The following is a 55959-nucleotide window of genomic DNA, read 5'->3' as shown; positions in this document are numbered from 1 at the left end:
CCCCGGGGGAATGCTGGGCGAGTCGGCCGCGCAGCCGGCCGGCCAGTCGGCGGCGACGCCAATGACCACCGACATGACCGTGCCCATGACGGTGCCCATGTCGCCGGCCCAGGCGATGTCGCAGCCTTATTCGCCGGTGAGCTCCAATGCCGACCAGCGCGAGGGCTTCCACTTCCGCGGCATGGCGGGCGTCGAGCGCGACAGCAACGTGCTGCGCACCGCCACGGGCCAGATCTCCGACACCATCACGGGCCTGGGCCTGGGCCTGCGCTACCAGAAGCGCATCAGCCAGCAGCAGATCGTGGTGGACGCCGAAGTGGACCGCTACCACTACGACAAGATCTCCGCGGGCTTCACGGCCTTCAACTACTCGGCCGCCTGGAACTTCAAGCTGGGTGAGCGCATCGACGGCATCGCCAGCGCCGACCGCCGCCAGTTCCGCGACGTCACGTCCAACGGCGTGGCCAACGGCATCAACCGCCGCACCGAGCGCAACGAGCTGTTCGAAGGCGGCTACAAGCTGGGCGCCGGCTGGCGCGTGCTGGCCGGCCTGCAGCACCAGGCCTCGCGCAGCACCGATCCCACCGCCTGGGACGCCAACCTGTCGGAAACCAGCGGCCGCGTCGGCACCAGCTACGAGTTCGCCTCGGGTTCCACCCTCGCCCTGCGCTACCGCCACGGCAACGGCGACTACAGCAACTCGCCCATCATCACCGGCTTCAACGACGACGAGATCGAGGGCACGATGCACTGGGTCGTGTCGCCGAAGACCACGGTGGACGCGCGCCTGGCGCACCTGCGCCGCGACCACGACGGTGCCAACGCCGGCGCGTTCAACTTCAGCGGCCTGACCGGCTCGGCGGGCATCAACTGGGCGATCACCGGCAAGACCAGCCTGGCCGCCGGCTACACGCGCGACCTGGCCAGCTACGTGTTCGGCACGGGCGGCCACCTGGAGAGCGACCGCTGGTACATCGGCCCGACCTGGCGCGCCACCGAGCTGATCACGGTGAACCTGCGCTACGAGCACGAGAACCGCAAGTTCGTGAACATCACCGGCAGCGGCGACGTGGGCCGCCGCGACAAGTTCGACGTCGCCAACCTGGGCGTCGACTGGGCCATCCGCCGCACCATCAACCTGGGCGCGCAGTACCGCTACGAGAAACGCTCGTCGTCGCTGCCCGCCTTCAATTACCGCGCCAACGTGATCGGATTGACAGCCCGGCTGACGATCTGACGCGCTGGCTGCGGGCAACCGCAGTTCCATCGCGAAGGGAGAGAAAAGATGAGAAGTACCGTGTTTCGAAAGATGGGGATGCTGCTGATGGCAGCGACCCTCGGCCTGGCGGCCTGGGCCGCCGGCCCCTCCAACGGCTCGCAACCCCAGGGCAACGCGGATTACCGCCTGGGGCCCGGCGACCAGATCCGGGTGCAGGTCTACCAGAACCCCGACCTGTCGATCGAAACACGGGTCTCCGAACAGGGCTCGATCAACTACCCGCTGGTGGGCAACCTCCAGGTGGGCGGCAGCACCATCGGCGAGGCCGAGCGCAAGATCGCCAGCGCCCTGAAGAACGGCAACTACCTTAAGAACCCCCAGGTCAACATCATCCTGGGCCAGGTGCGCGGCAGCCAGGTCGCGGTGCTCGGCCAGGTGCAGAAGCCCGGGCGGTTCCCGCTGGAGACCACCAACACCCGCGTGAGCGACCTGCTGGCGGCGGCCGGCGGCGTCACGCCGATGGGCGACGACACGCTCATCGTCACCGGCACCCGCAGCGGGCAGCCGTTCCGCAAGGTCATCGACATCCCGGGCCTGTTCCTGAACCAGAAGGGGCAGGACGACATCCTGGTGATGGGCGGCGACACCATCTTCGTCAACAAGGCGCCCGTCTACTACATCTACGGCGAGGCCCAGCGCCCCGGCCCGTACCGCATCGAGCGCGGCATGACCGTCCAGCAGGCCGTGGCCCAGGGCGGCGGCCCGACCGCCCGCGGCAGCCTGAACCGCCTGCGCCTCACGCGCACCGGCAACGACGGCAAGCAGGTGGAAAGCGACGCGCGGCTCACCGACCCGGTGCTGCCCAACGACGTGATCTACGTGCGCGAAAGCCTGTTCTAAGACGCGGAGGGCCGAACCGATGAACCTGTTCCAGTTCCTGTCCGTCCTGCGCGCACGCCGCACGATGGCACTCGTCATCTTCGCCGCCACCATCGCCCTGGCCATGGCCTGGGTGATGTTTCGGCCGAAGAACTACACCGCGCACGCGCCCATCCTGGTGGACCTGCGCGCCAACGACCCGCTGGCCAGCCAGCCCAACTACCAGAGCATCGTGCCGCAGGCCTACATGGCCACGCAGATGGACATCGTGCGCTCCAGCCGGGTGGCCGAGAAGGTGGTGGAGATGCTCGGCCTGGACAAGGCGAACCCGAAGACGCCCAAGGCCAACCTGGCCAACGACCTGCAGCAGAACCTGGAGGTCAAGCCGGCGCGCGAGAGCAACATCATCAACATCAGCTACACCTCGCGCAATCCGCAGGAAGCGGCCAAGGTCGCCAACGCGTTCTCGCAGGCCTACCTGGACGTGGCGCTGGACATCAAGACCGATCCGGCCAAGCGCTACTCCAGCTGGTTCGAGGAGCAGCTGAAGTTCGCCCGCGACCGCCTGGAGCAGGCGCAGGGCGCGCTCACCGCCTACCAGCAGCGCACCGGCGTCATCAGCGCCGACGGCGTGGACATGGAGACGCAGCGCCTGAACGAGCTGTCGTCCCAGCTGACGCTGGTGCAGGGCCAGCTGACCGACGTCGCCAACAAGCGCGCCGCGTCCGCCGGCAGCATCCAGGAAGCGATGAACAGCCCGCTGATCAACACGCTGAAGGCCAACATCGCGGCGCAGGAAGCCAAGATCCAGGAAGCCAGCGCCAACCTCGGCGCGCGCCACCCGCAGATGATCCGCATGCAGGAGGAGCTGGGCGCGATGAAGTCCCGCCTGAACTCCGAGACCGGCAGCATCGGCCACGCGGTGGAGACCGCCTACCAGGTGGGCCGCGCCCGCGAGCGCGAGCTGCAGGGCGCCGTCAACGCCCAGCGTGCCCGCGTCATGCAGTTCAACAAGTACCGCGACGAACTGAGCGTGCTGCGCCGCGACGTCGACGCCGCCCAGAAGGCATACGAGCAGGTGGCCGAGCGCGCCTCGCAGTCCAAGCTGCAGGCCCTGACCAACCAGACCAACATCCAGCGCCTGGCCACCGCGGTGGAGCCGCTGGAGCCCAAGGGTCCCAGCGCCAAGGCGGCGCTGGCCATCGCGGCCGCCGCCGGCGCGCTGCTGGCCCTGGCCGTCGCCCTGCTGCTGGAGCTTCTGAACCGCCGCGTGCGCTCGGTCGACGACCTGTCGCTCGCCACCAACCTGCCGATCCTGGCCACCGTGCCCGCCCACAACGGCCGCGAGTCGCTGGCCCTGCTGGCCAACGGCCCGACGCGCCCGGCGCTGGCCTACCGCGGGAGCATCGCATGAACAGCCAGATCCTTCCCCTGCACCGCGACCTCGACCTGGTGGGCCCCGGTCCGCGCGAACCGCAGAAGCCGATCGGCGCGCTGCTGGTGGACGCCGGCCGCCTGACCGAGGACGAAGCCGAACGCATCCACGACTACCAGCAGAAGGTGGGCCTGCCGTTCGGCGAGGCCGGCATCTCGATGGGCCTGCTCACCGACGAGGACGTGCGCCACGCGCTCGCCCTGCAGTTCGGCCACGCCAGCATCTCGCCCGATGCGGGCTTGGGCAAGGACCTGGTGGCCGCCTACGAGCCGGACAGCCCGGCGGTGGAACACCTGCGCAGCCTGCGCGCGCAGCTGATGCTGCGCTGGTTCGAGAACGAGACCGCGCACCAGCAGGCGCTGGCCGTCGTCAGCGCCGGTCCCGGCGAAGGCCGCAGCTACATCACCGCCAACCTGGCCGTGCTGTTCGCCCAGATGGGCAAGCGCACGCTGGTGATCGACGCCGACCTGCGCAAGCCCCGCCAGCACCGCATCTTCGGCGTGCCCGGCAAGACCGGCCTGTCGTCGCTGCTGGCCGGCCGCGCCGGCGCCGAGGTGCTGTGCGAGATCAAGCAGCTGCCCGGCCTGACGCTGCTGCCCGCCGGCGTGCTGCCGCCCAACCCGCAGGAGCTGCTGTCGCGGCCGCAGTTCCAGCGGCTGGTGCAGTCTCTGCACGGCCTGTACGAGGTCATCCTCATCGACACGCCCGCCGCCAGCTCGTGGGCCGACGCCGAAACCATCGCCGCGCGCGCGGGCGCCGCGTTGATGGTGACCTGCCGCGACCGCAGCTCCATGCCGCGCGTGATCAAGCTGTCCGAGGACCTCAAGGAGTTTGGCGTCACGGTGGTGGGCGCCGTCCTCAACGGGGCGGGAGCCGTCTGATGTCCGCGCCGCTGCCGTCCCCTTCCCGGGACTGGCAGGTGCGCTGGTTCCAGCTGCTGCGATCGATGGCCCGGGTGAACAGCCCGGACGGCGAGGAGCAGCTGATGGACTGGCTGCTGGTTCCGGGCGAAGCGCGCGCGCTGGCTTTCGTCAACGCGCACGCGATGAACATGGTGGTGCAGTCGGAGAGCTTCTACCGCTCGCTGGCCGCGGCCGACATCGTCGTGCGCGACGGCATCGGCGTCGCCATGCTGATGCAGATGCTCAACCAGCCGCCGGGCCAGAACCTGAACGGCACCGACCTGATCCCCAAGCTGCTGGCGCGCGCCGACGGCCTGCCCATCGCGCTGTTCGGCACCAGCGAGCCGTGGCTGACGAAAGCGCAACAGGCCGTGAAGGAGAGGCTGGCGCCCAACAGCCCTTGCATCACCGCCAACGGCTTCCTGGAACTGCGCGACTACCTGCGGCTGGCCGGCCGCTTCCGCCCGCGCGTCATCGTGCTGGGCATGGGCATGCCCAAGCAGGAAGAGGTGGCCATCGCCCTGCGCGACGCGCTGGGGTCGCCGTGCCTGATCGTGTGCGGCGGCGCCATCCTCGACTTCCTGGGCGGCAAAGTGCCTCGCGCCCCCACGTGGATGCGCAAGTGCGGCCTGGAGTGGGCCTTCCGCCTGGGCCGCGAACCGCGCCGCCTGTGGGCCCGCTACGTGCACGGCAACCCGCTGTTCCTCAAGCGCGCCATCCAGCTGGCCGCCCGGTCGCTGCTGCACAAGTGGCCGCAGGTGGCTTGAGGAAATACGGACTCCCTTACGCAGAGGGCGCAGAGGTTTCGCAGAGGACGCAGAGAAGACAAAGGAAGCCTTTAGAGGTTTTCCTCTGCGATCTCTGCGAAACCTCTGCGCCCTCTGCGTAAGGGAGTCCGCTTTCAACCCGTCAAAATGCGGCGCCATGCCCCGCCGCCCGCACTACCACGTCTACGTCGTGCAACTCGACGACCCGGTGTGGAACGTGGCGAAGTTCCGCAAGGCCAACCCGGACTACGAACTGGGCAAGCCCTTTGTCTATGTCGGCATGACGGGCCTGGACCCCGACGTGCGCTTCGACAAGCACAAGGCCGGCATCCAGGCCAACCGGTTCGTGCAGCAGTGGGGCCTGCACCTGCTGCCCAAGCTGTACGAGCGCTTCAACCCCATGCCCTACGAAGCGGCGCGCGAGATGGAAGTGGAACTGGGCATCGCGCTGCGCAAGGCCGGCTATGGCGTGTGGCAGGGGTAGCGGCCTGCCTCATCAATAAATCCTGACTCATTCCGTCGCCCGCGCGGCGATACAGCTGGGCTAGCGCCCGCTACCCTGGCCGGATGCGCGAGATGGCCTGCCGCACGCGCGGCCGCAGCGGGAGAGACAAGACGTGATCGCCGACGTGGTGGTGGTCGGCTCCGGCGTGGCCGGGCTGCGCTGCGCGCTGGCCCTGGCCGACGCGGGCCTGCGCGTCACCGTCCTGGAAGCGGGCGAGCACGCGGGCGGCCGCGCGGCCAGCTGGCAGGACGAGACCACCGGCATGCAGGTGGACGCCGGACCGCACGTCATCACGTCGGAGCATCGCAACTTCCTGGCCATGCTGCGCCGGCTGGACACGGCCAGGCAGGTGCAGTGGCAGCGGCGGCCGATCATCACGCTGCAGGACGGCAAGGGCATGCTGCGCATGCACACGCTGCCGCTGCCTTCGCCTTTGCACGGCCTGCCGATGCTGCCCAACGCGCTGCGGCGCCTGTCGGTCGGCGACCTGTGGTCGCATCGGCGCATCGCCTGGCAGGCCGCGCGGCTGAACGAGCGCTCGCTGCGCGAGCTGGACGTGGAGGACGCCAACGCGCACCTGCGCGAGATGGGCGTGCGGCCCGCGGCGATCGAATGGTTCTGGCGCTCGGCCGTGCTGGCGCTGCTGAACGTGCCGCTGGAGCAGTGCTCGGCCGCTTCGATGATGCGCGTGTTCCGCCTGATGCTGGGCCGCAGCGGCTGGCACTTCGGCTTTCCGAAGCTGGCGCTGGCGCAGCTGTACGTGCCCGGCGCCTGCCGTGCCGTTCTCCGCTCCGGCGGCCAGGTGCTGTTCGGCGCGCGCGTGCGGCAGCTGCGCATCGGCGAGGGCGGCATCGAAGGCCTGGAGATGGAGGACGGCCTGTCCATCGGCACGCGCCGCTGCGTGCTGGCCCTGCCGCCGCAGGAAGTCGCGAAGCTCGCCGGCGGCCACGCGGCGCTGCAGCAGCTCGGCACGACGGCGGGCTACTTCCGGCCCGCGCCGTACATCAGCACCTACCTCTGGTACGACCGGCCCGTCACGCACGAGCGCTTCTGGGCGCGCGCCTGGAGCCCGCAGGGCCTGAACACCGACTTCCACGACCTGTCGAAGATCCGTCCCGCGCTGGCCGGGCGCAACTCGGTCATCGCCTGCAACGCGATCGGGCCGATGGCGCGCGCCGACTGGCCGGACGGCCGCATCGTCGAGCACACCATGGGCGAGGTGGCCGAGTTCGCGCCGATGGCGCGTCAGGCGCGCGTGGTGCATGCGCGCGTGCACCGCATCCCGATGGCGATCCCGCAGATGCGCCCCGGCATGGAAGCGCTGCGCCCGCCGCCCGCCACCGCGGTGCAGGGGCTCTGGCTGGCCGGCGATTGGCTGGACACCGCGCTGCCCTGCTCGATGGAAAGCGCCGCCCGCTCCGGCGCAATGGCCGCGGAAGCGCTGCTGGCCGCCCAGGGGCGGCCAGTGTCGGTGTCATTGCCCGCGCCCGATACCCGCGGGTTCGTGCGCTGGGCGATGGCGCGGTAGAAAGCGGTGTCCGCCCGAATTCAGCCCGTGCCGCCGCTGCCGACGCCGCCCGGCGTCACGGGTTCCACCAGTTGCCCGACGCCACGATCATCGGCAGCAGCTGCAGCTCGGAGTCGTAGTAGTCGGTGGTGAAGTTGCCGGCGTTCCAGTTCCACAGCGAGTTCAGGAAAGTCTGGAACTGGCCGTTCACCATCGCGCCGCACAGCATCGGGCCGATCATCCCTTCCGGCGAGTAGCTGCGGTCCATGGCCGCGCCGTCCAGGTGGTAGCCGGCCGAGATGATGGCCGGGTTGCCGTTGGTGTCGCGCTGGATGAAGTTCACCAGCTTCGTGCACACGTCGGCCCAGCGGCTGTCGCCGGACGTGACGTAGTCGGTGGCGTAGCGCCACGGGTTGCGCTGCGCGTTGGCGTAGTAGTAGCCCTCGGTCGCCACGAAGTCGCCCATGTAGCCGGGCGAGGGGATCGGCGTGGACGTGTCGGTCTGCACGATGAAGTCGGGCATCAGGCCGCAGTTCGGGCTGTAGGTGTTCTGCATGTAGTTCACCAGCCAGTACGCGCGGTCCACCGCCAGGTCCCACAGCGAGTCGCCCGTCGCGCGCTTGAACGCGCGGAAGTGGCTGATCATGTAGTCGGACGTGCGGCTCACGTTGGCCGTGGACATGCCCTTGGTCGTGCCGTCGGGCTTCATGTTCCACGACTTCAGCGCGTTGATCGTGTTGATGCCTTCCTGCCTGTAGTTCCAGGTGCCGGTGGAACCCCACTGGCGGTCGGCCATCAGCAGCGCCATCGCGATGTCCAGGTCGCCGTCCATCGCGTTCCAGCCGCCGCCGGCGGCGTCGGTCGACGAGCCGTCGATCGTCAGGCGCCAGTCCATCAGGTACTGCCCGCCGTTGCCGGCCGGGATGCTGTACGCGGGGCGCGCACGCACGGTCTTCAGCAGGCCGTCGAACAGGTTGCGCGCCTGCGGGTCGTGGCCGGCCATCAGCACCGTGATCAGCATCGCGTAGCCCATGCCTTCGGACACCGTGAGGTAGTCGCCGGAGGTGCCGAACCTCAGCGCCTTGCCGCCGGAGACGGTGGGCACGTCGACGAGGCCGTGCGCCTTCCAGGCGTCGTAGCTGCTGCGCACCGCCGCGTCCATCTGGTCTTTGCTGGCCGACGTGGGCAGGACGCCGGCGACGTAGGCGTCCAGGCGCGAGCCGAACGGGTACGAGTTGGGGCCGGAGGCGGCGTTGCGGGTGGTGCTGGCGCCGGTGGCCAGGCTGCTGCCCGTGGCGCCGGCGGAGCTGTCGGCGCCGCCACCACCACCGCCACCACCGCCGCCGCAAGCGGCGAGGGCCAGCGCGACGGCAGAGGCGGAACCGGACTTCAGGAAGAAACGTCGTTGCATGTTCAAACTTGTCTGGGGTTTGGCTCGTCCGACAGCGAGCTGCCGAACCTTGACCAAGTTGAAGATGAGCTGGGGATGCGGCGCGCGTGGCGCCTCGTGGCCGCCTCGCGAACTGCGGCGGCCGGTGGCCTGCCTCAGCGAGAGGCGTGAATGTAGTAGGAGACGTCCGACAAACGGCCGAGTTGGGCGCCTACAAAAGTAACCAGGAATGCCTCTGGATGAGCTTGGCAACGCTCAGCGGTAACGGCCTGCCCGGCAGTATTCACGGGCTCGAAACGCCGGGTTGCGCGACAGCGCTTCCAAGCTCTGCGGCGGCGATGGTCCGGTCACGCGGTGCAGAGGTCACCGCCGCGTTGGCGACGCGCGACAGCCGCGGGCAGCCCGCGTTACGACGCATCGAGCGAACGAAGTTACATGCGTATGCACATGCCGTGCGAAGCGGCGTGCACGTGGCTGCGAAAAGCGCTTAAGCGAAGAGCGCGAGCGGTTGCAGGTCGGGTACGAAAACCACCCAGCCGGCGAGGCCCCGCAGGCGCTGGAGCAACGGCAGCGCGGGCCGCGCCCAACGGGAAGTGCGCAACCACGCGCCGACGCGCTTGCGCAGATGGCGCGCCGCGGTCAGCGCCGTGGGACGCGCGGCAAGTCCTTCCACCAGCGGCATCGCGGTGTCGGCCATCTGCGACTTGTACGGCTCGTCGCCCTTGCCCAGGTCGAGGAGCCGGTGGCCTTCCCCTGCCGCGGCGCGCGCGGTCTCCACCAGCATCACCAGGCCCGGCGACAGCGGCGCGAACTCGCGGTTGTAGACCGGGAACCACCAGTGCCACACCTGCGGCGTGTGCATGCCGAAGTGCGCCGCCAGCAGCGTGTCGCCGGCATGCAGCGTGGACAGGCGGCCGCCGAAGTCTTCGCGGTCGATGGCGCGGATGCGTTCCACCAGTTCGCGTTTCCAGGCCGTCGCGAACAGGTCGGCTTCGCCGGTGCGCAGGCACTGCTCGGACTTCAGCCGCAGCACGGTGGCGAACGCATGGTCATCGTGGCTGTGCAGGTCCAGCTTCAACGGCCCGAGCTCGCGTTCGAGCTTGCGCATCGCGCGCTGCAGCTTGCGCATCGACTGGCCGGCCGCCAGCTTGCGCTGCAGCCACGGCTCGAAGCCGCCGGAGAGGTCCAGCCCCGGCGAAGCCGCATGCCGCACCATCACGGGCGGGCACTGCCACGCGGGCAGGTGGTCGAACTGCCAGTACGACAGCCGCGCGCGCAGCAGCAGCTCGCCCCAGTGCCAGTGCGTGCCCGGCGCCGCGACCACGCCGTGGTGGTCCGACATGCGGCCGCCCAGCGGCCGGCCCGCGCCCAGGCGGCGCTGGAAAGGGAAGAAGCCCACGATCACGCCGTCTTCCTCGAGCACGGCGACGAACACGTCGTCGTGCACGGCGTCCACCGCTTCCGCGAAATCCCAGGAGAAGCACGGGCTGGCCAGCGTGGGGTTGGCCGCTTGCAGCGCGCGCCAACGCGCGCGCTCGTTGCGCCCCAGGTCCTCCATGCGCAGCAGTTGGATCTTCATGGGCGGCCGGTCTTCAACTCGCGGCGGGCAGCGGACGGGAACGCGCCGGCGCCGGCCCTTCGGCCTGCAGGAACCAGGCGGCGGCTTCCTGCAGCGCCACCGGGTACGGTGTCCAGTCCATGTGCAGCGACTCCGAAGCCGCGCGCGAATCCAGGTGCAGGTGCCGCTGCCACACGCCCAGCAGCCCGGGGGTCACCGGGTCGGGCAGCGAACCGGCGCCGCGGCCGGCCTTCCGCAGCAGCTTGCGCATGACGTGCAGCACGGGCCCGGCCACTTTCGCATCCAGCGTCAGCTGCCGCGGCGACAGGCGCCGCACCGGCGTGGCGCCGATCTCCAGCGCCAGGTCGGTGAAGTACTCGTTCCAGCGCGGGCTGTCCGGCGCCGCGAGGTTGAAAGCGCGGCACTCGCCGCGGGCCAGCGGCACTTCCAGCGATCGCATCGCGGCCACGCACACGTCGTTGACGTGCACGAGGTTGGACCAGCCATCGCCCGCGGCGCCCAGGTCGCCCAGGCGCCCGGCGCGCAGCCAGCGGCCGATGCGTCCGACCCAGAGCTCGCAGTCCGGGCCCCACACGCAACCGGGCCGCAGCACGACGGCCATGCCGCCACCGGCCAGGTAGGTGACCAGGTGCTGCTCCGCTTCGCGCTTGGCGCGGTCGTACCAGCCGAGCACGGGGCCCGGTCCGGTGGCTTCGTCGACGCGGCCTTCCACCGCGCCGTAGACCGACATCGTGCTCAGGTGCACCAGCCGCGGCACGCCGGCCGCGCCCGCCGCCGCCGCGAGCAGCCGCGCGCCGGTGGCGATGGACCCGGCATCGCCCGCCACCGCGTTCACCACGGCGTCGCAGCCGTTGAGCGCGAGAGCGAGGGCGGGGCCATCGCGCGTGTCCAGCCGCAGGCGCCCTTCGCCCGGCTGCGCGCGCGACGAGGCCGCGACCACCTGGTGGCCCGCCTCGCGCAGCATCGCGACGAGCCGCGTGCCGATGTAGCCGCTGCCCCCCAGCACCATCACCTTCATGCGAACACCTCCTCGGCGGCCGCTCGGCGCGGCTCGAGCTTCTGCGCCAGCCGGTCGGCCAGCCGCAGCGACAGGGCCACGATGGTGAGCGTGGGGTTGGCCTGGCTGGACGTGGGGAAGGCCGCGCTGCCGGCGACGTAGAGGTTGCGCACCGAATGCACCTTGCAGTCGGCATCGACCACGCTGTTCTTCGGGTTCGTGCCCATGCGCGCCGTGCCGATGTGGTGGCCGCCGTAGGCGCCGTAGCGCATCAGGTCTTCTTCCAGCGTCTCGGGCTGGTACTCGTAGCGGCCGACGCCGGTGCGCGCCAGTTCGGCCGCGATGAGGTCCAGCGTGCGCGCCACCGACTGGATGTCGGCCTGGCAGTAGCGCCAGTCCACGCGCAAACGCCGCATGCCCAGCTCGTCCCGCCCGTCGGCCAGCATCACGCGGCTGGAAGCCAGCGGCTGCTGCTCGCCCTGCACCTCCAGGCTGAAGCGGTTGGTGCGGTTGCGCAGGATCACCGAGGGAAACTTGCGCTGCGCCAGCGTGCGCTTGCGCAGCCAGTGCGAGAGGAAGGCCGCCGTGTCCAGCGGGTCCATCATCACGTTCATCACGTGGCGCGAGAACGTCTCGGCGTCCATCGGCTGCGTGTCGCGCAGCCGCTTGCCGTATTCGTAGCTGATGAAGCTCCTGGCCAGCACCAGCCCCGACAGCACGCCGTTGCGGTGCGCGGGGTCGGTGATCTTGGGGAAGTGCAGCCGCGCCACAGCGTTCAGCAGCGCGTGCTTGCGCTGTTGCGCCGGATCGATGGCCAGGCGGCGGCGGCAGTAGATGCCCTCGGGTGAGACTTCGTAGCCGTGGCGCACGCGCGAGACCGGCCCGTTGACCACCAGCGTGCCCACGTTGCCCGCGATGTGGCACTGGTAGTAGCGGCCCACCACATCGTGCTCGTTGCCCACGCCCTGGGTGGCGACGTCGTTGGAGTTGAGCAGCAGCCGCGCCGTCTCCAGCCCGCCGCCGGCCAGCACCACGGCGCGCGCCGCCACCTGGAAGCGGTTGCCGTCCAGCGTCGCGACGTCCAGCGCCTTCACGCTGCCGCCGGGCTGGTCCAGGCGCAGCGCGGTGCCGTGCGCGCCGGTGAGCACGCGCACGTCGTGCGCGACTTCCAGCCGCTTGCGGTAGCGCTTGCCGAAATCGGTGGGGCAGGAGAAGCGCTCCAGCCCGTTGGTGCGCACGATGCCGCTGTCGAAACCGTCGAACATCGGCCCGGCCAGCGGCAACGCGGTGCGCGCGTCGTACGCGTAGCGGCCCGCTTCCGACCAGGCGTTGGCGCGCGCGTAGTAAGGCTGCAGCCCGTCGTGCGAGATCGGCCAGCCGCTGTGGGGCACCCACGACCTTTCCTCGAAATCGATCGGGTCGTACGGCATGCAGCGGCCGCCCCACAGGCTGGTGGACCCGCCCAGCCCGCGCAGGCGGTAGCGGTGCAGCGGGCTGTGCATGCGCTCGTCGGCGACTTCGCCTTCGTAGTGCGCCTGCGCTTTCGGGTCGTTGGCGCGTTCGCCGGCTTCCAGCAGCAGGACGTTCAGGCCGCGGCCGGACAGCGACAGGGCGAGCGGGATGCCGGCCGCGCCCGCGCCGACGATGCAGACGTCGGCGTTGAGCGTGGTGCCGCGGGGGACCTGGCGGGCGCTTTCGATCACGCGCGTACCTCCAGCGTGTTCGACACCAGCGGCGCGGACAGGCCGAACTGCCGCTGGTGGATGCGCGCGATGGCGATGGAGAAGCGCGCCAGCGAGAACTGCTCGTCGTATAGCGCGCGGCCATTCTGTTCCAGGCGCTCGCGCAGTTCGTGCTCGGTCAGCACCTGCGCCAGGCCGCGCGCGATGCTGGCCGGGTCGCCCGGCTCGACGAAGCAGGCGTTCATGCGGTGCGACAGCACGTGCGGGATCTCGCCCACCGGCGTGCACACCACGGCCACGCCATGCGCCAGCGCTTCCAGGATGGCGAGCGGAAGGCCTTCGTCGTAGGAAGGCAGCACCAGCACGTCGGCATCGGCCAGCAGCTTCGCCAGTTCCGCCTGGCCGGCCCAGCCGTGGAAGTGCACCTTGTGCGCGACCTTCAGCCGCTCGGCCTGCGCGGCATAGCCGGCGACGTCGCCGCCGCCCACCAGCGTGAGGTGCAGCGGCACGCCGGCCAGCGCGGGCTGTGCCAGCGACTGCAGCAGGTCGGACACGCCCTTGCGCTCGGACAGGTTGCCGACGAACAGCACGCGCGGCACGCCGTGCAGCGTGAACGGGCGGCGCTCGGCCACGGGTTCGGGCACGCCGTTGATCACGATCTCCACCCTTTCCGCCGGCACCTTCAGGTCGTCGGTCACGAACTGCGCCGACATGCGGCCCAGCACCACGCAGGCTTGAGGCAGCGAGAAGATCCAGCGGACCACCGCCTTCAGCGGCGCGGGAAAGCGGCGGTAGCTGTGGTGCAGCTGCGCGGCGTGCAGGTGCAGCACCGTCGGGATGCCCAGCAGCCTGCACGCGATGAGGATGATGGACTCGCGCACGAAGTCCAGGCGCTCGGCCATGTTGACGTGCACGCCGGCCACGCGCCGGGCCATGCGGTCCTTCACCAGCTGCTTCACCGCGCGGAACACTTGCACCAGCGAGGCCGCGGCGCCGCCTTCGCCGCGCGTGTCCAGCGGCTTGAGCACCGGGCCGTCGTCGCGCTCGGCCTGCGACTGGATCAGGTAGTCGGCCACCTTGTACATGCCGCCGCCCATGGGCGTCCACGGGACGGCGATGTAGATGAAGCGGCTCTCCCGCGCCGCATCGCCGGCGGCGGCGGGAACGGCGAGTCCGAAAGTCGAGGGGCTTTCCATCGGTGCGGTCATGAGTACTGGGCCTGCCCCTGGCGGGGCGCGGCCGGCTGGGGTTCCTGGATGACGATGCTGGGAATGAGGGCGCGCGGCGAGTGCCTGGGCGCGAAGAAGCCGCGCACGAGGCCGGCGGCCTGCACGCACCACGACACCACCGAGTACGTGGCGCGCGACAGCGAGCGCTTGCGCCAGGCCATCGCGGCGAAGGGCGCGGCGGCGATGGCCGCGAAAGTGATCGCACGCGCGGGCGTGCCGCCCACGGGCCAGACCGGCACCGACAGCAGCACGGCCCACCAGGCGAGCACGGCCAGGTACAGGCGCAATTCGCGCAGGCCGCGAAACACGAGCTTCATGCGGGGCTGGCCCACGGCGCCGCGCACCAGCTCGCCCAGCCCGCAGGCGTAGCGCGAGCGCCAGCGGCGCACCAGCAGCTGGTAGGGTGGCGCGTCGTGGCCGAAGTGCGTCACCGCATCCACCGGCATGCGCCACAGCTTCCAGCCCAGCGAGCGCAGCCGCACGGCGAGGTCGAACTCTTCGTAGCTGTGCAGGTTGCGGTCGGAGAAGTAGCCCGTTTCCTCGATGGCGACGCGGCGGTAGAGGCCGCCGCCGTCCAGCCGGTCCACCTGGCCCGGCGTGCGGTGCGCCTCCGACTTCGCGCTGCGCTCACCGCGTTCGCGGTACTCCAGGCTGTCGTTGTTCAGCTCCACCACGCGGCCGCCGACGCCGGCGATCTCGGGGTGCTGGGCGAGGAAGGCCAGGGCCTGCTCCAGGAAGCCCGGCACCATCTTCATGTCGCCATCCATGATGTAGACGTACTCGCCGCGCGAGTGCTGCCAGCCCAGTTGGGGGCCGGCGCCGCAGCTGCGGTCGGCCGCCCGCGCCAATTGCACGATGCGCACCGGGAAGCGGCTGGCCGCCTGCACGGTGCCGTCGGTGGACGCCGAGTCGGCCAGGATCACCTCGCCGCCCACGTCCTTCAGCGCGGCCAGGCAGCTCTCGATCGCCGCGGCGACGTTGTCTTCCTCGTTCAGCGCCTTGATGACGATGGAAACGCGGCAGGAGCTCATCGCGCGGGGCCCTCCGGCGAGAACACCTCGGCGCTGCGCAGGCGCCAGCGCTGCCAGGTGTCGGCGAAATGGGTGGGCATGAACAGCGTCATGGCCAGCGTGAGCATCCAGCGGCGCGTGAACATCACGCCCCGCCCCGCGAACAGGAACTTCAGCGCCAGCTTGCGGTTGCCCGTGCCCAGCGCCTCGCGCGCCAGCGTCACCTCCTGCTGGCCGACGAACCACAGCGCCGACTTGCGGTGATGCGCCGGGATCTCGCCGTTGAGCGCGCGCTGGCGCATGCGGGCGAGGAAGGGCGGCTCGGTGGTGCGGGGCGTGCGGCGCGACAGGCTGTCCGGCAGCACCCGCACGGCGGCGAAAGGCGCGTTCACCAGTGCCACCGGCGTGAGGTCGCCGGTGCGGAACCACAGGTCCAGGTCCTCGCCGTGCGACTCGCCTTCGGCGAAGCAGGGCTGCATGGTGCGCAGCAGGTCGGCGCGGATCGCCACGCTGCTGGTGCAGAACGGCGAGGTCTTCATCCAGCGCTGGCGAAGGTCGTCCACCGTCTCGACCTCGACAAAACCCTCGGTCACCGGCCACGCATCGGGGCCGCCCAGGGGCAGCGTCATGGTGCGGAACTGCGCGCCCAGCAGGCCCGCCTGCGGGGAAGCTTCGTGGGCCTGCTTCAGCGCGGCCAGGAATTCGGGGTGATACCAGTCGTCGGCGTCGAGGAAGGCGACCCACTCGCCGGTGGCTTCGGCGATGCCGCGGTTGCGCGCCACCGACACGCCGGCGTTGGCTTGGCGGACCAGGCGCACGCGCGGGTCCTGGATGGATTCCACGACCGCTGGCCCGTAGTCGCTGGAGCCGTCGTCCACGACGATGACCTCGTGCGGCTGCACGCTCTGCTGCAGCACCGACTGGATGGCGCTGCCGACGTAGCGGGCCTTGTTGTACAGCGGAATGACAACCGAAAACTTCATGGGGCGGTCCTCAGCGTGGGTTCGATGCGGGTCGCGGCGGCGCGCGGCGCCTTCACTCGCGCGGCTGCCCCGGACGCGACGGCGGCGATGAGGAGGAAGTGGGTGATGACGTGGCTGCCGTAGTCCACCAGGATCAGCGGCACCTCGCTGATGCACAGCAGGGCCAGCGTGACGTACAGCGCCAGGCTCAGGCCGCCGGTGCTGCGCGCGTAGCGCACCGACATCACGGTGAGTACCAGGGCGTACAGCACCAGGCCGACCAGGCCCACGGTGCCGGACCGCGCCATCGTGTCGATGAACTGGTTGTGGCCGTGGGTCGCGTTGGGCATGCCGATGGCCTGGCGGTATTCGGCGTCCCACAGGTTCAGGCCGTAGCCGAACACCGGGTTGCGGCTCCACTCGTCCAGCGCCACCGCCCAGATGCGGTCGCGGCCGGTCAGCGAGGCCAGCTGCGCGCCGGTGCTGGAGTTGAAGAAGTCGTCGATCATCGTTGGCAGGTCGAACACCACCATGCCCACCAGCGCCACCAGCACCGCGCCGATCACCATCAGCAGCAAGCCGACGCCGAAGGAGCTGCGTCGCGGATCGCCCACCCTGGTCATCGTGCCGGGCGCGCGCTTGACCAGCACCAGGCAAGCGCCCGAGAGCACGAAGCACAGCCACGCCGTCTTGGACTGCGCCATGAACAGCACGCCCAGGCCCAGCGCCCAGCAGGCGGAGTTCAGCCAGCCGCGCTGCATCGGGCGCGCCCACAGGATCACCAGCGCGGTCTGCGCCAGCATGCCCAGCATCACCGGGTGCGAGGCCAGGCCGCCGAACCGCGGCAGGCCGGGGATCAGGCCCTGCGTGTACGCGGTGTCCAGCGTCAGCGAAGGCCACAGCGGCACCAGCGCCACGCCGGCCGCGAGGTAGACGAACAGGGCGTTGCGCGTGACGCGGAAGATGCGCTCGCGGTCGTCGGGCCCGCACAGCGTGCAGGCCAGCCCCAGCAGCAGCGGGTACAGGTACTCGTGCGAGATGCGCGGGTTGGCGCCGAACACCGCGGGCATCGCCACCGATGTCAGCCAGTAGAAGACGAAGGTCCACGTCAGCACCGGGGCGGGCACCGGCTTGCGCTGCAGGAAGTGGCTGACCACCCGCTCCAGGCAGATGGCCACCAGCGCGATGGACACGCCGCGCTGCAGCCACGCGATGATGGGGTTGCGCACGGCGGCCTCGATGGCGGTGACCTCGCGCTCCAGGTCCATGAACGACTGCGTGAGGTCGCGGCCGGACAGCAGCACGTCCAGCGCCGTGAGCGCCAGCATCGCGGGGAAGATCAGGAACAGGAGGCCGTCCTTGCGCCAGTTCCAGCGCGCTTCGCGTGCCTTCACGGTGGTTGCCTGGTCCTTGGGGTCGGGGCGTTTCATGGGCGGGCCTCCGGGGCAGGGGGGGCGGGCCAGCGCGGCCGCGCGGAAGGGATCACGCGCGCCAGCACGGCGCGCGCTTCGGGACCGAACACCTGCGGCCGCGCGAACACCAGCACGATCAGCACCGCGGTGCCGGCGGCGCCGCCGGCCAACAGCGTGAACAGGGGATGGTGGAGCGGAAGGACGGCTTCGCGCCCGGCGATGACGGCGGCGGAGCACGCGACGGCCAGGCCCAGCCCGCGCAGCGCGAAAGGCAGCAGCTCGCGCCAGTGCAGGTCCAGCGCGCGCAGCCCGCTGCCGACGATGACGGCGGCGCGCGCGAAGACGATGAGGGCCGAGGCGATCACCACGCCGCGGATGCCGCCCGGCGCCAGCAGCCACCACGCGGGCAGCGCGATGGCCAGCAGCGGCAGCTGCAGCAGCGCTTCCTGGTGCTTGCGGCCGGTGTTCCACAGCACGGGCGTCGACAGGCCGAGGCACGCCCACGCGGGCACGCACGCGAACATCACGCCCATCGCCCAGCCGGCTTCGGCCCACGCGGGTCCGTACAGCAGCTGCACCAGGTCGCCCGCGAGCAGGGACATGATCATCGCCACCGGCGTGACGAACACGACCAGGCAGGCCAGCAGCGTGAGCCAGGCCCGTGCCAGTTCGCGCGGCTGGTCCTGCAGCCGTGCGCCGGCGGCCAGGAAGGTGGGCTGCAGCGAGGTGACCAGCAGCACGTTGGGGATGGACGCGATGTTGTACGCCACGCCGTACAGGCCGACGGCCTGCGTGTTCAGCACGCGCCCGATGACGATGCGGTCCAGGTTCGCCAGCAGCCAGTTGACGATGTTGGTGAAGAACACCGTGCGGCCCGTGCCCAGCGTCTCGCTGCCCAGCGGGTGGCGCCACAGCAGCTTCAGCGGATGCGGCCGCACCGCGAAGTTGCCGGCCAGCACCACCGCGGCCTGCACCACGCAGGCCGCGGCCAGCGCCTGCGCGCCGTGGCCTTGCAGCGCCATCGGCACGCCGATGCCCAGGTAGCCGATGCCGTAGCTGGCCAGCTGCACCAGGCCCAGCGCGCGGAAGTTCAGGTCACGCTGCAGCAGGCACGTGGAGCAACCCGCCAGCGCCATCAGCAGGCAGGCCACCGACATCCACTGCAGCATGGGCTCGACGCGCGCGTCGCCGAAGAACCCGGCCAGCGGCGCCGCCAGCAGGAACATGCCAAGCGAGCACAGCAAGCCGGCCACCAGCTGCCAGGTGAAGGCGAAGCGCACGTCGTCCTCGTCCACGTCCTTCTGCAGCATCAGGATGTAGCTGAACGCGTTGCCCGAAAGGAAGGCGGCGAAGGTCAGCACCACCATGCCGATGCCGTACACGCCATAGTTGGAAGGCCCGAGCAAACGCGCCAGCAGCACCTGCGCCACCAGCTGCAGGCCGAAGCGGCCCACGGTGGTGAGCGCGCTCCACTTGAACGCGCGCTCCGCCTGCGATCGCAGCGGTGCCGTCATTGCTGGCCCGTGCCCCAGCGCCGAAGCACGATGCCCAGCATCAGCGCGATGGCGGCGAGCAGCATGCCGCCCGCGCCCGCGCCGTGGTCACGCTCACCCTTGGGTTCCGGCGCGGCCGGTGCGTGCAGCGTGGGGGTCTGTGCCTTGGCGGCCGGCGAGGCCGGCCCCGCGGGCACCATGAGGGAGGCGTGGACGATCCCATCCGTCTGGGCCGGGCTGTTCTGCGCCACGGTCGTGTTGCCCGGTGCATCCGCGGCGAGCGCTGGCGAGAGGGCCAGGCAGAGCAAGGTCGCAGGAAGAATCTTGTGCATCTTGGAGTCCCGGCGGTCCATCGATGCAGACGATTCTCAAACAAGGCTTTCACTCGAGGGTCTCAGCGCACCACTGGGGCCATGACCCGATGGAGCTATGCGCCCTGGGAGGGGGCACCCATGCGCATCCCGTCCGCGAAACGGGCGCATGGATGCGTTGGTTCGGCGCACGCGAGGGTGCGCCGCCCGAACTCAGCGGCGCGCCGCCGGGTCCGGCGTGCGCGGAGCTTCGCGCGACGGCAGCTTCAGCAGGCCCGTCGACAACGCGGTGCCGCAGACGATGACCGCCGCGCACAACAGCATCCAGGCGGTGACCGCTTCGCCAAGGAAGAGCACGCCGTAGATCACGGCGAACACCGGCACGACGAAGGTGACGGCCAGCGCGCGTGCCGGCCCGGCCTGCTCGATGAGCCGGAAGTACAGGATGTACGCGACGCCCGTGCAGATGACGCCCAGCGCGAGCATGGCCAGCCATGCCTGCATGCCGGGCATCTTCGCGGGTGCGTGCCACAGCGCGGGCAATGCCAGCGCGACCGTCGCGCCCAGCTGGCTGCCGGTGGCGGTGACGAGGGGCGACAAGCCCGACAGGTACTTCTTGGTGCAGCTGGCCGCGATGCCGTAGAAGAGCGTCGCGCCCAGGCAGGCCAGCACCGCCCAGCCCGGCGCGATGCCGTCCGCGCCGGCCTTGAAGCTGGCCTTGTCCCAGGCCAGCATCGCCACGCCGGCGAAACCGATGGCAAGGCCGAGCGCGCGCGCCGGGGCGGGGCGGTCCTTCAGCCACACCCACGCGACGAGCGCGCCGAACAGCGGCACGGTCGCGTTCAGGATGGCCGACAGGCCGGTGGTGATGGTGGTGACGGCGAACGCGAACAGCGCGAACGGGATGGCGGAGTTCAACACGCCGACGACGAAGATCTTGCGCCAGTGCTTCTTCAGCTCAGGCCCCAGGCCGCGCAGCAGCACCAGCGGCAGCAGGAAGGCGGACGCGATGGCCACGCGCAACGCGGCGGTGGGCATGGGCCCGAAATCGACCACGCCCAGGCGGGTGAAGAGGAACGAGCCGCCCCAGATGGCGGCCAGCATCACGAAATCGGCGAAGGAAGACAACGGCATGACCGCGCGAGTGTGGGGGCGAGCGCCACGGTGGCGTGCGCCGGATTCATGAAATTTGCGAGGGCGATTGATGCGGGAAAGCGGACTCCCTTACGCAGAGTGCGCAGAGGAAACGCGGAGCTCGCAGAGGAAACCATTCAGGAATTTCCTTTGTCTTCTCCGAGTCCTCTGGGCTCCCTCTGCGAACTCTGCGCAAGGGTGTCCGTCTTCATTGCATCCCTTCCAGTCGGAGCAAGGCCGTCTTGCGCTCCAGCCCGCCCGCGTACCCGGTGAGCGAGCCGTCGGTGCCCAGCACGCGGTGGCAGGGCACGACGATGCTCACGGGGTTGCGGCCCACGGCGGCGCCGACGGCGCGAACCGCTTGCGGCTGGCCCAGGCCGCGGCTGAGGGCGCCGTAGGTGGTGCGCTCGCCGCAGGGAATCGAGAGAAGCGCGCGCCACACGGATTGCTGGAAGGCGGTGCCGCCCTGCAGGTCCAGCGGCAGGTCGAACGTGGTTCGCCGGCCGGCGAAGTACTCGTCCAGCTGGCGCATCGCGAGTGAAAGCACGGGGTGGTCCGGCTGCAGCGCCCAGTCGTGCCCGGGGTGGTAGCGCTGGCCTTCGAACCACAGGCCGGCCAGGCCGCGCGGCGTGGCGGCCAGCAGGATGCGCCCCAGCGGGCTGTCGTAGTGGGCGGCGATGAGGTCGCGGGGGAATTTCATGATGGCTCCTTGTTGCGCGCGGGGGCCGGCAGACCGGCCCAGGCGCGGATGACGGCGTAGCTGCGCCAGGGTTTCCACGCCTGCGAAGCGGCTTCGGCTTCGCGCGCGGGTTGTTTCGCCTGCCGCACGCCCAGCGCGTTCTGCAGCGCGACGTCGCCGGCGGGGAAGGCATCGGGCCAGCGCAGCGCGCGCATGGCGATGTAGTGCGCGGTCCAGTCGCCGATGCCCGGCAACTCCTTCAGCGCGGCGAGGGTGGCGGGCACGTCGGCGCCCGCGTGCAGTTGCAGGCGCTGCTCTGCGACCGCGCGGGCCAGCGCCACGATGGCGGCCTGCCGCTGGCGCACGATGCCCAGCGAGCCGAGCGGGTCGCCTTCGGCGGCGGCGAGCGATGCGGGCGTGGGGAACAGGCGGGTGAGGCCGGTGCGGCCCGTGTCCAGCGGCTGGCCGAAGCGCTCCACCACGCGGCGCGCCAGCGTGCGCGCTGCCGCGACGGTGACTTGCTGCCCCAGCACCGCGCGCACCGCGAGTTCCCAGCCGTTGAAGGTGCCGGGCACGCGCAGGCCTTCGCAGCCGGGGAAGACGTCGTGCAGCACGCCGTTGACGGCCAGCGGGTCGCAATCGAGATCGAAAGCGGCCCGCACGCGGCGGATCACCTGCGGCAGCACGGGATGCAACTCCACGCTGACGCGCAGCACCAGCTGGTGGCGCTCCTCGTCGAAGCCGGCTTCGATCCAGCCCTGGTGCGATTGCCCGCCGGTTTCCACCGACAGCGTGCGCGCGAACGTGCCGCCTTCGACGTGCTCCATGCCCTGGATGGCGCGCGTGGCGAAGAACCCGAGCATCGCCTGCGCGTCGTACGGCGGCCGGAACCCCAGCCGCACGGCCAGGCCCTGCGGCTGCGGCGCCGCGCCCTCGCGCCGCAGCTTGCTGGGCGAAAGGCCGTAGTGCTGCACGAAGGCGGCGTTGAAGCGGCGCAGGCTGCCGAAGCCGGACACCATCGCGACCTGCGTGATGGGCAGGCTGGTGTCGGCCAGCAGCTGCTTGGCGGTGAGCAGCCGCCGCGTCTGCACGTACTGCAGCGGCGAGACGCCGAACTGGGCTTCGAAGATGCGGCGCACGTGGCGCTCGCTCACGCCCAGCCGGGCCGCCAGCTGCTCGACCGACGGGCCGCCTTCGTCCCACGCTTCGGGCTCGTCGAGCAGGCGGGCGGCCTGCTGCGCGAGGATGCTGCCGGCGTCCTGCATGGACCACGCCTGCGCATGCGGCGCCAGTTCCGGCCGGCAGCGCAGGCAGGGGCGGAAGCCGGCCCGCTCGGCCTGCGCGGCATGGAAGAAGAAGCGGCAGTTCTCGCGCTTGGGCGTGCGCACGCGGCACACCGGGCGGCAGTAGATGCCGGTGCTGGTGACCCCGGTGAAGAAGCAGCCGTCGAAGCGCGCGTCCCGCGCCTTCAGGGCGAGGTAGCAGGCGTCGGGCTGCAGGGTGTCGGCGGTGATCGGCATGCAGGCATCATAGGCGGGTGGGCGGTCCGGACTAGCCGTTTCCGGACATGTCCCCTCCCGCCGCTTTCCTAGAATCAGCGGCACCTTTCCGGCAGAACCTGTCACCCAGCTTCGCAGCACGACCATGCAAATCTCTTCATCGATCTTCAAGGCGTACGACGTTCGCGGCATCGTTCCTTCCACCCTGACGGAAGAGGTGGCCGAGGCGCTGGGCCGCGCGTTCGGCACCGTCGCCCGGCGCGAGGGCGAGAAGACCGTCGCGGTCGGCCGCGACGGGCGCCTGTCGGGGCCGTCGCTGTCCGCCGCGCTGGTACGCGGCCTGGTGTCCACCGGCCTGGACGTCATCGACATCGGCATGGCCACCACGCCGATGCTGTACTTCGCCGCCAACACGCTGTGCAACAGCGGCATCCAGGTGACCGGCAGCCACAACCCCAAGGACTACAACGGCTTCAAGATGGTGATGGCCGGCCGCGCCATCTACGGCGATGAGATCCAGGCGCTGCGCAAGATCGTCGAGGACGAGAGCTGGACGTCGGAAGGCGGCGGCCAGATCCGCAACGTCAACCTGTTCGCGCCGTACCGCGACCGCATCGTGGGCGGCGTGAAGCTGGCCCGGCCGATGAAGATCGTGGTCGACTCGGGCAACGGCATCGCGGGCGCGTCCGCCCCGGCCATCTACCGCGCGCTGGGCTGCGAAGTCATCGAGCTGTTCAGCGAGGTGGACGGCAACTTCCCCAACCACCACCCCGACCCCAGCAAGCCGGAGAACCTGAAGGACCTGATCCGCGCCATCAACGAGCATGGCGCCGAGCTGGGCCTGGCCTTCGACGGCGACGGCGACCGCCTGGGCATCGTCACCCGCGGCGGCAACAACATCTTCCCCGACCGCCAGATGATGCTGTTCGCGCGCGACGTGCTCACGCGCGTGCCGGGCGGCACCATCCTGTTCGACGTCAAGTGCACGCAGCGCCTGGCGCCGGCCATCCGCGAAGCCGGCGGCAACCCGCTGATGTTCAAGACCGGCCACTCGCTGATCAAGGCGAAGATGAAGGAAGTGGGTTCGCCGCTGGGCGGCGAGATGAGCGGCCACATCTTCTTCAAGGAGCGCTGGTACGGCTTCGACGACGGCACCTACGCCGGCGCGCGCCTGCTGGAGATCCTGTCGCGCGAGAAGGACCCCAGCGCGGTGCTGGACGCGCTGCCCACCAGCCATTCGACGCCGGAGCTGAACGTGGCCTGCGCCGAAGGCGAGCCGCACCGCGTGGTCGCCGAGCTGATGGCGCAGGCGAAATTCCCGGCGCCGGCCGAGGTGTCCACCATCGACGGCGTGCGGGTGGACTGGCCCGACGGCTTCGGGCTGATCCGCGCATCGAACACCACGCCGGTGCTGGTGCTGCGCTTCGAAGGCCAGAACGAGGAGGCGCTGCACCGCATCGAGCGCGACATGCTGGCGCTGCTGAAGAAGGTGAAGCCGGACGCGCAGGTGGGGGCGGCGGCGCATTGACCCCGTCTTTTCCCTCTCCCGGAGGGAGAGGGAGCAAGGCAAGGGGCGCCCAGGCCCCCGAGCGACAATCGCCCCCTCGTGAACCTTCTCATCATCAAGCTCTCCTCCCTCGGCGACGTGGTGCACACGCTGCCGGCGGTGCAGGACCTGCGCCGGGCGCGGCCGGGCGTGCGCATCGACTGGGTCGTCGAGCGCGGCTTCGTGCCGCTGGTGCAGCGCTGCGAAGGCGTGCAGCGCGCCATCCCGGTGGAACTGCGGCGGTGGACCAGGGCGCCGTTGTCGCGCGATACGCGGCACGCCTGGCGCGCCTTCCGCGAAGACCTGAGGACCACGGCTTATGACGCCGTGATCGACCTGCAGGGCCTGACCAAGTCGGCGCTGGTCGCGCATACCGCGCGCCTCGCGCCGCCAGGCAAGCGCTATGCGCTGGCCAACCGCACCGAAGGCTCGAGCTACGAAGCGCCGACGCGCTGGGTGGCGGACATCGCGGTGGCAGTGCCCACCCGCATGCACGCGGTGGAGCGTTCGCGCGAAATGTGCGCGCGGGCGCTCGGCTATGCCGTTCCCGCCGGCCTGCAATGGGGCCTGCGCGCGCAGCGCACGCAGGAGGACGGCCGCTGCGTCGCCTTCGTGCACGGCAGCTCGCGCGAAGACAAGTGCTGGCCGGTCGAGCGGTGGATCGCGCTCGGCCGCACGCTAGCGTCCGAGGGCTTGTCCATCGTCCTGCCGCACGGCAGCGATGCGGAGCGCGAGCGCGCCGAAGCCATCGCCACCGGCATCGGCGCCGCCGCGCGCGTGTGGCCGCGGCTGGACCTGGGCGCGCTCACCGACCGCCTCGCGGGCTGCGAAGGCGTCATCGGCGTGGACAGCGGCCTCAGCCACATCGCCGTCGCGCTGGGCCTGCCGCATGTGCAGGTCTACAACTTCGACACCGCCTGGCGCACCGGCCCCGAAGTGCCGGGCGTCCCCGCGAACCCGCGCCAGCGAAGCGTGCATGGTTCGCCCTCCCCGACGCTGGAAGCCGTGCTGACGGCCTGGCGCGCGGTGGCCTCCGCATGATCCGCCGCCTCTATTCGCTCGTGATGAAGGGCGCGCAGCCGCTGCTCAGGCGCAAGCTGCGCCGCCGCGGCGCGGCCGAGCCGGGCTACCTGGAAGCGGTGGACGAGCGCTTCGGCCATTACAGCGAACCGCCGCGGCCCGGCGCCTTGTGGATCCACGCGGTGTCGCTCGGCGAAACGCGCGCGGCCGGCATCCTGGTGGATGCGCTGCGCGAACGCGATCCATCGCTGCGCCTGCTGCTGACGCACGGCACCGCCACAGGCCGGGCCGAAGGCGCGCGCCTGCTGCGCGAAGGCGACGTGCAGGCCTGGCTGCCCTGGGACACGCCGCAGGCGGTGCAGCGTTTCCTCGCGCATTTCCAGCCCAGCGCGGGCGTGCTGATGGAAACCGAGGTGTGGCCCAACCTGGCCGAGGCCTGCCGCCGCTCGGGCTTGCCGCTGGTGCTGGCCAACGCGCGCCTCTCCGAGAAATCGCTGCGCCAGACCCTGCGCCTGAAGCGCCTGGCGCAGCCCGCGTACGCGTCGCTCACCGCGGTTTGGGCGCAGACGCAGGCCGATGCGCAACGGTTGACGCGCGCCGGCGCGCGGGTGGCCGGCGTGTTCGGCAACCTGAAGTTCGATGCGCGGCCCGACGCCGCGCAGCTGGAGAAGGGCCGCGGCTGGCGGCGCGCGCAGCCGCATCCCGTGGTCATGTTCGCCAGCTCGCGCGAAGGCGAGGAAGCGGAGTTCTTCCGCGTGCTCGCCGCCCACCATGAACTGCTGCGCGCGGGCTGGGCTCGGCGCGGCAGCGATCCCGCGGTGGCGCAGGTGCGCTGGCTGGTGGTGCCGCGGCATCCGCAGCGCTTCGACGAAGTGGCCGCGATGGCGGCGCAAGCCGGCTTCGGCGTGTCGCGGCGCAGCGAGTGGAATGAAAGCGGACCCGCCGAAGCCGACGTGTGGATCGGCGATTCGGTCGGCGAGATGGCGCTGTACTACGGCCTGGCCGACGTGGCCCTGCTCGGCGGCAGCTTCCTGCCGCTGGGCGGACAGAACCTGATCGAGGCCGCGGCCAGCGGCTGCCCGGTGGTGATGGGGCCGCACACCTTCAACTTCGCCGAAGCGGCGGAGATGTCGGCGCAAGCCGGTGCCGCGCTGCGCGTGCAGGCCTTGCAGGACGGCGTGCGCGAAGCCGCGATGATCGCGGCCGATACAACACGCCGCGATGCGATGGCGCGCGATGCGCTGGCTTTCGCCGGGGCGCATCGCGGCGCGGCGGCGCGCACGGCCGACGCGCTGCTCGCCATCCTTCGCGGTTAGCGAAGAGCCTTCGCGTCGAAGCGGCGCAGGTAGACGCCGAAGCCGCTGTCGTCTTCGTGGCTCCACGCCATCATGAAGCCGCCGTCCGCGCGGGCCATGCGCCACGAACCGTAGACCGGGTCCATCAGTTTCGTGGCCGGGCCCATGGGCGCGCCGTCGGTGCCGTACTGGCGTGCCTGCAGGCTCACCGCCTGCGAGATGCCGCGGCTGTTCATCCACGTCACGACGTAGCTGCCGTCGGCCAGGCCGGTCACGCCGCCCATGTTCTGGAAGGGCGGGCAGGGCGTCGGCATGGGCAGGTTGCAGGTGTCCGGCGGCCCTTGCAGGTAGCCGGGTTCCATCGCCTGCTGCGCGCCGACGCGCGAACCATCGGCCGCGAAGCGCTGCGCCACGGCTTGCGCGCCCGAGTTCCACGCGATCACCCAGCCGCCGCCCGCGAGGCCCGAGACCTTGGGGTACAGGCTCTGCACCTGCTTGTCGGTGACCAGCGTCTCGCCGCCGGCGCGGTTGCCCGAGGCGTCGTAGCGCTGGTAGTAGATGGCCGTGCTGGGCGCGCCGTCCTGGAACTGCGAGGTCCACACGACGATGTGGCCGCCGTCTTCCAGCGCCGCGACGTGCGGGTCGGTCAGGCCGCCGCCGTTCTGCACCGTGTTGCTGTCGAAGGTGTTGGCCACCTGTTCGGCGGCGAGCGGCTGGCCGCCGGGGCCGACGCGCCGCGTGAGGATGTTGTGCGCGTTGTCGCGCCAGCTGAACACCACGCCGCCGGGGACCGCGGCCATGTCGACGTAGGCCTCGTCGTTCGACGTGGTGTTCACGCGCTGTACGCCGCCCACGGGCTGGCTGTTGGCGTCGTACACCTGCGTCGAGATGTCGGCGTAGTAGGTGGCGGGCAGCACCTGCCAGCCCACCGCGAAGCCGCCGTTCGCGAGCGGCGCCACGGCCGTCTGCAGGCGTGCGACGGTGGGCGAGGGGATGCACACCTGCGAGTTCACCGGCGCGGCTTCGCGCGTGAAGCGCTGCCAGCACACGCCCTGGGGATTGGGCGAGACGGTGGGGCCCGCGGTCGTCGTCCACGCGACGACGTAGCCTCCGTCGGCCAGCTGCGCGATCGAAGCGTCGTCCTGCTCGCCGGCAGTGGCCTGGTTCACCAGCTGCCGCGGGTAGGTGACGACGCCCGTGGCCGGGTTGGCCGTCGCGCCGGGCGTGACGGTGGCGACGCCCGCGCCGGCACCGGCGCCCAGCGCGGCCGTGTTGCTGCTGCCGCCGGCCGTGCCGGCCGCCGTGCTTCCACCACCGCCACCGCCGCCACCGCAGGCGGCCAGCAGCGAGGCGGCAAGCACGGTAAGGATGAAGTGCTGCCGGCGGCGGCCGGCGGTGCGGGATTCTCGGTACTGCATGTGGTTCTCCCTGGATGCGGCGAGCCCGATGGCGCGGCCGTGGGAGAGAAGGTAGGGATCGGCAAGCCCAGCCGTCCGTAACACTCGACAGGGCCATTGCGCAGCCGGTCGCGTTGCGCGGCGCGGCGCGCGCACGGAAGGGCTTGGTAAGCTCCGCCGTGACTGGTTGCGCATGGAACAGCTTCGCAACCGTCGCGTGGCTATGTGCCGTCATTCGTGCGCAGCTTTCATGCGCGCGGGATGGCCCGCCCGGGCCGGATGTACGGATCAGCATGAGCTGTGTCGGGCCGTTAATGCGCGGCGTCCTGGCGGCGGGGTTTGTAAGAATGGAACCAGTCGCTTACGTGTACGGCTGAGATCCCTACAGACGCGTCGGACACGTCCTACTAGGATTCGCGCATCGCTGAGCTTCGGTCCCCAGGCACCCCTGCCTGAGCAGTTCCGGACCGCCAGCGTCCTCCTTCGCCAAGGAACGCGGCAATCGCCCCGAAAACCGGGCGCTGCCGCGCTGGGCGAAGCCTTGCCTGACGAAACACGTGAGTTCGCCACCATGGTCCTGCTGTCCAAGACCCCTTCCAGCCGCTGCGCCACCCCGCGCCGCTTCCATCCCAAGGCCGCCGTCATGGCCGCCGCGCTGTGCCTCGGCGCCAGCATCAGCTGGGCGCAAGTGCCCAGCGTTCCCGCCGCCGCCAGCCCCAACGTGTGGCTGCAGACCGGCCGCGCCAACGACGCCTACTGGGTCGAAGACAACCGCTGGGGCCAGGGCAACATCAGCGAGGGCACTTCCTCCAGCCAGTTCGAGCAGTCCGTCGGCGTGAGCTCCACCGTCGGCACCAACGGTGAAGTGGCGTTCCGCATGAAGTGGCGCTGGCCCAACCCGGCCGGCGCGAACGAGGTGAAGGGCTACCCGTCCATGCTGGCCGGCCGCAAGCCGGGCTACTACAGCTCCGGCAACCTGGTGAACGGCAACCCCGTGCGCCTGACCGACGGCAGCACGCTGCAGCAGTCGCCCTCGGGCTACACGCCGGGCACCATCTTCCCGCTGCGCATGCCGCTGACGAACCTGAAGGCCAAGTTCAACATGTCGCACCTGTCCCAGCCCACGGGCCAGGGCCACCTGACGTTCGACATCTGGCTGCAGTCCGCGCCCGGCCAGGACTCGGGCTTCATGAACTCGTCGATCACGCACGAGATCATGATCCCGCTGACCAACTGGGGCGGCTACGGCGCGCACAACCAGCCCGGCGGCCGCAACCCGGCCTGGTACGACCACGACGCCACCATCGGCGGCAAGCTGTACCACGTGTACATCACCAAGGGCAGCGACGGCGCGTTCAACTACAACTTCGGCTCGCTGAACGGCGTGTACGGCCGCACCGGCTGGAAGATGATCGCCTTCGTGCCCGACGTGCTGCCGATGCAGCCCGGCGAGATCGACCTCGCGGCCATCATCAACTACATCAGCACGCGCAAGGACTCCAAGGGCCAGCCCTGGGCCGTGGGCAACGAGTACGTGTCCAGCGTGGAACTGGGCGTGGAGCCCGTGTCCGGCACCGGCGACATCGTGGTGTACGACTACAAGGTGTGGAACGGCGGCAGCCTGTCGGGCGGCAGCCCGGCGCCCACCCCGGCGCCGACGCCTGCGCCCACGCCGGCACCTACGCCCGCGCCGACGCCTGCCCCAACCCCGGCACCGACGCCTGCTCCCACGCCTGCGCCGACCCCCGCGCCGTCGTCCGGCTACGCCGCGTACAGCAGCAGCACGATGTACACGACCGGCAGCATCGTCACGTACGGCGGCAAGACGTACGTCGCCCGCGGCGTGAACTTCACCAACATCGTTCCGACCGACACGCGCTACTGGTCCGTGTACACGGCCGCGCCGGCACCCACGCCCGCGCCGACGCCGGCGCCCACCCCGGCCCCGACGCCCGCGCCCACCCCGGCGCCGACGCCGGCCCCCCCGCCCGCGGCCAGCTGCCCGGCATGGAACACGACGACGCGCTACATGCCCGGCGACGTGGTGATGCGCAACGGCCAGGCTTACGTGGCCACGGCGCTGAGCGCCTCGGTGTGGAACGTGAACTCCGCGCCGGAGTGGACGCCTTCGTACTGGTCGAAGACCACGTGCACGGCCACCACCTCCTACGCGGCCTACAGCTCGAGCAAGACGTACACGACGGGCAACATCGTCTCGTACAACGGCAAGCTGTACATCGCGCGCCGCGCCAACTTCAGCCGCATCGCGCCGACCAACACGAACTACTGGTCGGCCTACAACGGCTGATCGCCGCGATGACCGCTCGCCCGCGGCTCGCATGACCTCGGCGCTGCGCGTCTCGATGACGGATGATTTTTCATTCGTCGTCGAGGCGCGTGGCGCCGACGTCATTTGTCATCCACAATGAACCGATGAACCACGCCGCCGACTTCGAATCCGCCGCCGTCCAGCGCCTGCGCGAAGACCTCGCGCTGGCGCTGCGTGCGGCGGCGCACCACGGCCTGGCCGAAGGCGTGTGCAACCACTTCAGCGTGGAGCTGCCCGACGGTTCGGGCCGTTTCCTGCTCAACCCGCGCGGCCTGCTCTGGCAGGAAGTGCGCGGCGCCGACATCGTGATGGTGGACGCGCGCGGCGGGAAGCTGGCGGGCCGCCACCCGGTGGAACCCACCGCGATGTTCATCCACGCGGCGGTGCACCGCATCGGCCGCAAGGCGTGCGTGCTGCACACCCACATGCCGTACGCGACCGCGCTCACGCTCACCGGCGACGCCGGGCTGGACACGTGCCTGTCGCAGAACGCGATGCGCTACCACGGCCGAGTGGCGATGGACCGCACCTACAACGGCCTGGCGCTCGACCACCGCGAAGGCGAGCGCATCGCCCGCGCCATGGATGGGCGTGACGTCGCCTTCCTCGCCAACCACGGCGTCATCGTCTGCGGCGACCGCATTGATTTCGCCTACGACGACCTCTACTACCTGGAGCGGGCCTGCCTGCATCAGGTGCTGGCGCAGTCCACGCAGCGGCCGCTGGTGCGCGTGACCGAAGAGTTCACCGCGCGCGTGGCCGCGCAGATCCAGGGCGAACGTCTGCAGTCCGAACTCTTCTTCGAGGCGCTGCGCCGCACGCTCTGACCGCGCACGGATGAGTCCGCAAGAACGTCTTGCGGCGCTAAATTCTTCCTGGCCGCGCGGGGCGCGGCTTCAACCCGGCCCAGGGCGCGAGGCGCGTCCCGGGCACTCATGAAGGACCGATGAGAACCTTCCGCCTCCAGCTCCGTTTTCTCTTGCCACTGGTGGTGGTGCTGGTGGGCGCCGCCTACCTGGCGCTGCCTATCGTGGACCAGCTCACGCTGCGCTGGTTCGCGCGCGACCTGGGCCTGCGCGGCAGCCTCGTGGCCAGCTCGCTGTCCGAATCCATCTCCGACGCGCTGCAGGACCCCAAGGGCCGCAAGCTGCAGCAGCTGTTCAACCGCGTGGTGGAAGACGAGCGCCTGGTGGCCATCGGCTGGTGCTCGCCGCTGGGCGAACTGCTGGTGCGCACGCCCACCTTCCCCCGCGACATGTCGTGCGCGGACGCCGAGCGGCTGGCCGCGGGCGCCGACGCCAACCTGCTGGTGCGCGGCGGCCGCGTGCACGTCACGGCGCACGAGGTCACCGCCGAATCGGGGCCGGTGGGGCGCCTGATCCTGATGCACGACCTGAGCTTCATCGAGCGCCGAAGCCTGGACACCCGCCGCTACCTGATCGCGATGATCGCGGGCCTGGGCGTCATCATCGCGCTGGTGACCATGATCGTCGCGCAGCTCAGCTGGCGCGGCTGGATGAAGGGCACGCGCGCGCTGCTGCGCGGCGAAGGCCTGGTGCGCCCGCTGGGCGGCGGTGGTTCGCCGGAGCTGGAACCGCTGGCGATGGAACTGCGCTCGCGCCTGCGCGACCTGGAAGACGAGTACCGCCGCGGCCAGTCCAACGGCGACGCGCACTGGGACGCGCAGCGCCTGCAGGCGCTGCTGCGCACGCAGCTGCGCGGCGACCAGGTGATCGTGGTGTCCAACCGCGAGCCCTACCTGCACGAACATGGCGAAGGCGACACGGTCATCGTGCGCCGGCCCGCCAGCGGCCTGGTGACGGCGGTGGAACCGGTGATGCGCGCGTGCTCGGGCACCTGGATCGCCCACGGCAGCGGCGGCGCCGACCGCGAGGTGGTGGACCGCCACGACCGCGTGCCCTTGCCGCCCGGCCGCAGCGACTATCGCCTGCGCCGCGTGTGGCTGACGCCCAAGGAAGAGCAGGGCTACTACTACGGCTTCGCCAACGAAGGCATGTGGCCGCTGTGCCACGTGGCGCACGTGCGGCCGGTGTTCCGCGAATCCGACTGGGAGGCTTACCGCGCGGTGAACCAGCGCTTCGCCGACGCGGTGGTGGCCGAGGCGCGCAGCGACGACCCGGTGGTGCTGGTGCAGGACTACCACTTCGCGCTGCTGCCCGCGATGATCCGCCGCCGCCTGCCGCGCGCGACCATCCTCACGTTCTGGCACATCCCCTGGCCCAACCCGGAATCGTTCGGCATCTGCCCGTGGCGCGAGGAGATCCTGCAGGGCCTGCTGGGCAGCACCATCCTGGGCTTCCACACGCGCTTCCACGGCAAGAACTTCATCGAATCGGTCGACCGCTACCTGGAAGCGCGCATCGAGCACGAGCACTCGGTGGTCAGCTACCGCGGCGAGGAAACTTTCGTCGAGGCCTACCCCATCTCCATCGCCTGGCCCACGCCGGAGGAAGAGGCCGCCAAGCCTTCGCCCGCCGAGTGCCGGCGCGAACTGGGCGAGCGCCTGGGCATCCCTTCCGACCACCGCATCGCGGTGGGCGTGGACCGCTTCGACTACACCAAGGGCATCCTCGAGCGGCTGCACGCGGTGGAGCGCCTGCTGGAGAAGTACCCGCAGTGGCAGGGCCGCTTCACCTTCGTGCAGGTGGCCGCGCCCACGCGCGCCGTGCTGGAGGAATACCGCGCCTTCCGCGCGCGCATCGAGGCGGTGGCCGCGCGCATCAACGAGCGTTTCGGCGCGCCGGGCAAGGAAGTCGTGCGGCTGCTGCCGCAACACCACGAACCGGACGACGTGGACCGCCTGTACCGCGCCGCCGACGTGTGCCTGGTGACCAGCCTGCACGACGGCATGAACCTGGTGTGCAAGGAATTCGTCGCCTCGCGCGACGACGAGCGCGGCGTGCTGGTGCTCAGCCGCTTCGCCGGCGCCGCGCGCGAGCTGCCTGAGGCGTTGATCGTCAACCCCTACCACGTCGAGGAGGTGGCCGACGCCATCCACCGCGCGCTGGTGATGCCGGTGGCCGAGCAACGCGAGCGCATGGCCAACCTGCGCAGCAGCGTGCGCGAGGACAACGTGTACCGCTGGGCCGGGCGCATGCTCACCGACGCGGCGCGCTGGCGCCTGCGCGAACGTGTGTCCGAACGCGTGCAGCGGCACGGCGAGCAGGGCCGCACCGGCACCACCGGCTGAGCGGTGTTGTCGCGGGCGGCCCTGCGGCGCTAGCATGCGGTCGCCCCGCGCAGCCGCGCGGTGCAAGGGAGGGGACGAACCCGCAGCCGGGCCGGCAGGCCGGCGCGGCCGCACGGCCGTCTCCATGGAGGCAGTACTCACCGAAGAGAGAGGACTTTCCATGGCTCACCGCTTCAAGCTCTACGAGATCGACCGCCAGACGCTCAAGCTGATCGTCGGCGTCATCGCCCTCAGCCTGCCCTGGCTGACCAACTACTTCGCCGGCGGGCAGCTGGATTCCATCAGCGCCAGTTACCACGCGGGCGGCTGGGCCCGCGACATCCTGGTCGGCTTCCTGTTCGCGATCTGCGCGTTCCTGCTCGCGTACAACGGCGAGGGCACGCTGGAGATGGTCATGAGCAAAGTGGCCGCGCTAGCGGCACTGGGCGTCGCGATGTTCCCGTGCGAATGCGGCGGGCGCGACCAGATCATCCGCGGCGTGCACGGCGCTTCCGCGGCCGTGATGTTCCTGGTGCTGGCGGGTTTCTGCCTCGTGTTCTACGGACGCGCGAAGGCCAAGCCCGGCCCGCAGGCGAGGGTGCGCGGCGGCATCTACCTGGCGTGCGCCGCCGCCATCCTGGGCAGCATCGCGGTGATCGGGTACGACCAGCTCACGGGCGGCTCGCTGCGCAACGACGGCGTGCCGACACTGGTGTTCCGCGGCGAGGCGGTGGGGCTGGTGGCTTTCGGCGTGTCGTGGCTGGTCGCCAGCCGCGTGCTGCCGCTGCTGACGGCGGACCATGAGCGCGTGCGGCTGCTCAGCCACGAGAGTGCGGACGCCGCCGCGGCAGGCACTCGCCCCGCGACGCCCTGACGGGCATGGCAGGATGCGGCGGACCGATGTCGAAAACGCGGCCCGCCGTTCGTCGTGCAGGTGTGGCCGGGAATCGTCCCGGTCCCCCAACCCCAAGGAGCCGAACATGTCCGCCCGAGCCGTCCATCTCCACCGCGTGCTGCGCTGCCCGCCGCAGAAGGTCTACCGCGCCTTCCTCGAAGCCGCGGCCATGGCCAAGTGGCTGCCGCCCCACGGTTTCACCTGCACCGTGCACCACTTCGAAGGCAAGGTGGGCGGCACCTTCCGCATGTCGTTCACCAACTTCACCACCGGCGGCGGCCATTCGTTCGGCGGCGAATACCTGGAGCTGGTGCCCAATGAGCGGATCCGCTACGTCGACAGGTTCGACGACCCGAACCTGCCCGGCACGATGGAAGTGACCGTCACGCTCACGCCCGTGATCTGCGGCACCGAGCTGAAGGTGGTGCAGTCCGGCATCCCCGAAGCCATCCCGCTGGAGATGTGCTACCTGGGCTGGCAGGAATCGCTGCTGCAGCTGGCGGCGCTGGTGGAGCCGGACATCCCCGGCTGACCCGCGCAGCGGCTTACTTCACCACCAGCGCGTTCAGCCTGGTGAGGTCTTCCGACTGCAGCGTGCCATTCGCCTGCCGCAGGCGCAGGTGGCCGAGCAGCACGTTGTAGCGGGCCTGCGCGAGATCGCGCTTGGTCTGGAACAGCTGGCTCTGCGCGTTCAGCACGTCGATGTTGATGCGCACGCCGACCTGGTAACCCAGGCGGTTGGCATCCAGCGCCAATTGGCTGGAAGCTTCCGCGGCTTCCAGCGCGCGCACCTGGCCCTGGCCGGAGATCACGCCGTAGTACGCGGTGCGGGTGGCTTGCGCCACGGTACGGCGCGCGTTTTCCAGGTCGGTCTTGGCTTTTTCTTCCAGCGCCAGCGTCTCGCGGATGCGGTTCTGCGTGGCGAAGCCCGCGAACAGCGGCAGGTTGACGGTGACGCCCACCTGGCCCAGGTTGGTGCGGCTGTCCACCAGCGTGGTGGTGGTGCCGTTCAGGTTGCGCTGCACGCCGTAGCTGGCGGTGAGGTCCACCGTGGGCTTGTGGCCGGCCTTGGCCTTTTCCACTTCCCAGTCGGCGATGTCGACGTTGGTGCGGGCCTGCGCGATGGTGGGGCTGGCGGCTTCGGCCTGCGACACCCAGGCTTCCACGCTGGACGGCTCGGGCGCGGGCAGCGCCAGGGGCACGGCCATGGGCAGCGGCTGTGCTTCCGTGCGGCCGGTGAGCGTGTCCAACGCCAGCTTGCGAACGCGCAGGTCGTTCTCGGCCTGGATCTCCTGCGCGGTGACCAGGTCGAAGCGGGCCTGCGCCTCGCGCGTGTCGGTGATGGTGGCGGTGCCCACCTCGAAGTTGCGCTTGGCCGACGCCAGCTGTTCGTTCACCGCCGTCTTCTGCGCGCGCACGAAAGCCAGCGTGTCCTGCGCGGCCAGCACGTCGAAGTACGCCTGGCTCACGCGGATGATGAGGTCCTGGCTGGCGGCGGTGAGCTGCGCTTCGGCCAGGTCCACCTGCAGCTTGCCCTGCTGCCAGGTGGCCCAGTTGGCCGGACGGTACAGCGGCTGCGAAGCGGTGAGCGTGGCGCCCTGCGTGCCGAAGCCGCGGTCCAGGCGCGGGTTGTTGATCTCGAACGACGAGCGGCTGACCGTGGCCGCCAGGCCCGCCGTCGGCAGGATGCCCGCGCGGGCCTGCTCGGCGCGCGCCAGGTTGGCGTCGTACTGCGATCGCGCCGACTGCCAGGCGGCGTCGTACGCGCGCGCCGATTCGTACAGCTCCTGCAGGCTCTGCGCGCCCGCCGGGCCGGCGGCCATGGCCGCGGCCAGGGCTGCCACGAGGGGGAGTCGCCGCGAGGGTGTCATTCGTCCGTCCTTGCTCTTGTCGCTTCGTTCAGTAGCGGGGCACGGACGGGTCGCGTTCGAGCGACCAGGCATCGATGCCGCCGGCGATGTTCGCCACCCGTTCCCAGCCGTTGTGGGCCAGGAACATGGCCACGCGCATGCTGCGCGCGCCGTGGTGGCACAGGCAGGCCACCGGGCGGGAGGGATCCAGTTCCGACAGGCGGGCGGGCACCTCGTTCATCGGGATGCACACCAGCTCGAACCCTTGCGGCGCGACGCTCGCGGCGCGCAGCTCGGGCGCCTCGCGAACGTCCAGCACCACGGCTTCGCCGTCTTGCGCGGCCAGCCAGGCGTCGAGGTCGGAAGGGCGGACCTGGTCGATCATCGGTCGGGCGTCGTCAGAAGGAAAAGCGCGAAGGCTCGGGGAATTTCACGAGGCGAGGGGCCAGCGTGTCCCAGCGCTGCGCGGTCGTGAAGGTGGCCTCGCCGGTGCGCGTGATGAGGGTGGCGCGCATCACGGGCTCGCCGCCGGTGATGGTGGCCAGGCGGCCGCCCACCTTCAGCTGCTGCAGCAGCGCCTGCGGCACGTCGGCCACCGATCCGCTGAGCACGATGACGTCGAACGGGCCTTCGGCGGCCAGGCCCTGCGAGCCGTCGGCTTCGCGCACTTCCGCGTTGCGGATGCCGGCGCGCTGCAGGTTGTCGCGCGCCATCTTCGCCAGCTCGGGTTCGATCTCCAGCGTGATGACGCGCTGGGCGCGGCCGGCCAGCAGGGCGGCCATGTAGCCGGAGCCGGCGCCGACTTCCAGCGCCTTTTCGTGCGGGCGGGGGCTCACTTCCTGCAGCAGGCGGGCCTCCATCTTGGGTTCCAGCATCACCTGGCCCAGGCGCATCGCTTCGTCGGGACGCCCGCGCAGCGGGATCATCAGGTCGGCGAAGGCCAACCCGAGGTGCGCGGGCGGGACGAACTCCTCGCGCCGCACCTTCTGCAGCAGTCCCAGGATTTCGGGATCGAGCACGTCCCAGGGGCGGATCTGCTGCTCGATCATGTTGAAGCGGAGTTGTTCGACGGAAGGCGTGCTCATGGCTTTTGCTTCGCGGAAGTCAGGACAAACCGTCGATTTTAGAAGCCGGGACGGGCTGGGCGCCGCCGCCACCGCCTTGAAGGGCCGGGCCTTCGACAGGCCTGTCCTGAGCGCGGTCGAAGGGCTCAGGCCGAACGGAGGATTTGCGCCGCAGCCACGCCGCCAGGTCGTCCAGGTAGCAGTACACGACCGGCACCACCACCAGCGTGAGCAGCGACGACGTGATGACGCCGCCGATCACCGCCTGGCCCATGGGCGCGCGCTGCTCCGAGCCTTCGCTCAGCGCGAAAGCCAGCGGCACCATGCCGAAGATCATGGCCAGCGTGGTCATGAGGATGGGGCGCAGCCGCACGCGGGCCGCCAGCAGCAGCGCCTCGGCGCGCGGCACGCCCTCTTCGCGGGCGCGGATGGCGAAGTCCACCAGCAGGATGGCGTTCTTGGTCACCAGGCCCATCAGCATCACGATGCCGATGATGGAGAACATCGACAGCGTGGAGCCGAACGTCATCAGCGCCAGCACCACGCCGATCAGCGTGAGCGGCAGCGACGTCATCAGCGCCAGCGGCTGCAGGAAGCTCTTGAACTGGCTGGCCAGGATCATGTAGATGAAGATGATGGCCATCGCCAGCGCCGACACCGCGTAGCCGAACGATTCCGCCATGTTCTTGGCCGAGCCGCTGAACTGGTAGCGGTAGCCCGGGGGCAGGGCGATGCCGTCCATCACCTTCCGGATGTCGGCCGACACCTCGCCCGCGGCGCGGCCGGCGGTGTTGGCGTTGATGGCCACCTCGCGCGTCAGGTCGCGGCGGTTCACCTGGTTGGGGCCGGTGCCTTCGCGCACCTCGGCCACCTGGTTCAGCCGCACCACGCGCGACGTGCCGTCGGTGTTGGTGCCGGTGGCGAAGGGCAGGCGGTCCAGCTGCTGCGGGGACACACGCGCCTCGGGCGCGAGACGCACGTTGACGTCGTAGGTCTGGTCGTCGGGCGCGCGCCAGTTGCCCACCGTCTCGCCGGCCACCAGCGTGCGCAGCGCGGCGCCGATGCGGCCGACCGACAGGCCCAGGTCGGATGCGGAATCGCGCTTCACCTGCACCTGGATGGTGGGCTTGTCGGGTTTCACGCTGGAATCCAGGTCCACCAGGCCCGGGATGCCGCGGATGCGTTCCATCACCAGGCGCGCCAGCCTCTCCAGCTCCTTCTGGTCGGGGCCCAGCAGCGAGAACTCCACCTGCTTGTTGCCGCCCACCGCGTCGACCAGGCCGACGTGCGTGACGGTGATGCCGGGCACCGACTCCAGGCGCTTGCGCAGCACGCCGGACAGCTGGTCGACGTTGCGCGTGCGTTCCTTGCGATCGACCAGGCGCACGTAGACGCTCGCGTAGATCTTGCCGGCCGCCGCGCCCGTGTTGATGGTGGACAGCGTGTACTTCACCTCCGGCAGTTCGCGCAGGATGGCTTCCACCTGGCGGGCCTTCGCTTCGGTCACTTCCAGCGACGAGCCCACCGGCGTGTAGAAGTTGACCGAGGTTTCCGAGTAGTCGGCCTTGGGCACGAACTCGGTGCCCAGCAGCGGCACCATGAAGATGCTGGTGACGAAGATGCCAGCGGCGGCCAGCAGCGTCACCAGCTTGTGCGACAGCGACCAGCGCAGCAGTGACTGGTAGCCCTGCGCCAGAGATTCGGTCGCGCGGTCGAACCAGCCGGTGACGCGGCCGATGGTCTTGTCGTACCACCCGTTCGCCCTGGGCTTGTCGAAGGGCTCTGCGCTGCCTTCGACAAGCTCAGGCCGAACGGAGTGGGAGTGCCTGTCGATCTCCGGGTCGTGCCAGATCGACGACAGCATCGGGTCCAGCGTGAAGCTGACGAACATCGAGATCATCACCGCGGCCACGATGGTGATGCCGAACTCGTGGAAGAACTTGCCGATGATGCCGCCCATGAAGCCGATGGGCAGGAACACCGCGACGATGGAGAAGGTGGTGGCCAGCACCGCCAGGCCGATCTCCTGCGTGCCGTCCAGCGACGCCTGGTAGGGGCTCTTGCCCATCTGCACGTGGCGCACGATGTTCTCGCGCACCACGATGGCGTCGTCGATCAGGAGGCCCACGCAGAGCGACAGCGCCATCAGCGTGACCATGTTCACCGAGAAGCCGAAGGCGTACATGAACAGGAACGTGCCGATCAGCGCGATGGGCAGCGTGAGGCCCGTGATGACCGTGGACCGCCACGAGTTCAGGAACAGGAAGACGATCAGCACCGTGAGCACGGCGCCTTCGATGAGCGTCTTGCGCACGTTCTCCACCGCCACGCGGATGGGCCGCGAAGCATCCTGGATGGGTTCCAGCCGAACGCCCGGCGGCAGCTGCGCCTGCATCTCGGCGATGGTCTGCTTCAGGCCGTCGGTGACGGAGATGGTGTTCTCGTCCTGCGCCTTCTGCACCGACAGCAGCAGCGTGCGGCTGCCGTTGTACAGGGCCAGGCTGTCGAGTTCCTGCGCGCCGTCGTTGATGCGCGCCACCTGGTCCAGCCGCACCGGCGCGTTGCCGCGCCGCGTGACGATGATGCCGCCGAAGTCTTCCGGCCGCTGCATGCGGGCGTCGATCTGCACCACGCGGTCCTGCGCCAGCGAGCGGATGGCGCCCACCGGCAGGTCCTGGCTTTCGTTGCGCACGGCGGCCACCACCTGGTCGGCGGTGATGCCGAAGGCTTCCATCGCCTGCGGGTTCAGGTAGACGTTGATCTCGCGCTTGCTGCCGCCCACCAGCGTGACCGAGCCCACGCCGCGCACGTTCTCCAGCCGCTTCTTCAGCACCTGGTCGGCCCAGTTGGTGAGCTCCACGGGGCCCATCGCCTTGGCGCCTTTCGCCGTGTCCGGCAGCACGGCCACGGACCAGATGGCGCGGCTGGCCGGGTCGAAACGCAGCACGCGAGGTTCCTTCACCTCGGTGCGGAACGAGGGGCGGATGGCAGCGACCTTCTCGCGCACGTCTTCCGCCGCCTTGCGGCCGTCGATGTGCAGCTGGAACTCGATGATCACCACCGACTGGTTCTCGTAGCTGCGCGAGGTGAGGGCGTTGATGCCCGCGATGGAGTTGACGCCTTCCTCGACCTTCTTGGTGACCTCGCTCTCCACCACCTCGGGCGACGCGCCCGGGTATTCGGTCTGCACCACCACCACCGGGAAGTCGATGTTGGGGAACTGGTCGACGTTCAGCCGCTGCAGGGAGAACAGGCCCAGCACCACCAGCGCCAGCATCAGCATGGTGGCGAAGACGGGGTTCTTCAGGCTGACGCGCGTGAACCACATGGTGCTACTCCGTCATCCCCGCGCAGGCGGGGATCCGGAAGCGCGCGCCAGCACGCCGGGCAGTCCTCGGACTGGATTCCCGCCTTCGCGGGAATGACGGAGGAGGGCGGCTTTGATGCCCGACGCCGCGCCGGCCGGACGCGAAGCGGCGCCGGTGAACTTCACCGGCGTGCCTTCACGCAAAGGCCCCACGTGCCCCTTGATCACCGTCGCGCCGGCCGGCACACCTTCCACGCCGACCCAGGTCTCCTGGCTCGCTTCACCGCGCGCACCCGGCGTCACCTGCTTGTGCATCACCTGGCCGTTGTCCACCACCTGCACGTAAGGCGACGGCTTGTCGGTGCGGATGGCCGACAGCGGCACGGCCAGGCCCGCGGCGCGGCCGGTGGCGAGTTGCCCTTGCGCGAACAGTCCCTGGCGCAAGCCGGCGGCATCCGCGATGGACAGGTAGGCCAGCACGCTGCGGCTGCCCGCCTGCGCGCTGGGGTTGATGCGCACGACCTTGGCCACGACGGGCGCCGTGAGGCCTTCGATGTTCAGCTGCGCTTCCTGGCCGACGCGCACGCGCACCGAGTCGGCGGCGGTGAGCGTGGCTTCCACTTCCAGGCGGCTCAGGTCCACGATCTCCACCACGCGGCCATCGACGGCCACGCGCTCGCCGGGCTGCGCCAGGCGCTGCGACACCACGCCGGCGATCGGCGCGCGCAGCACGGTGTCTTCCATCGTCTTCTTCGCCATGTCCACCGCGGCCATCGCGGCCTGGTAGGTGGAGCGGGCGCCGGCGTAGCTCTTCTCCGAGGTGTCCAGCGCCGTCTTCGAGATGAAGCCCTGCTCGACCAGCGCCTTGTTGTTGTCCCACTGGCGCTGCGCGATGTCGATCTGCGCGCGCGCGGCTTCGGCCTGCTCCTGCGCCTGGCGCAGCCGCGCCTGCGATTCGGTGGCGTCGATGCGGGCGATGACCTGGCCGGCCTGCACCGCGTCGCCTTCGCGCACGGCCAGGCCCTGCAGCTCGCCGGCCACGCGGGCCTTCACCACGGCGGAATTCACCGCGCGCAGCGAGCCGGACACGGGCAGGCCCTGCGTCAGGTCGACCTGCCCGGCCTTCAGCACGTCGGTGGCGGCCAGTTCGATCACCGACTGCGCCTTGGGCGCGGCGGCTTCGGCGGCCGCGCGTTGCTTGCGGGCGGAGAGGGCGCGCATCGCGCCGCCCGCCACGAGCAGCAGCACCAGCGCGATGACGATCCAGCGGACGTAACGCTTCATCGGTCGGTTCCTTCGGGCTTGGCGCAGAAGCCGTGCAGCACGACGTCGGCCTGCTGCATCACGTAGCGCTCGGGGTCGAGCGGGTAGTCCTCCGGCGCGCACGCGGCCAGGGAGTGCTTCATCATGATCAGGAAGATCATCGGCGCGGAGATGGCGTAGGCCGCGTATTCCAGGTCCATGCCGGCGCGGAACTCGCCGCTGTCCACGCCGCGCTGCAGGATGCGGCGGATCAGGCGCTTGCCCGGGTTGATCACTTCCTGCTGGTAGAAGGCCGCCAGCTCGGGGAAGTTGCGCGCCTCGCTGATCATCAGCTTGGTGATGCCGCTGGCACGGGTGGCGCCGATGCGGTCCCACCAGACCTTCATGCAGTAGCGCACCATGTCGGCCGAGGTGCCTTCGAAGTCCACGAACTCCTGGTTCCACTCGGCGTAGCGGCCGGAGATGTTCTCCTGCACCACCGCCTTGAACAGGTCTTCCTTGCTGGGGAAGTAGAGGAACAGCGTGCCCTTCGAGACGCCGGCGCGCACGGCGACTTCCTCGGCACGGGTGGCGGCGAAGCCTTTCTCGACGAACAGGTCCAGCGCGGCGTCGAGCAGCTCCTTCGGCCGCGCTTCCTTGCGGCGTTCGCGCTTGGCCGGCACGTCGTCCGCGGCGGCTTCGCCGCGGGCACCGATGAGTTTGCTGAGGGACATGGGATTTACTGACTGACTGGTTAGTAATGTAGCCTTGAGCGCCCGCGACCGTCAAGGCGCCAGCGCGTGTCGCGCCGGTAAATGCGCGTCAGCAAAGGCGATTTGGGACGGGAAGGGTCAGCGCGCCACCCACAGGCCGAGCGCTTCGCGGATCACCGCGCGCGACAGCGCCAGCCCTTCCGGGGACGGCAGCCAGGCCAGCAGTGGGCGCACCATCGGCGCGGGGAAGCCCGTCGGTGCGGGCAGCACGCTGAAGCCGGCGCGTTCGAAAGCCAGCACTGACCGCGGCATGTGCCAGAAGTCGGTGACCAGCGCGATGCGCGTCACGCCATCGGCCGCGAGCAGCCGCTTCATCTCGTTCGCGTTCTCGACGGTGTCGCGCGATTTCGAATCGGCCCAGCGGAGCGTCACGCCGAAATCCTGCACGGCGCGGGCGGCCACTTCGGCTTCCGGCGGCATCTGCATGTCCGCCGCCGCCCAGCCCACGCCGCCGGCGAAAGCCAGCGGCTTGCCGGTGCGCCTGGCCAGCCAGGCGCCGTAGCGCAGTCGTCCCAGCGTCGGCGTGGCCGGCTGCGCGGCACCGTATTCCGGTGCGGCCGGCAGCGTGCCGCCGCCAAGCACGACGATGGCCTGCACGCCGGCCAGGTCCTCGGGCTTGACCGCCTGCACGGGCGGCAACAGCGCTTCGGACAAGCGGGTCGCGACGGGGTAGCAGGAGAGCAGCCACAGCGCAGCGATCGAGACGCCGATCAACGCCAGCCCGATCCGTGCCCGCTTGCCCCATGCCAGCACCAGCCCCAGCAACGCCAGCAGCAGCGGCGCCACCGGCGGCAGCACGAGGGCGGTGAGGATCGGCTTGAGTTCTCCGGACAGCATGGGCCGCGATCGTAAGACCGAAGAGGCGTGGTCCTCGCGCAGGCGGGGATCCATGGATTCCCGCCCTCGCGGGAGTGATGGAGGCGGCCGCGGAGCACGCACGCGGCGCCGCGCGGCTACAGTTCCACTCCTTCCAAGGAGTTCCCATGAGCGACCTGCAAACCATCGCACTCGGCGGTGGCTGCTTCTGGTGCACGGAGGCGGTGTACGTCAAGGTGCGCGGCGTGACCGACGTGGAATCGGGCTACGCCAACGGCACGGTGAAACAGCCCAGCTACGAACAGGTGTGCACCGGCAACACCGGCCACAGCGAGGTGGTGAAGCTCACTTACGACCCCGCGCAGATCACGCTGCGGCAGATCCTGGAGATCTTCTTCGTGGTGCACGACCCCACCCAGCTGAACCGGCAGGGCAACGACACCGGCACGCAGTACCGCAGCGGCATCTACTACACGACCGAAGAGCAGAAGCAGGTGGCCGACGACCTGATCCGGGAGATGAGCCAGGACAAGCTGTTCGGCCAGCCCATCGTCACCGAGGTGGAGCCGCTCACCAACTACTGGCCGGCCGAGGAATACCACCAGGACTTCTTCGAGAAGAACCCGTACCAGGGCTACTGCCTGGCGGTCGCCGCACCCAAGGTGGCCAAGTTCCGCAAGACCTTCACTGACCTGGTGAAGGCCTGACGCGCCGCGCGTGATCCGCACCCGTTCTCTCGCCTTCGCGTACCCCGGCGCGCCTGCGCTGCGCTTTCCCGACTGCGACGTGCCGCAGGGCGGCACGCTGCTGCTGCAGGGGCGCTCGGGCGCGGGCAAGTCCAGCTGGCTGGCCCTGGTCGCGGGACTGCGCGCGCCGGCCGATGGCGAACTCGTCGTCGCGCAACAGGATCTGCGTGCGCTGTCCGGCGTGGCGCGCGATCACTGGCGCGGCCGCAGCATCGGCTTCCTGCCTCAGAAGCTGCATCTGAGCGAAGCCCTGAACGTCGTGCACAACCTGTCGCTCGCGTACTTCGCGGCGGGACTGCCCGCGAGCGAAGCGCAGGTGGAGCAAGCGCTGGCGGCGCTGGGCGTGGCGGACCTCGCGCACCGCCGGCCATCCCAACTTTCGGGCGGGCAGGCGCAACGCGTGGCGCTGGCGCGCGCGGTGCTGCTTGCGCCGAAAGTGATCCTGGCCGACGAGCCCACCGCGAGCCTGGACGACGAAGCCGCCGGATCCGCGCTCGCGTTGTTGCAACAGGCGGCCGCGCGATGCGGCGCCACGCTGGTCATCGCCACGCACGATCGCCGGGTGCGCGAAGCCTTGCCGCGCGCGCAATCGTTGCCGCTCCACGCGCCGGTGGCCGCATGAACGTCGGCACGCTGTCGCTGCGCTACCTGTTCTCGCGCCCGCTGCAGGCGCTGCTGAACCTGCTGCTGCTCACGCTGGGGCTGGCGTCCATCACCTTCGTGCTGCTGGCCAGCGAGCAGGTGCAGCGGGCCTTCGAGCGTGACCTGGCCGGCATCGACGCGGTGGTGGGCGCCAAGGGCAGCCCGATGCAGCTGATCCTGTCGGCGGTGTTCCAGCTGGACGCGCCCACCGGCAACGTGCCGCTCGCGGAAGTGCAGAAACTGGCGAAGCACCCGCTGGTGGCCCAGGTCATCCCGCTGAGCCTGGGCGACAGCTACGAGGGCTTCCGCATCGTCGGCACCACGCCGGACTACCTGGCGCACTACAAGCTGCAAGTCGCACAGGGCCATGCGTGGTTGCAGCCGATGCAGGCCGTGGCCGGCGCGCAGGCCGCTGCCGCCGCGCACCTGGCCCCGGGCATGCGCTTCGCCGGCAGCCACGGGCTGGCCGGCGGCGGCGACGCGCATGCGGCCAAGCCGTACCAGATCGCCGGTGTGCTCGCGCCTTGCGGCTGCGTGGCCGACCGCCTGCTGCTCACTTCGCTGGAATCGGTGTGGGAAGTGCACGAGCACCACGCGCCCGGCATGGAGCAGGACCACGACGAAGACGATGCGAAGCGCGAGGTCACCGCGGCGCTGGTGCGCTATCGCACGCCGCTGGCCGCCGTCTCGCTGCCGCGCCAGGTGAACGCCACCACGCCCATGCAGGCGGCCGCGCCCGCGCTGGAAGTCTCGCGCCTGCTGCGCATGCTGGGCGTGGGCAGCGAAGTGCTGCGCGGCGTCGGCTTCGTGCTGCTGCTGACCGCGGGCCTGTCGGTCTTCATCGCGCTGTGGAACGCCGTGCGCGAGCGCCGCGCCGACCTGGCCACGCTGCGCATGCTGGGGGCCCCGCCGCGCCGCATCGCCGGCCTGCTGCTGGCGGAAGCGCTGTGGCTGGCCTTGGCGGCTTCGCTGCTGGGCCTGGCCGTTGGCCACGTGCTGATGGGCATCACCGGCGCGCTGCTGGCCGAACGGCAATCGCTGCCCTTGACCGGCGCGCTGTTCCTGCCGCAGGAGCTCTGGATCCCCGCTCTGGCCGCCGCGGTGGCCTTGGCCGCGGCGCTGGTGCCGGCGATTGGTGCGTATCGCACGGACGCCGGTGAGCTGCTGAACGCGCGGTAGAAAGTGGACTCCCTTGCGCAGAGTTCGCAGAGGATTCGCGGAGAGCGCAGAGGAATGCCTTTGAAATTCTCTTTGGACTTCTCCGCGTCCTCTGCGTACCTCTGCGAACTCTGCGCAAGGGAGTCCGCTTTCATCCCCGATGAAGCACAATGCCGCCTTCTACCGAGGACCGCCCGATGAAGCGAACCCTGGCCCTGATCACCGCCGCCGTCCTGGCCGCCGCCGCGCATGCGCAGACCGCCCCCGTGCCCATGGGCACCGGCCCCGGCGTGCACAGCCCCGACAGCCCGTTCGCGCCGCTGCCGCAGCGCGGCGACGTGGTGCCGTGGTCGGTGCTCACCTCGGTGAAGACCAAGGTCGACAAGAACCGCGTGCTGCCGGCCTTCCAGGCCGAACAGCTGGCCCTGCAGCAGAAGCCGCAGCGGGTGCAGGGCTTCATGATGCCGCTGGAGCCGGGCGAGAAGCACACGCACTTCCTGCTGTCGTCGGTGCCGCTGACCTGCAGCTTCTGCACGCCCGGCGGCCCGGAGAGCATGGTCGAAGTGAAGACGAAGACGCCGGTGCGCTACACGCTCGACCCGGTGGTGGTGGAAGGCCGCTTCGCGCTGCTGGCCGACGACCCGTACGGCCTGTACTACCGCCTGACCGACGGCGTCTCGGTGAAGTGACCTTGCGATGGCCGCACGCCGCGCGCTGATCGTCCTGCTGCTGCCGGTGCTGCTGCTCGCGCAGCTGATCGGCCTGCTGCACGGCATCGCGCACGCGCCGCTGGCCCATCCTGTTTCCGTTGCCGCACCCGCGGCTGAATCGAAGCCCCCGCTGGCCGGCCTGTTCCAGGCCCACGACGACGGTACCTGCCGCCTGTTCGACCAGCTGTCGCACGGCGATGCCGCACCCTGCGTGCCCGTCGTGCTGCCCGCGCTGCTGCCGCCCACGGTGGTGGTGCGGGCGCTGCATGGCCTGGCGCTGGCGCGCTGGGCCGCGCTGTTCGACGCCCGCGGCCCGCCCGCCCTTCGCTGATCGCACCGCCGCTGGACGCGTGACGGCTTCGCCGCCGCACGCGTCTGTCCGCCCATCGATTTCGCGAAGGTTCCTTCCATGTCTTTTCCCACGCGTGCCGGCGCCTGCGCCGGCCTTCTCGCCTGCGCCATCGCCGCGCAGGCCCAATCCCCAACGCAGCCACAGACGCTGCGCGAGGTCACCGTCACCGCCAACCCACTGGGCGACCAGCAGCCCGCGGCGCCCGTCAGCACGCTGTCCGGCGATGGGCTGCTGCTGCGCCGCCAATCGTCGCTCGGCGAAACGCTGAACAGCCTGCCCGGCGTCAGCAGCACCTACTTCGGGCCCACGGCCAGCCGGCCCGTCATCCGCGGCATGGACGGCGACCACATCCGCATCCTGGAGAACAGCGGCGCCATGCACGATGCGTCGAGCGTGAGCTACGACCACGCCGTGTCCATCGACCCGCTGGCGGTCGACCGCATCGAGGTACTGCGCGGCCCCGGCGCGCTGCTGTACGGGGGTAACGCGATCGGCGGCGTGGTGAACCTCGTCGATGGGCGCATCCCCACCGAGCCGATCGGCGGCGTCACCGGCAAGGCCGAGGTGTCCGGCGCCACCGGCTCGCGCGAGCGGTCGGGCTCCGCGATGGTCGAAGGCGGCAACGACCGCATCGGCCTGCATGCCGACGCTTTCGACCGCCGCAACGACGACGTGCGCGTGCCCCTCTCGCTGGCGTGCGCGCGCAGCAGCGGCACGACCACCGCCAGCCGTCTGTGCAACTCGGATGGGCAGGCGCGCGGCGGCGCGGTGGGCGGCTCGCTGTTCTTCGACCGCGGCTACGCGGGCCTGTCGGCCAGCAGTTCGGAAAGCAGCTACGGATCGGTGGCCGAAGCGGATGTGCGCCTGCGCATGCGCAGCCAGCGCGTCGCGTTCGAAAGCCTGGTGCGCCAGCCGCTGCCCGGCTTCGAGAGCGTGAAGGTGCAAGCGTCCGGCAGCCGCTACCACCACACCGAGTTCGAAGACGGCGTTCCGGGCACCACGTTCCGCAGCAACGGCGACGACCTGCGCATCGAAGCGCGCCATGCGCCCATCGGCCCGTTGCGCGGTCTCATCGGTTTGCAGGCGGAGAACGCGACCTTCTCCGCGCAAGGCGCCGAAGCTTTCGTGCCGCCCAGCGACACGCGCCAGCGCGCGCTGTTCCTCTACGAAGCGTGGCCGCAGTCGTGGGGGCAGCTCACGGCGGGCCTGCGGCGCGAAAGCGTGGATGTATCGACACCGGGTGATCCGGTGCTTGCGAGGTTCGCACCTGCGCGGCGCAGCTTCTCTCCCACCAGCGCATCGCTGGGCGCCGAGTGGAACGTCGCGCCCGCGTGGCAGCTGACCGGCAGCCTGGGCCGCACCGAGCGCGCGCCCAAGGACTACGAGTTGTTCGCCAACGGCCCGCACGTCGCCACCGGCGCGTACGAAGTGGGGCAGGCCACGCTGGGCACCGAGCGCGCCACCAGCGCCGAAGCCGCCGTGCAGTGGAAGTCCGGCGCCGACCGCGCGCGCGTGGGCGCTTACCAGACGCGCTTCTCGCGCTACGTGGCGCTGCTGTCGACCGGCATCACGCGCGACGCCTCCGGCAACGGTGCGGGTGTCGGGGTCACCAACTGCGGCGACGGCACTTCGGTGGAATCCGGCTGCACCGAGCAGGTGCTGCCCGAGTTCGCCTACCAGGCCGTGGCCGCGCGCTTCCGCGGCATCGAAGCGGAAGGCAACGTGCGGCTGCTGCGCGCGGACCCGGTGCTGGACCTGGAGTGGCGGGCCGACCTCGTGCGCGCCGACAACCTCACCCTCGGCCAGCCGTTGCCGCGCATCGCGCCCGCCCGCGCCGGCGCCACCCTGGTGTGGACGCAAGGCGCGTGGGGCGCGCGCTTCGGCTTCGATGCGTACGCACGCCAGTCGCGCGTGCCCGTGGGCGACGTCGCGGTCGCCGGCTACACGCTGTGGAACGCTGCGCTCACGTACAAGACCAAGGCCGGCCCCGCCGAGCTGATGACTTATGTGCGGCTGGACAACCTCACCGACCGCCTCGCGTACAGCGCCACTTCCATCCTCACCCAAAGCCTGCCGGGCCGCGTGCCGCTGCCGGGACGCAGTCTGCGGATTGGACTTCGAGCGGATTTCTAGGATCGAAGAACACGGGGTCCGCAACGCGGAGAACGCAGAGGAGCGCAGAGAACGCAGAGGCAGACCCCAAAGCTTCGTTTTGTTGTTCTCTGCGTCCTCTGCGCTGCGGACCCCGCTCCCGCATTCGATGGCATCCAGCAGCAGCCCAGCCATAATCGCAGCCCATGGCGCTGCTCCAGTTGCTGCTCGTGTTGCTGCTCAGCGCCGTGGCGCTGGGCTGGGTGGCGCGGCACTTCAAGTTTCCGTACCCCATCGCGCTGGTGGCGGGCGGCGCGCTGCTCGGGCTGGTGCCCAACCTGCCGTCCACCACGTTCGATCCGCAGCTGATCCTGGTGGCGGTGCTGCCGCCCATCTTGTACCAGGCCGCGCTGCTCACGTCCTGGACCGACTTCAAGGCGCACCTGCGGCCGATCTCGCTGCTGGCCATCGGGCTGGTCGCGGCCACCACGCTGGCCGTCGGGGCCGCGCTGAAACTGATGGTGCCCGACGTGCCCTGGGCCGCGGCCTTCGTGCTGGGCGCCATCGTGTCGCCGCCGGATGCAGTCGCTGCCACCGCCATCCTCTCGCGCTTGAACATCCCGCGCCGCATCGTCACGATCCTCGAAGGCGAGAGCCTGATGAACGACGCGTCGGGCCTGGTGCTCTACAAATTCGCGGTCGCCGCGGTGCTCACCGGCAGCTTCTCGCTGGTGGACGCGACGGCGCAGTTCGCGCTGGTGTCGGCGGGCGGCATCGCGGTGGGTATCGTGCTGGCGTTCGTGTACATCGCCGTGCACCAGAAGCTGGGCGATCCGTTCATCGAAGTGCTCACCGTGCTGACGATTCCGTACGCGGCCTACATGGCGGCGGAAGCGGTGCACACGTCGGGCGTGCTGGCGGTGGTGGCGGCGGGCCTGGTGCGCGGCCGCTACGCACCGGAGATCGTGTCGGCCGAGATGCGCATCATGGCGCGCTCGGTGTGGAACCTGCTCGTGTTCCTGCTGAACAGCGTGGTGTTCATCCTCATCGGGCTGCAGTTGCCCGTGGTGCTGGCGGGCCTGGGCCGCTACCCCACAGGGCAACTCGCGGCCATCGCAGGCCTCGTGACGGTGGTGGCCATCGCCGTGCGGTTCGCCTGGGTGTTCCCGGTCGGCTACCTGCCGCAGCGCGTGTCGCACCTGCGCGAGCAGCGGCGGCCCAACAAGGCGGAACTCGCCATCATCGGCTGGTGCGGCATGCGCGGCATCGTCTCGCTCGCCGCCGCATTGGCGTTGCCGCTCACGCTGCCGAACGGTGCGGCTTTCCCGCACCGCGACCTGGTCATCTTCCTGACCTTCGTGGTGATCGTCGCCACGCTGGTGGGGCAGGGCCTGACGCTCACGCCGCTGATCCGCTGGCTGAAGGTGGGCGCCGACTGGAGCCTGCATCAGGAGCAGCTGCGCATCCGCGCTTCGATGAGCACCGCGGCGCTGGCCGCCATCGACCGCGAGCTGGCGGGCGCGGGCGTCGCCGCGCAATGGGCGCAGGGCCTGAAGGCCGAGATCGCCGAACGCATCGGGCTGGTGGCTTCCGAAGGCGAGGAGCTCACGCCGCGCATGGAACTGGTGAACCGCCTGCGCCACGCGGCCATCCGCGCCGAGCGGGCCGAGCTGCTGCGCCTGTGGCGCGGCAACGAGATCGGCGACGAGGTGATGCACCACCTGATGGAGATGCTCGACTACGAGCAGGCGCGGCTGCCCGCGCAGGCGCCGGTCGCCAACGCTGCCGCGCGCGAGCTTGCCCCCACCTCTGCCGAGTGATGGCGCGTTCGGCCAGTCACTTTTCGGTGGGCCTGGAGTGGAATGGCCGATCTGCAAGCTATCACACCAGGTGGTATAGTGAACAAATCGTTCCAACCTGCGGCAAAGACCTTCAAGACCAGGAGCTTCGCCCGGCTGGCCATCAAGGCCGGGCTGGGTGACAGGGAGCTCTGCAAGGCCGCCGCGGAGCTGGAGCAGGGCAAGGGCGACGACCTGGGCGGCAGCGTCTGGAAGAAGCGGGTGATGGACAACCGCGGCCGCGCGATCGTGGTCGCGAAGTCCGGCGCGTTCTGGTTGTTCGCCTATCTGTATGCAAAGTCCGATCGCGAGAACATCAGGCACGATGAACTGGCCGGATTCCGTGGACTGGCGGCGGCACTGGGTGTAGGTGGCCTGCAAGGCATCGCGAGACTCGTGAGCGAAGGCTCTGTCCGGGAGATCTGCAATGACTGCAAAAGCGCCGAGAGCGCCAACGCGTAAGGTGTCGCGCAAGCCCAGGAGCGGCGCCATGGCCGCCATCCTTGAACTCGCCGGCGACATGGAGCGGGCGGGCCTGATCGACAAGAAGACCTTGCGTTCCTACGAAGAGTTGTGCCTGGCCCCGCCTGAATACACGGCTGCCGATGTCGTCCGCATCCGGCAGAAGGTCAACGCCAGCCAGGCGTTTTTCGCGCGCAGCCTGAACGTTAGCACCTCGGCGTTGCAGCAGTGGGAATCAGGGGCCAAGCGCCCCAGCGGCAGTTCCGCGAAGCTGCTCTCGGTCGTCGACAAGCACGGGCTCGAAGTGCTCAGCTGACCGGTGGTGCTTCCCGCGGGTAGCATCGCGGCCTCCTGAAAGGCCTTGCGATGATCACCGTCCACCACTTGAACCTCTCGCGCTCGCAGCGCGTGCTGTGGCTGCTGGAGGAGCTGGGGCTGCCCTACGAGATCCAGCATTACCAGCGCGATCCGCGCACGCTGCTCGCGCCGCCGGAGCTGAAGGCGGTGCACCCGCTGGGCAAGTCGCCGGTGGTCACCGAGGACGGGCGCACGCTGGCCGAGTCCGGCGCCATCCTCGAATTCCTGGCGGAGCGCGAAGGTTCGGCGCTGGCGGTCGCGCCCGGCGCGCCGGACCGCGCGCGCTACCTGTACTGGCTGCACTACGCCGAAGGCTCGCTGATGCCGCCGCTGCTGGTGAAGCTGCTGTTCGACGGCATCGAGCGTGCCAAGGTGCCGTTCTTCCTGAAGCCGGTGACGCGCAAGATCGCCGACCAGGGCCGCAACTCGTTCGTGCTGCCGCAGATGAAGCGGCACCTGGACTTCATCGAGGCCGAGCTGTCGCAGCGCCCGTGGTTCGCGGGCGAGGCGTTCAGCGCGGCGGACATCCAGATGAGTTATCCGCTGGAAGCCGCGGAGAAGCGCATCGGCCTCGCGGGCCGGCCGAAGATCGCCGACTGGCTGCGTCGCATCCATGAGCGTCCCGCCTACCAGCGCGCGCAACAGCGCGGCGGCGAGTTCGGTGTTCCCTCTTTCCCGGAGTGAGGCGGGCCATGGCCTGGATCGTGTTGTGCGTCGCGGGGCTGTTCGAGGTGGGCTGGGCGATCGGCTTGAAGTACACCGAAGGCTTCTCGAAACTGTGGCCGTCGGTGGGCACGGTGGCCGCGATGGTGGCCAGCGTGCTGTTGCTCGGGTGGGCGATGAGGTCGCTGCCGGTGGGGACGGCTTACGCGGTGTGGACCGGCATTGGCGCGGTAGGGACCGCGGTGCTGGGCATCGTCCTGTTCGGCGAACCCGCGACGGTGGCGCGGCTGGCTTGCCTGGGGTTGATCTTCGCGGGGATCGTGGGGTTGAAGGTCACGCACGGTTGATGCTGATCTGCGGGCGCGGCGCGTGCGGGATCGCTCGGCGGCTTAGGCCCCCTCCAGCTCCTCCAGGATCGGGCAATCCGGCCGGTGGTCACCGTGGCAGCAATGGATCAGCGTCTGCAGCGTGCGGCGCATCGCTTCCATTTCTTCCAGCTTGCGCGTGAGATCGGCGACGTGGGCGGACGCGATTCGGCGGACGTCGGCGCTGGAGCGGCGGCGGTTCTGCCACAGCTTCAGCAGCTCGGCGATCTCCGCCATCGAGAACCCCAGGTCGCGCGCGCGGCGGATGAAGCGCAGCGTGTGCACCTCGCGGTCGCCGTACTGGCGGTAGCCGGCGTCGGTGCGGTTCACCGCGGGCAGCAGGCCCAGCGATTCGTAGTGCCGGACCATCTTGGCCGACACGTTGGAGCGGCGCGCGGCCTCGCCGATGTTGAACAGGGTTTCAGTCACGGGAAGCTCCTTTCCAGCGGCGCAGCAGCAGCGCGTTGCCCACCACGCTGGCGCTGCTGAAGGCCATCGCCGCGCCGGCGACGACGGGACTCAGCCAGCCCAGCGCGGCGAGCGGGATGCCCACGACGTTGTAGGCGAAGGCCCAGAACAGGTTCTGGCGGATCTTGGCGAAGGTGCGGCGCGACACGTCGATGGCGTCGGCCACCAGCGCGGGGTCGCCGCGCATCAGCGTGACGCCGGCCGCGTGCATCGCCACGTCGGTGCCGGTGGCCATCGCGATGCCGACGTCGGCGGCCGCGAGCGCCGGCGCGTCGTTCAATCCGTCGCCGACCATCGCGACCACGTGGCCGCCTTCGCGCAGGCCGGCGACAAGGCGCGCCTTGTCCTGCGGCAGCACTTCGGCGTGCACGGCGTCGATGCCCAGTTGCCGGCCGACCGCGTTGGCCGCGCCGGCGTTGTCGCCGGAAACCAGCGCGGTGCGCACGCCTTCCTGGCGCAGTGCCGCCATCGCCGCGGCGGCGCCGGGCTTGAGCGAATCGCCGAAGGCCAGCAGGCCCAGCAGGCGGGGAGGCCCGCCGACGTCGGCCAGCCACGACACGGTGCGGCCTTCGGCTTGCGCGCGTTGAGCGGCTTCCGCGAGGGATCCGCTTTCGACCGACAGTTCCGCCATCCAGCGCGTGCTGCCCAGGCGCAGTTCGCGGCCTGCCACGCGGCCGGTGATGCCGCGGCCGGCCACCGCCGTGACGCCTTCCGCCGGAACAGGGGTGATGCCCTGCGCGCGCGCCGCATCCACCACCGCCCGCGCCAGCGGATGCTCGCTGCCCGCCTGCAGCGAAGCCGCCAGCCGCAGCAACTCTTCGTCCGCGATGCCATTCGGCTGCGCCAGTACCAGCGAAGGCTTGCCTTCGGTCAGCGTGCCGGTCTTGTCGAACGCGACGACGTTGACGCGGTGTGCCAGCTCCAGCGCCTGCGCGTCCTGGATCAGGATGCCGTGACGCGCGGCAACGCCGGTGCCGGCCATGATGGCCGCCGGCGTGGCCAGGCCCAGTGCGCAAGGGCAGGCGATGACCAGCACGGCCACCGCATTCAGGATGGCCATGTCCCACTCGCCCGTGCCCAGGCCCCAGCCCAGCAGCGTGAGCAGCGCGATGCCCAGCACCACGGGCACGAACACCGCGCTGACCTTGTCCACCAGCCGCTGCACCGGCGCCTTCTTCGCCTGCGCGGATTCCACCAGGCGCACGATGCGTGCCAGCGTGCTCTCCGCGCCCAGCGCCGTGGCGCGCACCACCAGCAGGCCTTCGGCGTTGACCGATCCACCGGTCACGCGAGCGCCGGCTTCCTTGGGCACCGGCAGGCTTTCGCCGGTGAGCAGCGATTCGTCCACGTGGCTGCGCCCTTCGGTCACTTCACCGTCGGCGGGGATGCGCTCGCCGGGGCGCACGACCACCAGGTCGCCACGCACGAGTCGCGCGACGGCGATCTCCGTCTCCGTGCCATTGCGCCGCACCCGCGCGGTGTCCGGCCGCAGTGCATTCAGCGCGCGGATGGCATCGGTGGCCTGCCGCTTGGCGCGGCCTTCCAGCCACTTGCCCAGCAGCACCAGCGTGATGACCAGCGCCGACGCTTCGTAGTACAGGTGGCCGTGGCCGCCGTGCGCCTGCAGCTGCCATGTGCTCAACCCGTAGGCCGCGCTGGTGCCCAGCGCCACCAGCAGGTCCATGTTGCCGGTGCCGCCACGCAGCGCCGCCCAGCCCGCGCGGTAGAAGCGCGCGCCCAGCCAGAACTGCACCGGCGTCGCCAGCGCCCATTGCAGCAGGCCCGGCAGCATCCAGCCGCTGCCCGCGGCCATGGCGATCATCTGCAGCAGGAAGGGCAGCGACAGCAGGGCGGAGAGCACGACCGGCCAGGGGCTCTGCAAGGGCGCGTCGTGCGGCTGTTCATCTTGCAGCAGCGTCGCGTGGTAACCGGCCTTTTCCACCGCGGCGGACAGCGCGGCGGTGTCGGCGCCGCCCGCCAGCCGCACCTCGGCCGTTTCCGTCGCGAGGTTCACTTCCGCGCCCGCCACGCCGGGCACTTTCTTCAGCGCGCGCTCCACGCGGTTGACGCACGAAGCGCAGGTCATGCCTTCGATCTGCAGCCGCACGGGCGGGGTGAGGGTGGTGTCCATGGATGCCAGTCTGAACCTTTCCATCATGGTAAGGTCAAGTCCGGGGCGGCGTTTGCCCTGCATCAAGCAAGGTCAACGGGTGGCCGTTGACCTTGCCACCGTGGGAAGCTGCAGGATGGCCGCATCGAACGGAGAAAGCACATGCACGAATTCAAGCTGCCCGCGATGAGCTGCGGCCATTGCGTCAACGCCGTGACCGAGGCTGCCCATGAAGTGGACCCGCAGGCGCGGGTGGAAGTGGACCTCGCGCGCAAGGAAGCGCGGGTGGAATCGCCGCAGCCGCGCGAGAAGTTCGCGGCCGCGCTGGCCGAGGCGGGCTACACGCCGGCCTGAGCCCGCGACCACTGCGCGATGACGCGCGCCACTTCCGGCAGCACGTCGATCGCGTTCGTCTCGTCCTCGATTGCATTGCAGGTGACCATGCGCGCCGCGCCCGTGGACGCCAGCAACTCGCGCGCGCCGGGCGCGAACATCGCGTGCACGCCGATGCACACCGGCGCCACGCCGAAAGCCTCGCTCACATGCCGCGCCGCTTCGGCCATGGTGTGGCCGCTGGACACGATGTCGTCCAGGATCACCGGCGTGCGGCCGCGCGCGGCGGATGCATCGGGCAGCGTGACGGACACGTCGCGGTCGCCGCGGCGCGTCTTCAGCAGCACCT

General features: G+C 70.3%; 51 protein-coding genes (2 of these 51 cut by a window edge). 27 read left to right on the top strand and 24 right to left on the bottom strand.

The genetic code is table 11. The features are described 5' to 3' along the window. The 7 genes from EZ216_RS13860 to EZ216_RS13830 all read left to right on the top strand — a co-directional run. Positions 1-1237 carry the 3' portion of an outer membrane beta-barrel protein gene (locus EZ216_RS13860; RefSeq protein ID WP_167772910.1) on the top strand. Its footprint begins 95 nt before the window's first position, so the window shows 1237 of its 1332 coding nt (coding positions 96-1332); the start codon falls outside the window, past its left edge; it ends in the stop codon at positions 1235-1237. A gap of 87 nt (positions 1238-1324) precedes the next feature. Further along, positions 1325-2119 (top strand): polysaccharide export protein EpsE, encoded by a 795-nt coding sequence (gene epsE, locus EZ216_RS13855; protein ID WP_135250374.1) that lies wholly within the window; start codon positions 1325-1327, stop codon positions 2117-2119. 19 nt (positions 2120-2138) lie between these two features. Then, positions 2139-3512 carry a Wzz/FepE/Etk N-terminal domain-containing protein gene (locus tag EZ216_RS13850; RefSeq protein WP_135250373.1) on the top strand — a complete coding sequence of 458 codons (1374 nt, stop codon included), beginning with the start codon at positions 2139-2141 and terminating at the stop codon, positions 3510-3512. Then, complete coding sequence (gene epsG, locus EZ216_RS13845; RefSeq protein ID WP_135250372.1) at positions 3509-4414, top strand: chain length determinant protein tyrosine kinase EpsG; 906 nt, start codon at positions 3509-3511, stop codon at positions 4412-4414. The genes EZ216_RS13850 and epsG overlap by 4 nt, the downstream gene beginning before the upstream one ends. Continuing rightward, a complete protein-coding gene (locus tag EZ216_RS13840) occupies positions 4414-5202 on the top strand; it encodes a WecB/TagA/CpsF family glycosyltransferase (protein WP_135250371.1) in 789 nt (262 codons plus the stop codon). Before epsG ends, EZ216_RS13840 begins: the two co-directional genes overlap by 1 nt. Before the next feature lie 157 nt (positions 5203-5359). After that, complete coding sequence (locus tag EZ216_RS13835; RefSeq protein ID WP_135250370.1) at positions 5360-5686, top strand: hypothetical protein; 327 nt, start codon at positions 5360-5362, stop codon at positions 5684-5686. Positions 5687-5819: 133 nt separating this feature from the next. Beyond that, positions 5820-7235 carry a hydroxysqualene dehydroxylase gene (locus tag EZ216_RS13830; protein ID WP_239024385.1) on the top strand — a complete coding sequence of 472 codons (1416 nt, stop codon included), beginning with the start codon at positions 5820-5822 and terminating at the stop codon, positions 7233-7235. Between the two features lie 55 nt (positions 7236-7290). Here EZ216_RS13830 and EZ216_RS13825 read toward each other — a convergent pair whose 3' ends face one another. The 13 genes from EZ216_RS13825 to EZ216_RS13765 all read right to left on the bottom strand — a co-directional run bounded on the left by EZ216_RS13825 (position 7291) and on the right by EZ216_RS13765 (position 22612). Continuing rightward, positions 7291-8625 (bottom strand): family 8 glycosyl hydrolase, encoded by a 1335-nt coding sequence (locus EZ216_RS13825; RefSeq protein ID WP_135250369.1) that lies wholly within the window; start codon positions 8623-8625, stop codon positions 7291-7293. 466 nt (positions 8626-9091) lie between these two features. Further along, complete coding sequence (locus EZ216_RS13820; RefSeq protein ID WP_135250368.1) at positions 9092-10183, bottom strand: GNAT family N-acetyltransferase; 1092 nt, start codon at positions 10181-10183, stop codon at positions 9092-9094. A 13-nt stretch (positions 10184-10196) separates the two neighbouring features. Beyond that, a complete protein-coding gene (locus EZ216_RS13815) occupies positions 10197-11201 on the bottom strand; it encodes an NAD-dependent epimerase/dehydratase family protein (protein ID WP_135250367.1) in 1005 nt (334 codons plus the stop codon). Further along, entirely contained in the window at positions 11198-12883 is a 1686-nt protein-coding gene (locus EZ216_RS13810; protein WP_135250366.1) for an FAD-dependent oxidoreductase, read from the bottom strand. The genes EZ216_RS13815 and EZ216_RS13810 overlap by 4 nt, the downstream gene beginning before the upstream one ends. Continuing rightward, positions 12880-14070 (bottom strand): glycosyltransferase family 4 protein, encoded by a 1191-nt coding sequence (locus EZ216_RS13805; RefSeq protein WP_239024384.1) that lies wholly within the window; start codon positions 14068-14070, stop codon positions 12880-12882. Before EZ216_RS13805 ends, EZ216_RS13810 begins: the two co-directional genes overlap by 4 nt. After that, the gene (locus EZ216_RS13800; protein ID WP_135250365.1) at positions 14067-15122 is read right to left on the bottom strand and encodes a glycosyltransferase family 2 protein; all 1056 of its coding nucleotides are present in this window, start codon (positions 15120-15122) and stop codon (positions 14067-14069) included. The genes EZ216_RS13805 and EZ216_RS13800 overlap by 4 nt, the downstream gene beginning before the upstream one ends. After that, positions 15119-16084 (bottom strand): glycosyltransferase, encoded by a 966-nt coding sequence (locus tag EZ216_RS13795; protein WP_135250364.1) that lies wholly within the window; start codon positions 16082-16084, stop codon positions 15119-15121. Before EZ216_RS13795 ends, EZ216_RS13800 begins: the two co-directional genes overlap by 4 nt. After that, positions 16081-17493 (bottom strand): O-antigen ligase family protein, encoded by a 1413-nt coding sequence (locus tag EZ216_RS13790; RefSeq protein WP_135250363.1) that lies wholly within the window; start codon positions 17491-17493, stop codon positions 16081-16083. The genes EZ216_RS13795 and EZ216_RS13790 overlap by 4 nt, the downstream gene beginning before the upstream one ends. Continuing rightward, positions 17490-18989, bottom strand: a complete 1500-nt coding sequence (locus EZ216_RS13785) for an oligosaccharide flippase family protein (RefSeq protein WP_135250362.1) — start codon at positions 18987-18989, stop codon at positions 17490-17492. The genes EZ216_RS13790 and EZ216_RS13785 overlap by 4 nt, the downstream gene beginning before the upstream one ends. Next, positions 18986-19321 carry a hypothetical protein gene (locus EZ216_RS13780; protein WP_135250361.1) on the bottom strand — a complete coding sequence of 112 codons (336 nt, stop codon included), beginning with the start codon at positions 19319-19321 and terminating at the stop codon, positions 18986-18988. The genes EZ216_RS13785 and EZ216_RS13780 overlap by 4 nt, the downstream gene beginning before the upstream one ends. Positions 19322-19492: 171 nt before the next feature. After that, positions 19493-20413, bottom strand: coding sequence for a DMT family transporter (locus EZ216_RS13775; protein WP_135250360.1), 921 nt, complete (start codon positions 20411-20413; stop codon positions 19493-19495). A 208-nt stretch (positions 20414-20621) separates the two neighbouring features. Further along, positions 20622-21113 (bottom strand): methylated-DNA--[protein]-cysteine S-methyltransferase, encoded by a 492-nt coding sequence (locus tag EZ216_RS13770; protein WP_135250359.1) that lies wholly within the window; start codon positions 21111-21113, stop codon positions 20622-20624. Beyond that, a complete protein-coding gene (locus tag EZ216_RS13765; RefSeq protein ID WP_135250358.1) occupies positions 21110-22612 on the bottom strand; it encodes a DNA-3-methyladenine glycosylase 2 family protein in 1503 nt (500 codons plus the stop codon). Before EZ216_RS13765 ends, EZ216_RS13770 begins: the two co-directional genes overlap by 4 nt. A 124-nt stretch (positions 22613-22736) precedes the next feature. Here EZ216_RS13765 and EZ216_RS13760 point away from each other — a divergent pair, with 124 nt between their 5' ends. The 3 genes from EZ216_RS13760 to EZ216_RS13750 all read left to right on the top strand — a co-directional run bounded on the left by EZ216_RS13760 (position 22737) and on the right by EZ216_RS13750 (position 26473). Further along, on the top strand, positions 22737-24119 hold the full coding sequence (locus EZ216_RS13760) for a phosphomannomutase/phosphoglucomutase (protein ID WP_135250357.1): 1383 nt from the start codon (positions 22737-22739) through the stop codon (positions 24117-24119). Positions 24120-24197: 78 nt separating this feature from the next. After that, a complete protein-coding gene (gene waaC, locus EZ216_RS13755) occupies positions 24198-25178 on the top strand; it encodes a lipopolysaccharide heptosyltransferase I (protein WP_135250356.1) in 981 nt (326 codons plus the stop codon). Continuing rightward, on the top strand, positions 25175-26473 hold the full coding sequence (locus EZ216_RS13750; RefSeq protein WP_135250355.1) for a 3-deoxy-D-manno-octulosonic acid transferase: 1299 nt from the start codon (positions 25175-25177) through the stop codon (positions 26471-26473). Before waaC ends, EZ216_RS13750 begins: the two co-directional genes overlap by 4 nt. Here EZ216_RS13750 and EZ216_RS13745 read toward each other — a convergent pair. Further along, entirely contained in the window at positions 26470-27870 is a 1401-nt protein-coding gene (locus EZ216_RS13745; RefSeq protein WP_167772909.1) for a hypothetical protein, read from the bottom strand. The two genes, EZ216_RS13750 and EZ216_RS13745, sit on opposite strands and share 4 nt — an antisense overlap. A gap of 550 nt (positions 27871-28420) precedes the next feature. On the opposite strand from EZ216_RS13745, the gene EZ216_RS21635 reads away from it, so the two are divergent. The 5 genes from EZ216_RS21635 (at position 28421) to EZ216_RS13715 (ending at position 34795) form a co-directional block, all read left to right on the top strand. Further along, on the top strand, positions 28421-30157 hold the full coding sequence (locus EZ216_RS21635) for a carbohydrate-binding protein (RefSeq protein WP_135250353.1): 1737 nt from the start codon (positions 28421-28423) through the stop codon (positions 30155-30157). 125 nt (positions 30158-30282) lie between these two features. Next, a complete protein-coding gene (locus EZ216_RS13730; RefSeq protein ID WP_135250352.1) occupies positions 30283-31005 on the top strand; it encodes an aldolase in 723 nt (240 codons plus the stop codon). A gap of 119 nt (positions 31006-31124) precedes the next feature. After that, positions 31125-33389: an alpha,alpha-trehalose-phosphate synthase (UDP-forming) gene (locus EZ216_RS13725; protein WP_135250351.1), complete on the top strand. Its 2265-nt coding sequence runs from the start codon at positions 31125-31127 to the stop codon at positions 33387-33389. Between the two features lie 160 nt (positions 33390-33549). Continuing rightward, entirely contained in the window at positions 33550-34242 is a 693-nt protein-coding gene (locus EZ216_RS13720) for a hypothetical protein (RefSeq protein ID WP_135250350.1), read from the top strand. A 106-nt stretch (positions 34243-34348) separates the two neighbouring features. Next, positions 34349-34795 (top strand): SRPBCC family protein, encoded by a 447-nt coding sequence (locus EZ216_RS13715; RefSeq protein WP_135250349.1) that lies wholly within the window; start codon positions 34349-34351, stop codon positions 34793-34795. Positions 34796-34808: 13 nt separating this feature from the next. On the opposite strand, the gene EZ216_RS13710 is transcribed toward EZ216_RS13715, so the two are convergent. The 7 genes from EZ216_RS13710 to EZ216_RS13680 all read right to left on the bottom strand — a co-directional run bounded on the left by EZ216_RS13710 (position 34809) and on the right by EZ216_RS13680 (position 43336). Next, the gene (locus EZ216_RS13710; RefSeq protein ID WP_135250348.1) at positions 34809-36134 is read right to left on the bottom strand and encodes a TolC family outer membrane protein; all 1326 of its coding nucleotides are present in this window, start codon (positions 36132-36134) and stop codon (positions 34809-34811) included. A 28-nt stretch (positions 36135-36162) separates the two neighbouring features. Further along, positions 36163-36498 carry a rhodanese-like domain-containing protein gene (locus EZ216_RS13705; RefSeq protein WP_135250347.1) on the bottom strand — a complete coding sequence of 112 codons (336 nt, stop codon included), beginning with the start codon at positions 36496-36498 and terminating at the stop codon, positions 36163-36165. A 13-nt stretch (positions 36499-36511) separates the two neighbouring features. Continuing rightward, the gene (locus EZ216_RS13700) at positions 36512-37198 is read right to left on the bottom strand and encodes a protein-L-isoaspartate O-methyltransferase family protein (protein WP_135250346.1); all 687 of its coding nucleotides are present in this window, start codon (positions 37196-37198) and stop codon (positions 36512-36514) included. A 19-nt stretch (positions 37199-37217) separates the two neighbouring features. Continuing rightward, on the bottom strand, positions 37218-40505 hold the full coding sequence (locus EZ216_RS13695; protein ID WP_135250345.1) for an efflux RND transporter permease subunit: 3288 nt from the start codon (positions 40503-40505) through the stop codon (positions 37218-37220). A gap of 12 nt (positions 40506-40517) precedes the next feature. Continuing rightward, complete coding sequence (locus EZ216_RS13690; protein WP_135250344.1) at positions 40518-41768, bottom strand: efflux RND transporter periplasmic adaptor subunit; 1251 nt, start codon at positions 41766-41768, stop codon at positions 40518-40520. Further along, the gene (locus EZ216_RS13685; RefSeq protein ID WP_135250343.1) at positions 41765-42460 is read right to left on the bottom strand and encodes a TetR/AcrR family transcriptional regulator; all 696 of its coding nucleotides are present in this window, start codon (positions 42458-42460) and stop codon (positions 41765-41767) included. Before EZ216_RS13685 ends, EZ216_RS13690 begins: the two co-directional genes overlap by 4 nt. Positions 42461-42577: 117 nt before the next feature. Continuing rightward, entirely contained in the window at positions 42578-43336 is a 759-nt protein-coding gene (locus tag EZ216_RS13680) for a YdcF family protein (RefSeq protein WP_135250342.1), read from the bottom strand. 146 nt (positions 43337-43482) lie between these two features. Between EZ216_RS13680 and msrA the strand changes: the two genes are divergently transcribed. From msrA to sugE, 11 genes are all read left to right on the top strand, one after another. Further along, positions 43483-44022 (top strand): peptide-methionine (S)-S-oxide reductase MsrA, encoded by a 540-nt coding sequence (gene msrA, locus EZ216_RS13675; protein ID WP_135250341.1) that lies wholly within the window; start codon positions 43483-43485, stop codon positions 44020-44022. A gap of 10 nt (positions 44023-44032) precedes the next feature. Beyond that, complete coding sequence (locus tag EZ216_RS13670; protein ID WP_135250340.1) at positions 44033-44683, top strand: ABC transporter ATP-binding protein; 651 nt, start codon at positions 44033-44035, stop codon at positions 44681-44683. Continuing rightward, positions 44680-45882 (top strand): FtsX-like permease family protein, encoded by a 1203-nt coding sequence (locus EZ216_RS13665; RefSeq protein WP_135250339.1) that lies wholly within the window; start codon positions 44680-44682, stop codon positions 45880-45882. Before EZ216_RS13670 ends, EZ216_RS13665 begins: the two co-directional genes overlap by 4 nt. Before the next feature lie 176 nt (positions 45883-46058). Beyond that, positions 46059-46550 (top strand): DUF3299 domain-containing protein, encoded by a 492-nt coding sequence (locus tag EZ216_RS13660; RefSeq protein WP_239024383.1) that lies wholly within the window; start codon positions 46059-46061, stop codon positions 46548-46550. Between the two features lie 7 nt (positions 46551-46557). Continuing rightward, the gene (locus EZ216_RS13655) at positions 46558-46902 is read left to right on the top strand and encodes a hypothetical protein (protein ID WP_135250337.1); all 345 of its coding nucleotides are present in this window, start codon (positions 46558-46560) and stop codon (positions 46900-46902) included. Positions 46903-46980: 78 nt separating this feature from the next. Next, positions 46981-49056 carry a TonB-dependent receptor gene (locus EZ216_RS13650; protein ID WP_135250336.1) on the top strand — a complete coding sequence of 692 codons (2076 nt, stop codon included), beginning with the start codon at positions 46981-46983 and terminating at the stop codon, positions 49054-49056. Positions 49057-49220: 164 nt separating this feature from the next. Then, positions 49221-50834 (top strand): Na+/H+ antiporter, encoded by a 1614-nt coding sequence (locus EZ216_RS13645; RefSeq protein WP_135250335.1) that lies wholly within the window; start codon positions 49221-49223, stop codon positions 50832-50834. Positions 50835-50876: 42 nt separating this feature from the next. Beyond that, entirely contained in the window at positions 50877-51314 is a 438-nt protein-coding gene (locus EZ216_RS13640) for a type II toxin-antitoxin system RelE/ParE family toxin (protein WP_135250334.1), read from the top strand. Between the two features lie 28 nt (positions 51315-51342). After that, on the top strand, positions 51343-51630 hold the full coding sequence (locus EZ216_RS13635) for a helix-turn-helix domain-containing protein (protein ID WP_135250333.1): 288 nt from the start codon (positions 51343-51345) through the stop codon (positions 51628-51630). A 50-nt stretch (positions 51631-51680) separates the two neighbouring features. Then, the gene (locus EZ216_RS13630) at positions 51681-52355 is read left to right on the top strand and encodes a glutathione S-transferase family protein (protein ID WP_135250332.1); all 675 of its coding nucleotides are present in this window, start codon (positions 51681-51683) and stop codon (positions 52353-52355) included. Positions 52356-52363: 8 nt separating this feature from the next. Further along, a complete protein-coding gene (gene sugE, locus EZ216_RS13625; RefSeq protein ID WP_135250331.1) occupies positions 52364-52681 on the top strand; it encodes a quaternary ammonium compound efflux SMR transporter SugE in 318 nt (105 codons plus the stop codon). A 42-nt stretch (positions 52682-52723) separates the two neighbouring features. Here the strand turns inward: sugE and cueR are convergent, their stop codons facing one another. Together cueR and EZ216_RS13615 are read right to left on the bottom strand one after the other, a co-directional pair. Further along, on the bottom strand, positions 52724-53128 hold the full coding sequence (gene cueR, locus EZ216_RS13620) for a Cu(I)-responsive transcriptional regulator (RefSeq protein WP_135250330.1): 405 nt from the start codon (positions 53126-53128) through the stop codon (positions 52724-52726). After that, on the bottom strand, positions 53121-55298 hold the full coding sequence (locus EZ216_RS13615; protein ID WP_239024382.1) for a heavy metal translocating P-type ATPase: 2178 nt from the start codon (positions 55296-55298) through the stop codon (positions 53121-53123). The genes cueR and EZ216_RS13615 overlap by 8 nt, the downstream gene beginning before the upstream one ends. Before the next feature lie 141 nt (positions 55299-55439). On the opposite strand from EZ216_RS13615, the gene EZ216_RS13610 reads away from it, so the two are divergent. After that, positions 55440-55631 (top strand): heavy-metal-associated domain-containing protein, encoded by a 192-nt coding sequence (locus EZ216_RS13610; protein ID WP_135250328.1) that lies wholly within the window; start codon positions 55440-55442, stop codon positions 55629-55631. Here EZ216_RS13610 and EZ216_RS13605 read toward each other — a convergent pair. Continuing rightward, positions 55616-55959, bottom strand: the final stretch of a protein-coding gene (locus tag EZ216_RS13605; protein WP_135250327.1) for a ribose-phosphate diphosphokinase. The gene runs 559 nt beyond the window's last position; only the last 344 of its 903 coding nucleotides appear in the window; the start codon falls outside the window, past its right edge — the gene reads right to left on this strand; its stop codon occupies positions 55616-55618. The two genes, EZ216_RS13610 and EZ216_RS13605, sit on opposite strands and share 16 nt — an antisense overlap.

The organism is Ramlibacter humi (assembly GCF_004681975.1).
Classification (GTDB): Bacteria; Pseudomonadota; Gammaproteobacteria; order Burkholderiales; family Burkholderiaceae_C; genus Ramlibacter; species Ramlibacter humi.
Note: the sequence above shows the minus strand (reverse complement) of the source record. Positions and strands in the feature narration are given on the sequence as shown.

Bases quoted from the DNA above. Each gene is read 5' to 3' on its own strand.
- epsE (WP_135250374.1), top strand. From the start codon at position 1,325: ATGGCAGCGACCCTCGGCCTGGCGGCCTGGGCCGCCGGCCCCTCCAAC.
- EZ216_RS13850 (WP_135250373.1), top strand. From the start codon at position 2,139: ATGAACCTGTTCCAGTTCCTGTCCGTCCTGCGCGCACGCCGCACGATG.
- epsG (WP_135250372.1), top strand. From the start codon at position 3,509: ATGAACAGCCAGATCCTTCCCCTGCACCGCGACCTCGACCTGGTGGGC.
- EZ216_RS13840 (WP_135250371.1), top strand. From the start codon at position 4,414: ATGTCCGCGCCGCTGCCGTCCCCTTCCCGGGACTGGCAGGTGCGCTGG.
- EZ216_RS13835 (WP_135250370.1), top strand. From the start codon at position 5,360: ATGCCCCGCCGCCCGCACTACCACGTCTACGTCGTGCAACTCGACGAC.
- EZ216_RS13825 (WP_135250369.1), bottom strand. From the start codon at position 8,625: ATGCAACGACGTTTCTTCCTGAAGTCCGGTTCCGCCTCTGCCGTCGCG.
- EZ216_RS13820 (WP_135250368.1), bottom strand. From the start codon at position 10,183: ATGAAGATCCAACTGCTGCGCATGGAGGACCTGGGGCGCAACGAGCGC.
- EZ216_RS13815 (WP_135250367.1), bottom strand. From the start codon at position 11,201: ATGAAGGTGATGGTGCTGGGGGGCAGCGGCTACATCGGCACGCGGCTC.
- EZ216_RS13805 (WP_239024384.1), bottom strand. From the start codon at position 14,070: ATGACCGCACCGATGGAAAGCCCCTCGACTTTCGGACTCGCCGTTCCC.
- EZ216_RS13800 (WP_135250365.1), bottom strand. From the start codon at position 15,122: ATGAGCTCCTGCCGCGTTTCCATCGTCATCAAGGCGCTGAACGAGGAA.
- EZ216_RS13795 (WP_135250364.1), bottom strand. From the start codon at position 16,084: ATGAAGTTTTCGGTTGTCATTCCGCTGTACAACAAGGCCCGCTACGTC.
- EZ216_RS13790 (WP_135250363.1), bottom strand. From the start codon at position 17,493: ATGAAACGCCCCGACCCCAAGGACCAGGCAACCACCGTGAAGGCACGC.
- EZ216_RS13785 (WP_135250362.1), bottom strand. From the start codon at position 18,989: ATGACGGCACCGCTGCGATCGCAGGCGGAGCGCGCGTTCAAGTGGAGC.
- EZ216_RS13780 (WP_135250361.1), bottom strand. From the start codon at position 19,321: ATGGACCGCCGGGACTCCAAGATGCACAAGATTCTTCCTGCGACCTTG.
- EZ216_RS13775 (WP_135250360.1), bottom strand. From the start codon at position 20,413: ATGCCGTTGTCTTCCTTCGCCGATTTCGTGATGCTGGCCGCCATCTGG.
- EZ216_RS13770 (WP_135250359.1), bottom strand. From the start codon at position 21,113: ATGAAATTCCCCCGCGACCTCATCGCCGCCCACTACGACAGCCCGCTG.
- EZ216_RS13765 (WP_135250358.1), bottom strand. From the start codon at position 22,612: ATGCCGATCACCGCCGACACCCTGCAGCCCGACGCCTGCTACCTCGCC.
- EZ216_RS13760 (WP_135250357.1), top strand. From the start codon at position 22,737: ATGCAAATCTCTTCATCGATCTTCAAGGCGTACGACGTTCGCGGCATC.
- EZ216_RS13750 (WP_135250355.1), top strand. From the start codon at position 25,175: ATGATCCGCCGCCTCTATTCGCTCGTGATGAAGGGCGCGCAGCCGCTG.
- EZ216_RS13745 (WP_167772909.1), bottom strand. From the start codon at position 27,870: ATGCAGTACCGAGAATCCCGCACCGCCGGCCGCCGCCGGCAGCACTTC.
- EZ216_RS21635 (WP_135250353.1), top strand. From the start codon at position 28,421: ATGGTCCTGCTGTCCAAGACCCCTTCCAGCCGCTGCGCCACCCCGCGC.
- EZ216_RS13730 (WP_135250352.1), top strand. From the start codon at position 30,283: ATGAACCACGCCGCCGACTTCGAATCCGCCGCCGTCCAGCGCCTGCGC.
- EZ216_RS13725 (WP_135250351.1), top strand. From the start codon at position 31,125: ATGAGAACCTTCCGCCTCCAGCTCCGTTTTCTCTTGCCACTGGTGGTG.
- EZ216_RS13720 (WP_135250350.1), top strand. From the start codon at position 33,550: ATGGCTCACCGCTTCAAGCTCTACGAGATCGACCGCCAGACGCTCAAG.
- EZ216_RS13715 (WP_135250349.1), top strand. From the start codon at position 34,349: ATGTCCGCCCGAGCCGTCCATCTCCACCGCGTGCTGCGCTGCCCGCCG.
- EZ216_RS13710 (WP_135250348.1), bottom strand. From the start codon at position 36,134: ATGACACCCTCGCGGCGACTCCCCCTCGTGGCAGCCCTGGCCGCGGCC.
- EZ216_RS13705 (WP_135250347.1), bottom strand. From the start codon at position 36,498: ATGATCGACCAGGTCCGCCCTTCCGACCTCGACGCCTGGCTGGCCGCG.
- EZ216_RS13700 (WP_135250346.1), bottom strand. From the start codon at position 37,198: ATGAGCACGCCTTCCGTCGAACAACTCCGCTTCAACATGATCGAGCAG.
- EZ216_RS13695 (WP_135250345.1), bottom strand. From the start codon at position 40,505: ATGTGGTTCACGCGCGTCAGCCTGAAGAACCCCGTCTTCGCCACCATG.
- EZ216_RS13690 (WP_135250344.1), bottom strand. From the start codon at position 41,768: ATGAAGCGTTACGTCCGCTGGATCGTCATCGCGCTGGTGCTGCTGCTC.
- EZ216_RS13685 (WP_135250343.1), bottom strand. From the start codon at position 42,460: ATGTCCCTCAGCAAACTCATCGGTGCCCGCGGCGAAGCCGCCGCGGAC.
- EZ216_RS13680 (WP_135250342.1), bottom strand. From the start codon at position 43,336: ATGCTGTCCGGAGAACTCAAGCCGATCCTCACCGCCCTCGTGCTGCCG.
- msrA (WP_135250341.1), top strand. From the start codon at position 43,483: ATGAGCGACCTGCAAACCATCGCACTCGGCGGTGGCTGCTTCTGGTGC.
- EZ216_RS13665 (WP_135250339.1), top strand. From the start codon at position 44,680: ATGAACGTCGGCACGCTGTCGCTGCGCTACCTGTTCTCGCGCCCGCTG.
- EZ216_RS13660 (WP_239024383.1), top strand. From the start codon at position 46,059: ATGAAGCGAACCCTGGCCCTGATCACCGCCGCCGTCCTGGCCGCCGCC.
- EZ216_RS13655 (WP_135250337.1), top strand. From the start codon at position 46,558: ATGGCCGCACGCCGCGCGCTGATCGTCCTGCTGCTGCCGGTGCTGCTG.
- EZ216_RS13650 (WP_135250336.1), top strand. From the start codon at position 46,981: ATGTCTTTTCCCACGCGTGCCGGCGCCTGCGCCGGCCTTCTCGCCTGC.
- EZ216_RS13645 (WP_135250335.1), top strand. From the start codon at position 49,221: ATGGCGCTGCTCCAGTTGCTGCTCGTGTTGCTGCTCAGCGCCGTGGCG.
- EZ216_RS13640 (WP_135250334.1), top strand. From the start codon at position 50,877: ATGGCCGATCTGCAAGCTATCACACCAGGTGGTATAGTGAACAAATCG.
- EZ216_RS13635 (WP_135250333.1), top strand. From the start codon at position 51,343: ATGGCCGCCATCCTTGAACTCGCCGGCGACATGGAGCGGGCGGGCCTG.
- EZ216_RS13630 (WP_135250332.1), top strand. From the start codon at position 51,681: ATGATCACCGTCCACCACTTGAACCTCTCGCGCTCGCAGCGCGTGCTG.
- sugE (WP_135250331.1), top strand. From the start codon at position 52,364: ATGGCCTGGATCGTGTTGTGCGTCGCGGGGCTGTTCGAGGTGGGCTGG.
- EZ216_RS13615 (WP_239024382.1), bottom strand. From the start codon at position 55,298: ATGGACACCACCCTCACCCCGCCCGTGCGGCTGCAGATCGAAGGCATG.
- EZ216_RS13610 (WP_135250328.1), top strand. From the start codon at position 55,440: ATGCACGAATTCAAGCTGCCCGCGATGAGCTGCGGCCATTGCGTCAAC.